The sequence below is a fragment of the Streptomyces sp. NPDC006326 genome, from assembly GCF_040612915.1.
Lineage (GTDB): Bacteria > Actinomycetota > Actinomycetes > Streptomycetales > Streptomycetaceae > Streptomyces.
The window spans coordinates 1-56,299 of record NZ_JBEXRC010000024.1 but is presented as its reverse complement, the minus strand read 5'-3'; the positions used below and the strand labels follow the sequence as shown (position 1 = coordinate 56,299).

Here is a 56,299-nt window from a genome sequence, read left to right as displayed (position 1 = left end):
GCAGCCGGGTCGGGACCCCGAGCTTGCCCACGTCGTGCAGGATCCCGGCGATCCGGACCACTTCGAGGCGGTCCTCGCCCATGCCCAGCTCGCGGGCGATCATCGCGGAGGCCTGGCCGACCCGCTCGCTGTGGCCGCGGGTGTAGCGGTCCTTGAGGTCGACGGCCTGGACGAGTGCCCGAATCGTGGCCCGGTGGGCGGCGTGCTCGCGGTGGTACTGGGCGAAGACCCAGCAGGAGATGTACATGGGCAGCAGCACCAGCAGCGCGGCCGGGATCCCGTACGGGCTGCGCCACATGAGGGCCATCATCAGTCCGGCGAGCCCGTGCACGCAGTGCGGTGCCAGGGACCGGGCCACCGGCGCGCGCCACGCGGTCCGCGCCGGGCGCCGCTCGGCCAGGGCCAGGATGCCCGCGTCGAGGGCGGTCAGGACGAGGCAGAAGACGACGGCCCCCGCCGCCGCGGGCAGCAGCACGTAGGGGAAGTCGGCGGTCCGCCCCGGCGGACCGGAGCCGGACCCGGCCGGCGCGCCGGGGCCGCCCAGCAGTCCGTACGCCTGCCCCGCGGCCCAGGCGGCGAGCGCCTGCTGCGCCGCGTGCCAGACCCGGCGCACCCGGGCGGGGCGCTGGTCGACGGCCTGGGCGAACCCGCCGGGCAGCGCGACGAGCGCGGCGGCGGAGGGCGGCAGCAGGTAGACCGCGGCGAGCAGCACGGGGAAGAAGGAGCCGATGCCCTCGGGCACCCGGCTGCCCACGAAGGGGCAGACCTTGACGAGCTCGCAGCCGGCGTAGAGGAGCACGAGCAACCCGACGGCCGGCCAGGGGGTGCGGGGGTCCGCGAACGCGGGGGCGGTGCAGGCGCCGGCCGCGAGGACGGCGCACAGGATGGAGGCGCGCGCCCCTGCCGGAAGTACCCGCATGGCGCCCTCCTCCCCTGTGCCGTGCACATCAGTGCCGATCCAACCAGCACCGATTGGGGAGAATAAGTGGGGCCCCTTGCGAAGTGGGCCACATTTTCGTATTGCGCCGTACGGGCGCCCCCGGATTAGCACCTTCGAGTGAACGAGGGGCCCTTCCAGGGGCGATGGTGCGTCCGCCTGTCAGCCGCCGGCGGGATCGGCGGTGACGTCGTGGTCGGGGACGGCCTGACCGGACCGGATGAGCTCGATCCGCCCCATCACCTTCGACCGCAGGTCGCTGGGCACGTCGTCCGACCCGCAGCAGCGCTTCACCAGTTTCTTCACGGCCTGCTCCAGGCCGTACTTCTCCAGACAGGGATTGCACTCGCCGAAATGTGTTTCGAACTTCGTGCAGTCACTGTCCGGCATCTCGTGGTCCAGGAACTCGTAGAGGTGGTCAAGTACCTCCGAGCACTCCGTCTCGTGCGGCTCTCCGCAGCTCATGAGCCCGAGCCTTTCAGGTCGTTCGACTCTCCCGCGCCGGCGGGGACCAGCCCGCGCTCACGGGCGTAGTCCTCCAGCATTCCGCGGAGTTGACGGCGGCCACGGTGCAGTCGGGACATGACCGTACCGATGGGTGTACCCATGATGTCCGCGATCTCCTTGTACGCAAAGCCCTCTACGTCGGCAAGATAGACCGCGATGCGGAACTCCTCCGGAATGGCCTGAAGCGCTTCCTTCACATCGGAATCGGGCAGGTGATCGAGCGCCTGGGACTCCGCGGAACGCAGTCCCGTCGACATGTGCGACTCGGCGCGCGCCAGCTGCCAGTCCTCGATCTCCTCCGCGGCGCTGCGCTGCGGCTCACGCTGCTTCTTGCGGTAGGAGTTGATGAAGGTATTGGTCAGAATGCGGTACAGCCACGCCTTCAGATTGGTGCCCTCGCGGAACTGGTGGAAGGACGCGTACGCCTTCGCATACGTTTCCTGGACCAGGTCCTCGGCGTCGGCCGGATTGCGCGTCATGCGCAGGGCGGCCGAGTACATCTGGTCGAGGTAGCCGAGGGCGTCCCTCTCGAAGCGCGCATTGCGCTCCGGGGTCGTTTCCTCCGCGTGGCCTTCGTCGGTCCCAGCGACAGGACCCACCTCCTCCGACTGCGTGACGGCTCCGAAAGCGGACCCGCTCGAATCGGAGAATAGTCGACCATCCCGGCCTTCCGCCGCCCGAAGCGGGCTGCGCTTGGGCGCGGGCAGGACCGTCCTCCCCCAGCTGCCGCTGGACGGGGCCCCCAGGCCGGCGACCTGCGGACGCTCCTGGCTGATGACCTGGGTCATGCGCTCCCTCTCCTCCGACGGGTTCCGTGCTTTCTGACATCCGGCACAACAGAACGGCCGGGCTGCGCATTCCCGTGCGGCACCGGCGGTGCGGAGTCCGTCAGGTCGCCCGCACGGCCCGTCTCACCGCCCGAGCCCGCCGAGCCATCCGGCGACCGCCTCCGTGATCACCCGCAGAGCCTCGTCCTGCGTCAGGTCCGCCTTCCTGGGCACCGCGAAACCGTGATCGCCGTGGGGGACCTCCACCAGCTCGTACGCCGCCTGCCCGCGCGGCGCCGGGAACTCCTCCGGGCGCCCGAAGGGGTCCCGCCCGCCCTGCACGACCAGCGTGGGCACCCCGGCGCCGAGCAGCTCCTCGGCGCGGGACTTCTCGGGCCGCCCCGGCGGGTGCAGCGGGAACGCCAGGGCCAGGGCCCCGGCCGCGCCCAGCTCGGCGGCGGTCCGGCAGGCCACCCGCGCCCCGGCGCTGCGCCCGCCCGCGACGACCGGCAGGCCCGGCGCCACCAGGGCGGGCCACAGTCCCCGCCAGCCCTCGTCGAGCACCTTGGGCGTGGCGGCGACCTTCTTCCCGGCGACCCGCCAGGGCTGCTCGACGAGGGCCACGGTGGTGCCCAGTGCGGGCAGGGCGCGGGCCAGCGCCTGCAGGTCGCGTGCCTCGGTCCCGCCGCCCGCGCCGTGGCCGAGGGCGAGCACGAGGGAGGCCTTCGGGGCGGTGTGCCAGGTGATGCGGGCCTGGCCCGCCGGGGTGTCGACGCTCTCGGTGCGGGTGGTCATGGGGCCCATCCTGCCCCGGCCCGCTCCTCAGAAGAGCGTGCCCTCCTCCGGCGCGGCGAGCTCCGTCAGCAGCTCGGGGCCGTTGTTGCGCACGCTGCTCACGGCGGTGGACACCGGGTACGCGCGCATCAGCCCGCCCGGGGGCGGCGCCAGCAGGTCCCGCAGGGAGCCCTCGGTGTCCGTGTCCGCGGGGTCCAGCCAGCGGTCCCACCGGTCCGGGGTGAGCATCAGCGGCATCCGCGGGTGGATCTCGGACAGGGAGCGCGGCCCCTCGGCGGGGGCGGTGCCCAGCGGGCCGGTCTCGGCCTCCGTGGTGATCACCGAGCAGGTCACCCGCCAGGCGAGCGGGTGCCGGTCGGGCAGGGCCGGGTCGCGCCAGAACTCGTATATCCCCGCCATGGCGAAGACGGTGCCGTCGGCGGGCAGCACGAAGTAGGGCTGCTTGCGCGCCCGTTTCCTCTTCCCCTCGACCTCCAGCTGCCGTTCGTCGTGGGCGGTGACCCACTCGTAGTAGCCGTCGGCGGGGATGATGCAGCGGCGCTGCGCGAAGGCCCGGCGGAAGGACGGCTTCTCGGCCAGCGTCTCGGACCGGGCGTTGATCATGCGGGCGGCGCCGTCGGGGTTCTGGGCCCAGGAGGGGACGAGCCCCCACTTCAGGACGCGCAGCTGCCGAACCGGACGGGGGTCGGCGGCGTCTTTCAGGGGACGGTCGAGGACGACGTGGACCTCCTTCGTCGGCGCCACGTTCCAGTCGGGGGCCAGGGTCTCCTCGGGCTCCCACTTCTCGATGCCGAAGAGCTCGACCAGGTCCTCGGGCCTGCGACTCGCTGCATACCGTCCGCACATGGCTGCCACACTGCCATGCGACCCGCCCACCACCGCAAGGAGTCCGCCACCCCATGGACAGCACCTCGACCGCCGCCGGTCTGTGGGACCGGCTCACCGGCATACAGACCTCGCCCCCCGTGTGGGTGGTGATCGCGACCGGGGTGCTCGCGCTGTGCGCCGTGGCGCCCCGCCCGCTGTGGCGGCTGTCCCGCAACGCCGTGACCATCGCGCACGAGGGCGGCCACGGGCTGCTGGCCCTGCTGACGCGGCGCAAACTCGACGGGATCCGGCTGCACTCGGACACCAGCGGGGTCACCCTCAGCCGGGGCCGGCCGACCGGGATCGGGATGGTCCTGACCGCCGCCGCCGGGTACACGGCGCCCCCGCTGCTGGGCCTGGCCGGGGCCGCGCTGCTGTCGGCGCACCGGATCACGCTGCTGCTGTGGGCGGCGACGGCCCTGCTGGCGGCGATGCTGGTGATGATCCGGAACGCGTACGGCGTCCTGACGGTGTTCCTGACCGGCGGGACCTTCGTGCTGGTGTCCTGGCAGACCACTGCCGAGGTGCAGGCCCTGTTCGCCTACGCGGTGGTGTGGTTCCTGCTGCTGGGCGGCGTACGGCCGGTCTTCGAGCTGGGCGCCGTGCGCCGGCACGGCGGCGCCCCCGACTCCGACGCCGACCAGCTCGGCCGGCTCACCCACGTCCATCCGGTGGCCTGGCTGCTCCTCTTCCACGCCGTCGCGCTGTGCTCGCTGATCGGCGGCGGGCGCTGGCTTCTCGGCCTCTGAGACGGGACCCCGCCCAGGCCGCGATCAAGATCTGGAGCCCTGGTGAGCCACTAAAGTGGTCGGCATGACCGAGACCCCCGCTCTCCCCGCCCTCTGGCCCGCGCCGCTCGCCGACGGAACCGTCCAGGCCACCGTCTCCGTGCCCGGGTCGAAGTCGGTCACCAACCGCGCCCTGGTGCTCGCGGCGCTGGCCGCCGAACCCGGCTGGGTGCGCCGCCCGCTGCGCTCGCGCGACTCCCGGCTGATGGCCGACGCGCTGCGCGCGATGGGCGTCGGCATCGAGGAGACCGTGGCCTCCAGCTCCGGCTCGGGCGGCCAGGCCGGCGGCGAGGCGTGGCGGGTGATCCCGGCGGCCCTGCACGGCCCGGCCACCGTCGACGTCGGCAACGCGGGCACGGTCATGCGCTTCCTGCCGCCGGTCGCCACCCTGGCCGCGGGGGACATCCGCTTCGACGGCGACCCGCGCTCCTACGAGCGTCCGCTCGGGCAGGTCATCAACGCCCTGCGCGCGCTCGGCGCCCGGATCGACGACGACGGCCGGGGCGCCCTGCCCATGACCGTCCAGGGCGGCGGGGCCCTGGAGGGCGGCACGATCGAGATCGACGCGTCGAACTCCTCGCAGTTCGTCTCGGCGCTGCTGCTGTCGGCTCCCCGGTTCAACCAGGGCGTCGAGGTCCGCCACGTCGGCACCCGACTGCCCTCGATGCCGCACATCCGGATGACGGTGGAGATGCTGCGGGCCGCGGGCGCCCAGGTCGACACCCCGGAGGCCGGCGGCGAGCCGAACGTGTGGCGGGTGGCGCCGAGCGCCCTGCTCGGCCGCGACATGGTCGTGGAGCCGGACCTGTCGAACGCCCAGCCGTTCCTGGCGGCGGCCCTGATCACCGGCGGCACGGTGACCATCCCGGACTGGCCGCGGCGCACCACGCAGCCCGGCGACGAGCTGCGCCGGATCTTCACGGAGATGGGCGGCTCCTGCGAGCTGACCGACGCCGGGCTGGTCTTCACCGGCAGCGGCAAGATCCACGGCATCGACGTGGACCTGGGCGAGGTCGGCGAGCTGACCCCCGGCATCGCCGCCGTGGCGGCGCTCGCCGACTCCCCCTCGACCCTGCGCGGGGTGGCGCACCTGCGGCTGCACGAGACGGACCGGCTGGCGGCCCTGACCGCGGAGATCAACGGTCTCGGCGGCGAGGTCACCGAGACCGCGGACGGCCTGCACATCCGCCCGCGCCCGCTGCACGGCGGGGTGTTCCACACGTACGACGACCACCGGATGGCCACCGCGGGCGCGGTGATCGGCCTGGCCGTGGAGGGCATGCAGATCGAGAACGTGGCGACGACCGCGAAGACCCTGCCGGACTTCCCGAGGATGTGGACCGAGATGCTCGGCCGGGCGCCGCGGGGCGCGGGAGCGTAGGGCCGGTCATGCGCAGGTACGGCAAGCACACCGACGAGGACGACATCCGCTCCCGCCCCAACCCCAAGGGCAACCGGCCGCGTACGAGCATCCGGCCGAAGCATGAGGACGCGGCCGAGGGCTTCGTCCTGACCGTGGACCGCGGCCGGCTCACCTGTCTGGTCGAAGACCGCACGATCATCGCGATGAAGGCCCGCGAGCTGGGCCGCAAGGCGGCGGTGGTCGGCGACCGGGTGTGGATCGTGGGCGACCTGTCCGGCAAGAAGGACACGCTCGCGCGGATCGTGCGGATCGAGGAGCGCAAGTCGGTCCTGCGGCGCACCGCCGACGACGACGACCCGTACGAGCGCGTGGTCGTGGCCAATGCGGACCAGCTGGCGATCGTCACGGCGCTGGCCGACCCGGAGCCGCGGCCCCGCATGATCGACCGCTGTCTGGTGGCCGCGTACGACGCCGGGCTGGAACCGCTGCTGGTGCTGACCAAGTCCGACCTGACCTCCGCGGACAAGATCCTGGAGATCTACTCGACGCTCGGCCTCGCCTATGTGGTCACCAACCGCGAGGAGCTGGCCAACGGTGACGCGGCGGACCGGGTGCGGGAGCGGCTGACCGGCCGGATCACCGCCTTCGTCGGCCATTCGGGCGTCGGCAAGACCACCCTGGTGAACGCGCTCGTCGCCGAAGGCCGCCAGCGGGCCACCGGCCACGTCAACGCGGTGACCGGCCGCGGCCGGCACACCACCACCTCGGCGCTCGCGCTGCCGCTGCCCTCGGGTGACGGCTGGGTCATCGACACCCCCGGGGTGCGTTCGTTCGGCCTGCACCACGTGGACCCGTCCCGGGTGATCCTGGCCTTCCCGGACCTCGTCCCGGGCACGGAGGGCTGCCCGCGCGCGTGCAGCCACGACGAGCAGGACTGCGCGCTCGACCAGTGGGTCGAGGACGGCCACGCGGACCCGGCCCGGCTGTATTCGCTGCGGCGGCTGCTGGAGACGCGGGAGCGCCGCGAAGGGGACTGACCGCCCGACGGGGTTTGGCCGCGTCGGCCGGGGGTCAAGTCTGTCGTGATGCACTCGATGCACGAGCGCCCGAAGTGATGCGACGTCACGTGACACGGGGAGGCATGCGCCATGGCGTGGCTGCTGGTCGTGGTGGCCGGGTTCCTGGAGACGGGTTTCGCGGTCTGCCTCAAGCTGTCCCACGGCTTCACCCGCCTGTGGCCGACCATCGCCTTCGCCGCCTTCGCGCTCGGCAGCTTCGGCCTGCTCACGCTCGCCCTGAAGAAGCTCGACGTGGGTCCCGCGTACGCGGTGTGGACGGGCATCGGCGCCGCAGGGACGGCCGTCTACGGCATGGTCTTCCTCGGCGACCTGGTCTCCACCCTCAAGCTCGTCTCGATCTCGCTGGTCATCCTCGGGGTCATCGGCCTCCAGCTGTCGGGCTCGGCTCACTGAGCAGCCGCAGCAGGCGCATCAGCTCCCCGAGCCCCGGTTCCTGCCCGGGGGCTATCACGTAGGACAGCGCGAGGCGCACGGCGAGCTCGAAGCGCTGCGCCCCCTCCCCCGGCCGCAGCGTCGCCGAGGCCCGCTCGCGGACGGCCCGGGCCAGTTCCCCGGGCCCGGGCGCCGGGACTCCCGGCCGCGCCCCCTGGCCCGGTGGCACCGGGAGGTTCCCGTCCCAGCACCCCGTCAGCAGGGCCCGTACGAGGGGACGCGCGCGGGCCGCCCGTACGGTCCACTCCGCGACCGAGGCGAGGCGCTCACCGCCGGCCGCCGGGGAGCGCAGGACCCGGTCCACCCCGTCGAGGTACCAGTCGGCCTCCCGCCGCACCAGGGCCCGCCCGAGGCCCGCCTTGCCGCCGAACTCGTTGTAGAGGGTCTGGCGGGACACCCCGGCGGCGGCGGCCACGTCGACCATCCGCACGGACGGCCAGGGGCGTGCCGCGAGCGCCGCTCCCGCCGCTTCCAGCAAGGACTCCCGGGCTGCCGGCATCCGCGCCTCCCCCGCTCGACTTCCCGCTCCGCTTTCCCGCCGGGCCTCACGCCAGAGTTGACGGGTCGACAGATCCTGTCAAGGGCGCCCGCCGGTCGCTCCGTGGACGCCGTTCGCCGGGCCCCGGGAGTCTCGGTACTGTTCGGCCATGCCCGAGTATGACGATGACCTGCGCCTCGCCCTTGAGCTCGCCGACGCGGCGGACGCCGCCACGATGCAGCGCTTCCGCGCCCTTGACCTGAAGGTCGAGACCAAGCCGGACATGACCCCGGTGAGCGAGGCCGACCAGGCCGCGGAGGAGATCGTCCGGGCCGGGATCGAGGCCGCGCGGCCCGCCGACGCCATCCTGGGCGAGGAGTACGGGCTCAAGGGCGGCGGTCCGCGCCGCTGGGTGGTGGACCCGATCGACGGTACGAAGAACTACGTCCGCGGCGTCCCCGTCTGGGCGACGCTGATCTCCCTGATGCAGGAGGATCCCGACGGCGTGTTCCGGCCGGTGGTCGGGGTCGTGTCGGCGCCGGCGCTCGGCCGCCGCTGGTGGGCGGCGCGCGGCGCGGGCGCGTACGCCGGCGGTGCGCTGGGCGCCACCACCCCGATCGGCGTGTCGAAGGTGGCTTCCCTGGGCGACGCCTCGTTCGCGTACTCCTCGCTGAGCGGCTGGGAGGACCAGGGGCGGCTCGGCGGGTTCCTGGAGCTGACCCGGCAGTGCTGGCGCACCCGCGGCTACGGCGATTTCTGGCCGTACATGATGGTCGCGGAGGGCTCGCTCGACCTGTGCGCCGAGCCGGAGCTGAACCTGTGGGACATGGCGGCCATCGCGGTCGTCGTCCAGGAGGCCGGAGGCCGCTTCACCAGCCTCGACGGGGTGGAGGGCGTACACGGAGGGAACGCGGCGGCCTCGAACGGACGGCTGCACGAGGAGATGCTCGGCTACCTGCGCCCCCGCGCCTGAGCCGTGCGGGGCCTGCGCCCGGACGACCCGGTGCGCCCTCTTGATGACCCTCCGTGTTCGTGGGAATCTGGGACTCCTCCGCTTGTGCGCTTGTGAAGGCTTTCTCCAGCGGAGGGACTCTCCTCAGGAGGTGGCTCTCTTCATGCTCGTCCGTGACGCCATGAGCACCGTGATCCTCACCCTCGGACCCGCCCACACCCTCCGGCAGGCGGCCTGCCTGATGTCCGGCCGACGCGTCGGCGCGGCCGTCGTCCTCGACCCCGACCACAGCGGCGTCGGCATCCTCACCGAACGCGACATCCTCAACTCGATCGGCGCCGGCCACGATCCCGACCGGGAGACCGTCGGCACGCACACCACCAACAACGTGGTCTTCTGCACCCCGCAGGCCACCGTCCAGGAAGCCGCCGAGGCGATGGCCCACGGCGGTTTCCGGCATCTGATCGTGCTGGAGAACGGCGGCCCCGTGGGCATCGTGTCCGTCCGTGACGTCATCCGCTGCTGGGCGCCCGCCCGGCGCACCGTCCCTGCGTGAACGCCGGAGGGCCGGACCCCGCGGGGTCCGGCCCTCCGGCTCTCGGCGAGCGGGTCAGCCGCGAAGGGCCTGGACCGCGGCCTCCAGCCGCTTGCCGAAGTCGCCGTCCGCCTGGCGGAAGTTGTTGATCGCACGCTCGGCGATGTCGTCACGGGAGACCTTGGCGATGAAGCCGGAGAGGTTCTCGATCAGACGGGACTTCTCGTCCTCGGACATCAGGCGGTAGAGGTTGCCCGCCTGGACGAAGTCGTTGTCCTCGCGGTGGACCGGCGCGGCGTGGTTGCCCGTGCCGCCGGTCAGCGAGAGGGACTGCCACAGCGGGCGGTCGATCTGGTGCGGACCGCCGAAGCTGTTCGGTTCGTAGTTCTTCGCACCCTTGTGACGGCCGTCGTAGAGGAAGCCGTCACGGGAGTTGGTGCGGGCCTCGGTGGCGTGCGGGCGGTTCACCGGCAGGTGGTCGGCGTTGATGCCGACGCGGTAGCGGTGGGCGTCGCCGTACGCGAAGAGGCGGCCCTGGAGCATCTTGTCCGGGGAGGGACCGATGCCGGGGACGAAGTGCGCCGGAGAGAAGATCGACTGCTCGACCTCGGCGAAGACGTTCTCCGGGTTGCGGTTGAGCTCCAGCTTGCCGATCTCGATCGGCGGGTAGTCCTCGTGCGGCCACACCTTGGTGAGGTCGAACGGGTTGAAGCGGTACTCGGCCGCCTCGGCCGCCGGCATGATCTGCACCTGCACGGTCCAGCTCGGGAAGTCGCCGCGCTCGATGGCCTCGCGCAGGTCGCGCTGGTGCGAGTCGGGGTCCTCGCCGGCGAGCCGGTTGGCCTCGGCCTGGGTGAGGTTCTTGATGCCCTGGTCGGTCTTGAAGTGGTACTTGACCCAGAAGACCTCGCCGGCCTCGTTGTTCCACTGGTAGGTGTGGGAGCCGTAGCCGTTCATGTGGCGGTAGGACGCGGGTATGCCGCGGTCGCCGAACAGCCAGGTCACCTGGTGGGTGGACTCGGGCGACAGACCCCAGAAGTCCCAGACGTTGTCCGCCTCGGTCGAGCCGGTGTACGGGTCGCGCTTCTGGGTGTGGATGAAGTCGGGGAACTTGATGGCGTCCTTGATGAAGAACACCGGGGTGTTGTTGCCGACGAGGTCGTAGTTGCCCTCTTCGGTGTAGAACTTCAGCGCCCAGCCGCGGGGGTCGCGCACCGCGTCGGCCGCGCCGAGGTTGCCCGCGACGGTGGAGAAGCGCAGGAAGGTCTCGGTCTGCTTGCCGACCTCGGACAGGAACTTCGCCCGGGTCCACTGCGACACGTCACGGGTGAGGGTGAAGGTGCCATAGGCGCCGGCGCCGCGGGCGTGCACCACGCGCTCCGGGATGCGCTCGCGGTTGAAGTGGGCGAGCTTCTCCAGCAGGAGCTGGTCCTGGACCAGGACGGGGCCGCCGACGCCCGCGGTCTCGCTGTTCTGGTTGTCGGCGACCGGAGCCCCGGCCTCCGTGGTGAGCGGTCCCTGCGTCACGTGCGCCTCCTGCGTCATTCCTGCATGTCCTGTCATGTCCTGGCCCTCGGCCTGTGCCGTACTCGATCCTACGATGGACTTTGTCTAAGTCAAGTAAGGATCCAAGTCCGCACCGGTTCGGGAGTTACACCGAATCCCCTCGCTGTTAGGCTGGTGTCCATGAGTGACCTGCTGGAACGACTTCGCGGACGCGGATGGCGCATGACCGCACAGCGGCGTGTCGTGGCCGAGGTGCTCGACGGTGACCACGTTCACCTGACGGCGGACGAGGTGCACGCGCGCGCGGTGGAGAAGCTGCCCGAGATCTCCCGTGCGACCGTCTACAACACCCTGGGCGAGCTGGTGTCCCTCGGCGAGGTGCTGGAGGTCTCGACCGACCGCCGGGCCAAGCGGTACGACCCGAACGCCCACCAGCCCCACCAGCACCTGGTCTGTGCGCAGTGCGGCGCGATCCGGGACGTCCACCCGGCGGGCAACCCGCTGTCCGACCTGCCGGACGCCGAGCGCTTCGGTTTCGTGGTGTCGGCGGTCGAGGTGACCTACCGGGGCCTGTGCCCGAAGTGCGCGGGCGCGTGAGCGAGGCGGTGCGCCGCTGAGGAAGCGAGCAGGGCCGGGGGCCGAAGCCCCCGGCCCTTTGCATGTCGCGCCGACGTGCCGGACGGGCTGCGGGTTGCGGGGTCACGGGTGGCGGGTCGCGACGGGTGGCGGGTCGCGGGTCGCGGGTCGGGAAACGCCGAAGGCCCGGATCCAGAGGATCCGGGCCTTCGGTCTTCAGTAGCGGGGACAGGATTTGAACCTGCGACCTCTGGGTTATGAGCCCAGCGAGCTACCGAGCTGCTCCACCCCGCGTCGGTGAACCCAACGTTACGTGACACCCCGCGACAGATGCAAATCGGTTAACGGCCGCGGGCCGGCCGGGGGCTCGGCCCCCGGCCGGAGGTCACGCGGACAGCTCCTCGGCCAGCGCGTCGCGCAGCCGCGCCGCCCGCTCCGAGACCTCCGCCGGCCCCAGCTCCATGGCGCGCACGCACCACTTCTGCCCCTCCGCCAGATCCCCGTGCCGGGCGGCGAGCAGCCCGAGCCGCAGCGCCGCCCGGCCGTGCCCGGCCACCGCCGCCCGGGTCCACCACAGCGCCGCCTCCGGCTCGTTCCCCTCGCGGGCGAGCAGCAGCCCGAGGTTGAAGGCACCGTTGCGGGAACCGGCCTCCGCCGCCTCCCGGTACCACCGGGCCGCCGCGGCGAGCTCGCCCCGCGCGGCGGCCAGCATTCCGACCCGCACCTGCGCACGGCGGTGCCCGAGCTCCGCGGCCCGCTCGTACCACTCCTCGCTCTCGGTCTTCGGGGCTCCGCCCACCGGCTCGCCCAGGGCCACCGGCTCCGGCGGCGGAGCCAGCGATTCGAGCAGCGCGGCCAGCCGGAACGCGGCCTCGGCGCTGCCGCCGCCCGCCGCGCACCGCAGGTGCCGCTCGGCCGCCCGCTCCTCGCCGTCCCGTACCAGCGCGATGCCGACCTGGAGCGCGGCGTCGGTGTGCCCGGCGGCCGCGGCCCGCTCGTACCACTTCAGGGCGGTGCGGTCCTCGTCCCGGCTCGCGAACAGGATGCCGAGGTTGAAGGCGGCGTCCACGCTGCCGGCCTCGGCCGCCTTCGAGAACCAGGGCTCCGCCCCGGCCGCGTCGCCGACCTGGAGCAGCATGATGGCCAGGGCGTTGGCCGCCTCCCGGTGCCCGGCGTAGGCCGCCCGCCGGTACCACTGCTCGGCCTGCGCGGTCCGGTCCTGTGCGGCGCACAGCAAAGCAAGGTTGTACGCCCCGTTCTGGTCGCCCGCGTCCATGGCGGTCCGGTACCACTTCTCCGCGGTCTCGGTCTCCCCCCGGGCGGCGTGCAGTGCACCCAGCGCGTTCGCGGCGTTGCCGTCGCCGTCCTGCGCGGCGCGGTTCCACCACGCGACGGCGCTCTCCTCGTCACCGGCGTCGCGCAGCAGGAAGCCGAGGGCGCACGCGGCCCGGGCCTCGCCCTGTTTGGCTGAGGTCAGGTACCAGCGCGCGGCCTCCTTGAGCTCGCCGCGCGCCTCCAGGAGGGCGCCCAGGTGCAGCGCGGCCCGCCGGTGGCCGCGCGCGGCGGCCTGGCGGTACCACTGCTCGGCCTCGGCGGGGTCGCCCTTGCGCAGGTGCCGGGCCAGCCGGTAGGCGGCCTCGCGGTGGCCCTGTTCGGCGGCCTGGCGGTACCACCGCTCGACGCCCTTGTCCCCGCGGTGCTCCAGCAGCTCGGCCAGCCCGTACGCGCCCAGGGCGTGGCCGGACTCCGCCGCCTGGCGCAGCCAGTACTCGGCGGCGGGCTCGTCCCCGCGTTCGCGGAAGTGGCGGCCCAGGGCGTGCGCGGCCGGCGCGGAGCCCGCCACGGCGGCGACCCGCCACCAGCCGGCGGCCTCGTCCGGGTAACCCCGCTGGAGCAGCAGCACCCCGAGGTTGTTGGCGGCGGCACGGTCCCCTTCCGCGGTGGCCCCCCTCAGGTACGGCTCCGCGCCGTCCAGGTCTCCGCGGCGCAGCAGCAGCGCCCCGAGCACGCTCATCGCGCCCGGGTCGCCCCGGTCCGCCGCGACCCGGTGCCGCGCCTCCAGCTCGGCGTCGCTCGCCGGGTCGGTCTCGGCGAACATTTCCTCCGCGAAATCCGCATCGGTCAGTGCGGTCTGCGCGTTAACGACCGGAGCCTCCTCCGTGGCCTCTGTGCCCGATGCGGCTGCCGTCCTCACAAACCGCCCTGCCTCCAGCAGAGTTGACCTGTCCCCCATAAATCCCATCGTCGCATCACCTGCTACCCGCGTACACCTGGTATGTCGCAGCCTGTGAGGTCACTACAGCGTTTTGTCGACATGCCCACAGAGAGATAAGTCAAACACGCTCCGCCCCCAACTCACCCGCCCCAGCTACCTCATGCTCCCCACGCACCCGTCCCGGGCATGACGAAGGCCCGGATCCCATGGATCCGGGCCTTCGTCTTCAGTAGCGGGGACAGGATTTGAACCTGCGACCTCTGGGTTATGAGCCCAGCGAGCTACCGAGCTGCTCCACCCCGCGTCGGTGACACCACAGTATCACGACGCGGGGCCGAGCCATTACGCCGGGCACTCAGCCCCCGGGCTTGGGGGCCGTGATCTTTGCCTCCGCGTCGATCGCCCGCTTCAGCGCCGCCTTGATCTCGTCCTGCGCCTTGCCGAACGCCGCCCAGTCGCCGGCCTGGCGGGCCTTCTCGGCGTCCTCGACGGCCTTCTGGGCATCCGCGAGCGCGGCCTTCACCGTCGGGTCCTGGGCCGTCGGCGGCGTGGTCGTCCCGTCGCCCGGCGGGGTCACGGGGGTCACCGGCACGGTCGGCGCCTCCGCCCCGAACACCACGTTCAGCGCCTTCTCCAGCGTGTCCTCGAACGCGGTCTGGCCGCCGTAGGTCACCAGCACCTTGCGCAGCAGCGGGTACTTGAGCCCGGAACTGCGCACGTACACCGGCTCCACGTACAGCATTCCGCCGTCGAGCGGCACGGCGAGCAGGTTGCCGTACTCGACCTCGGAGTCACCGCCGCGCAGCAGCCGGATCGACTCGGCGATCTTCGGCTCGGACTGGAACTTGCTCTGCACCTGGCCGGGGCCGTCGACCGGCTTGCTGGTCGGCAGCTTCAGGATGCTGATCTTGCCGTAGTCCGGTGTACCGGGATCGGCGTTGACCGCCATGAAGGCGCTCAGGTTGGGCCGCTCGTTGGGCGTGAAGGTCGTCGTGAGGGAGAAGACCTGGTCCTTCTCCTTCTGGTCCGGCATCTTCATCGACAGGTAGTACGGCGGAACGGCCGTACCGGCCTTGGTCGTCGGGTCGTCGGGGACGGCCCAGGCCTCGCTGCCGCTGAGGAAGGTCTGCGGGTCCGTGACGTGGTACCGGGTCAGCAGCTCGCGCTGGACCTTGAAGAGGTCCTGCGGGTAGCGCAGGTGCTCCATGAGCGACTTGGGGATCTCGCCCTTGGTCTTGACCGTCCCGGGGAACGCCTTCATCCAGGTCTTCAGGACCGGGTCCTGGGTGTCCCACTGGTAGAGGCTGACCGTGCCGTCGTACGCGTCGACGGTGGCCTTCACCGAGTTGCGGATGTAGTTGACCTGGTTCTCCTGCGCCACCACCGCACGCTGGCTGTTGGTCAGCGAGTCCGCGGTGCTCTGGCCCAGCGTGGTGCGCGAGGCGTAGGGGTATCCGTTCGTCGTCGTGTAGGCGTCGACGATCCACTTGATCCGGCCGTCGATGACCGCCGGGTACGGGGCGCCGTCGATGGTCAGCCACGGGGCGACCGCCTCGACGCGCTCCTTGGGCGTGCGGTGGTAGAGGATCCGCGAGCCGTCGCCGATGGCACCGGAGTACAGGATCTGGGGCTCGCTGAAGGCCAGGGCGTACGCGGCCCGGTTGACCGGGTTGTCCAGGTTGACGCCGGAGTCGCCCTGGTAGCTCGTCTCCTTCTCGCCCTTGTCGTCCGAGTAGTCGAGCTCCTTCTGCGGGCCGCCCACGATCGAGTACTGCTTCGTCTGCTCGCCGTAGTAGATGCGCTGCTCGAAGTCGGTGCCGAACATGCCCTTGGAGGGCAGGTCGGACTGCGTGAAGTCGGGGGCGCCCTGGTCGCCGACGGTGGTGCCCTTGGCCGCGACCACGCCGTATCCGTGCGTGTACTTGAAGTGGTCGTTGATCCAGTTGTTCTTCGGGATGCCGCCGATGTTCAGCTCGCGCAGCCCGATCACGGTGTCCTGGGCCTTGTACCGGTCCACGGCGAGCGTGGACGGGAAGGCGTAGTACCCCTTGACCTGCTGGAGCTGCTGGAAGGCCGGGGAGACGATGTTCGGGTCGAGGAGGCGGACGCTGGCCGTGGTGTCGGCGGCCTGCCGCAGCTTGGACTTGTCCTGCGTCTGCGGCACGCCCGGGTAGTCCTTCACCTCGGACCGGTCGATCCCGTACGCGTCGCGGGTCGCCTTGATGTTCTTCTCGACGTACGGCGATTCCTTGGCCTGCTCATTGGGCTGGACCTGGAACTTCTGGACGATCGCCGGATACAGCCCGCCGATCAGGATCGCCGAGAGCACCATCAGGCCGAAGCCGATCACCGGCAGCTGCCAGGTGCGGCGCCACAGGGTCGCGAAGAAGAGCACGGCGCAGATGGCGGCGATGGCGACGAGGATCGTCTTGGCCGGCAGGTACGCGTTGGCGTCGACGTAGCGCAGGCCGGTCCAGTTGTCGGCGGCCTTGAAGTCGCTGGACTTCACCGCGAGCCCGTACCGGTCCAGCCAGTACGCGATCGCCTTGAGCGTGACGAACAGGCCGAGCAGCACCGACAGGTGCCCGGTCGCGGCGGCGGTGGCCCGGGCGCCCGGGCTGGTGACGCGCAGGCCGCCGTACAGGTAGTGGACGACGACCGCGGCGATCACCGACAGCACGACCGCCGCGAAGCCGAAGCCGAGGAGGAAGCGGTACCAGGGCAGGTCGAAGGTGTAGAAGGACACGTCGAGGTGGAACTGGGGGTCCTTCGTACCGAAGGGCACCCCGTTCACGTACATCAGCCAGGTCTTCCACTGGCCCGCCGCCGAGGCGCCCGCGATCATGCCGACGAGCGCGGCGATCCCGAGGAGCAGCCACCGCTTGTACGGGGCGATGCTCATCCGGTAGCGGTCGAGGCTCTGCTGCTCCATCGACATCGCGCTGAGCGGCGGCCGCAGCCGGTGGGCCAGCCAGATGTTCAGCCCGACGGCACCGGCCATCAGCAGGCCGAAGACGGCGAAGAGGCCGATCTTGGTCCACAGGGTGGTGGTGAAGACGGTGGAGTACTTGACGGAGCGGAACCAGAGCCAGTCGGTCCAGAAGCCCGCGAACATGACGAACGCCATGCCCAGGACGGCCAGCACGCCCAAGGTCATCAGAAGAGTCCGGGACCGCCGGGAGGGGCGGCCGACTCTCATCCGTGGCCCGGAGGGGCCTCCGCCGCGGTCCGGCATCTGGAAAGCCAAGGTGCGCACCTCGAAAGTCGCTGATTCTGCTGACTGGTCATTTCAAAAGCTGGGCCCCCGATCGTAGGGCCCACTCATGCAACTTACTGAGGCTTTGGTCAGTTCCCGTTATCGGGTGGGAACGAGGCAGGATGTTGTCCATGTCCAACGTTTCCCCTTCCTCCGGCACGCCGATGGCGGCCAGCCCCCTCACCCGCGCCTGCCTTGAGATCGACGAGTACGCGGCCGGCCTGGGCTGGGACCAGCCCGCGCGGCTGTTCGCCCTCGTCGACACGGCCAAGCTCAAGAAGCAGGAGCCGCGTCTGGCGAGCCAGCTCGGCCTCGACCAGGACGACGCCGGCAAGTCCTCCCTCACCCCCATCGAGCAGGAAGAGCTGCCCGCCGGGACCCCCCTCGACAAGTTCCTGGGCACCATCGCCTGGCCCGACGCCGTCGTCGGCTGCGCCCTGACCGTGGAGCGCCTGATGCTGCCGCCGTCCGCGGAGGCCTCCGTACCGGAGGGGCTCGGCGACAAGCAGCTGGCGAAGTGGGTCGCCGGGCACCCGGAGCGCCAGGAGGTGCGCCTGACCGTGGCCGTGCTGCGCGACGGGTCGCGCGAGTCGGCCGTACGCCTGCGGGAGAAGGACTCCTCGACCGAGGTGCTCACCGGCGGGGGTCTGGTGCCCGGGCTGGCGGAGGCGCTGGCCGCGACGTTCGCGTAGCGCGCCGGCGAGCCCCCGGGGGGCTCCGGGGAGGGGCGGGCTCCTGCGGGGCGGTCAGGGCGTGCCGCACTGCGGCAGCCCGGCCGTGTCCCCCTTGCCGATCTTCTCCAGCGCCTGGGTGGCGTCGCCGATGGTGGAGACCTTGACCAGGGTCAGGCCGTCGGGGACGTTCTTGGACGCCGAGGCGCAGTTCTCGGCGGGGGTCAGGAAGTACTCGGCGCCGGCGTTGCGGGCGCCGATGGTCTTCATCTGGATGCCGCCGATGGGGCCGACCTTGCCCGTGTCGTCGATGGTGCCGGTGCCCGCGACGAACTTCCCGCCGGTCAGGTCGCCCGGGGTGAGCTTGTCGACGATGCCGAGCGAGAACATCAGGCCCGCGCTGGGGCCGCCGACGTCGGCGAGCTTGATGTCGATGCCGAACGGGAAGGTGTGGTCGGTGCCCGCCCGGATGCCGACGATGGCGTGGCCGTCGCCCTGCGCCTTGGCGGTGTTGATGGTGACCTTGGCCGTGCCGGCGGGCTCGCGGTGCGCCTTCTCGGCCTCGGCCGCTTCGGCGGCGGGCACGATGGTGAACTCGACCGGCTCGCCGGGCTTGTGCTTGGTGACGAGCCTGGCCACGTCGTCGGGGGCGGTGACCGCGGTGCCGTCGACGGCGCGGATCACGTCTCCGGCGTGCAGCCGGCTCTCGGCGGGGCTGCCCTTGACCACGGAGGAGACCACCACGCGGGTGCTGACTCCCGGGATGCCCAGCTGCTTGAGGGCCGCCACCTTGGCGCTCTCCTGCGACTGGCTGAACTCCTCGGCGTTCTCCTGGGTGGACTGCTCTTCCGTCTTGCCGTCCGGGTAGAGGTTCTCGTGCGGGACGACGATGTTGTCGTCCGACAGCCAGCCGTAGACCGCTTCCAGCAGGTTCATGTCGTAGTCCGCGCCCGTGACCCGGACGGTCGTCATGTTGAGGTGGCCGCTGGCCGGATACGTCTTGCGGTCCGCGATGCTGATGACGGGCGCGCCGTGCGAGTCGCCGAGCGTGTTCACGGTGGGGCCCGGGCTCATCTCCGAGTACGGGACCTTGATGAACACCCCTGCGCAGAGCAGCGCGAACAGCATGAGCGTGGAGGCGAGCATCGTCGCAGTGCGGCGTGGCATGGATCGACAGTACGGGACGCGTCAGACGGCGTCGGAACCGGAGTGTGCCTCTGCCTTCACCCTGCTCTGCTCGGCCTTCCCCATGGCTTCACGGAATCTCGCGTAGCCCGCGAGCTCGGATATGTCCCCCTGGGTGCGGTCGCGGGCCGCCCAGCTGCCCCATATCGCCGCTCCGATCGCGGCGAACAGCGGAATCAGCAACCACGCCAGTGACGCCATGGACGTGCCTCCCTACCCCGAAGTGCGTGTCGTTGGTGGCTTCAACGCTCGTGCCCGTGGGGGGGTTACGCAAATCGAGGGCGTGTTGCGCGGCCGAACGGGTGGGAGAGTACACGGCCTGGCCGACCGGGTTTCAACGACCCCCGGGCTGGGCATGCACCGTCCTCCGCCGACCGCGCCCCGGGCGCTTCAGCAGGCGCCGACCCACTCCTCGGTGCCGTCCGAGAAGGTCTGGTGCTTCCAGATCGGGACCTCGTGCTTGAGGTCGTCGATCAGCATGCGGCAGGCCTCGAAGGCCTCGCCGCGGTGCGGACAGGAGACGGCGACGACGACCGCCAGGTCACCGACCGACAGGTCCCCGATGCGGTGGACGGCGGCCAGGGCGCGGACCGGGTACTTCGCCACCACGCGCTCGGCGATGCGGCGCATCTCGGCCTCGGCCGTCGGGTGGCAGGAGTAGCCGAGCGAGTCGACGTCCGCCCCGCCGTCGTGGTTGCGCACCGTGCCGACGAAGAGCGTCGTGCCGCCCGTCGCGTCGTCACCGACGGCCTGGAAGACCTCGTCGATCGACAGCGGGGTCTCGCGGATCTGGAGCAGCCGGATCGGGTCCGGAGCGGCCTGCTCGCCGGGGTGGTCGAAGTGCGGTGCCATGCCTTCCATCGTGCCCTAGCCTCCAAGGTCGCGAAATAGCCGATTCACCCGTGCCGCGCCCCCGCCCTTGGGAGCCTCCTACAGGACCGCGCCCGTCCCCGGCGCCGCAGCGGTCAGATCCCGCGCCTGCGGCGGGCCCGGCGGACCACCGCGGCGGCGCCCAGCAGCGCGACCGTGGCACCCGCCGCTCCCGCGGCCGTGGCGTCCTTGCGGCCGAGCCTGCGGCCCGCGACGGTGTGCCGGCCCGCGACCTCCTGCAGGAGCTCGGCCAGCACCTCCTCGTTGGTCCAGCGCGGCCGCCAGCCCGCCGCGTGCAGGCCGCTGACGCTGACCACCCAGGGGTGCATGGTGTACGCGAGGTCGCCCGCCGGGGACGGCGTCAGGCCGATGCGGTGCAGCCGGGCCGCCGCACCGAGCGCGACCGCGGACGGCAGCTCCATCCGGCGGATGCCGCTGAGCTCCTCGACCTCCTCCTGCTCCAGCCAGCCCTCGCAGCCCACCGCGAGCTCCCCCTCGACCTTCTCCAGGGCCGCGTACTCCAGGGCGCTGACCAGGTCCTCGACATGGCAGAACTGCCAGGTCGGCCGGGATCTGGCCACCACCAGCAGGCGCGGGGACTCGAAGTAGCGGGTCAGCGCCGTGTCCGTGCCGCCGACCAGCACGGCCGGGCGGATCACGGTCACGTTCAGCCCCGGGTGCGCCCGCGGGGCCCGGCGGCCGAGCCGCTCGATCTCCAGCAGGTCCCCGACGCCGGTCGCCTCGGCCGTGGCCCGCAGCTCGGAGTCCTCGGAGAGCGGGATGTCGTTGTCCGGCAGGGCCCCGTAGACCATCGCCGAGGTGCAGAGCACGACCCGGTGCACCCCGGCCGCCGCGGCCGCCGTCAGGACGGTCTGGGTGCCGCGCACGTTGTACGCGGTACGGGCCGCCGGGTCCGTCTCCAGGTCCAGGTCGAGCGCGAGGTGGACCACCACGTCGGCGCCGCGCAGCTTCTCGGCGATCGCGGGGTCCCGTACGTCCAGGACGTGCCACTGCGCGGCCGCGCAGTCGCCGCGCCGCTCGTCGATGGCGACGACCTGCTTGACCTCGTCGGAGTCGGCCAGGCGGTTCACCAGCGCCGCCCCGACGCCGGACGCGGCGCCCGTGACGGCGATCACGGGGCTGGGGCGCCGGGGGGCCGGCTGGTTTCGCGGCTGGCGAACGCCCTGGGCGTCGTCACCGTGCTCAGGGCGGTCTTCGCCGTCGTGCGGCGGGCGAAGCTGCGGATCTGGGGAACTCACGGGGCGTCTCCAGCGGTTGTCTTCAGTAGGGACGCGCCGTGACGCGTGCCCACCAGTTGGCGTCCATCCTGCCGCAGCCCGGGAGTGGGTGGAGCACCGAGCCCGGAAGCGGGTCCGGTGTCTACGCTGGGTGGTGTTGTCGGACCATCGCCCGTCGGCTCCCGCCGGCGGCCCTACGAGCCGAGGAAACCCGTGAGCGACACCCCATTCGGATTCGGCCTTCCGCCGGAGGAGCCGGAGAACGGCGACGAGGGCAAGAAGAAGGGCGGCCAGGGCGGCCCGAATCCGTTCGGGTTCCCCGGCATGGGACTGCCGGGCGGCGCCGGCGGCCCGGGCGGTGCGGACAACCCCTTCGCCGCGATGTTCGGCGCGATGAACCCGAACGACCTGGGAGCGGCCTTCCAGCAGCTCGGCCAGATGCTCAGCTACGAGGGCGGTCCCGTGAACTGGGACATGGCCAAGGACATCGCCCGCCAGACCGTCGCCCAGGGCACGGCGGACGGCGTCAAGGACACCAGCGTCGGCCTCGCCGAGAAGTCCGCGGTGCAGGAGGCCGTGCGCCTCGCCGACCACTGGCTGGACGGGGTGACCTCGCTGCCCTCGGGCGCCACCACGGCCGTCGCGTGGAGCCGCGCCGAGTGGGTCGAGGCGACCCTGCCGGTGTGGAAGGAGCTCGTGGACCCGGTCGCCGAGCGCGTCGGCGCGGCCATGGGCAGTGTGCTGCCCGAGGAGATGCAGGCCATGGCGGGCCCGCTGCTCGGCATGATGCGCTCGATGGGCGGGGCCATGTTCGGCCAGCAGATCGGGCAGGCCGTGGGCGTGCTCGCGGGCGAGGTCGTCGGCTCGACCGACATCGGCCTGCCGCTGGGCCCGGCCGGCAAGGCGGCGCTGCTCCCGCTGAACATCGAGGGCTTCGGCAAGGACCTGGGCGTCCCCTCCGAGGAGGTGCGTCTCTACCTGGCGCTGCGCGAGGCGGCCCACGCCCGGCTGTTCGCGCACGTGCCGTGGCTGCGCTCGCACCTGCTCGGCACCGTCGAGGGGTACGCGCGCGGCATCAAGGTCGACACCTCGAAGCTGGAGGACGTGGTCGGCCAGATCGACCCGACCAACCCGGAGCAGCTCCAGGAGGCGCTCCAGGGCGGCATGTTCCAGCCGCAGGACACCCCGGAGCAGAAGGCGGCCCTGGCCCGCCTGGAGACGGCCCTGGCGCTGGTCGAGGGCTGGGTGGACGCCGTCGTGCACGAGGCGGCCAAGCCCCGGCTGACCTCGGCGGACGCCATGCGCGAAACCATGCGCCGGCGGCGTGCCTCGGGCGGGCCGGCGGAGCAGACCTTCGCGACCCTGATCGGCCTGGAGCTGCGCCCGCGCCGGCTGCGGGACGCCTCGCGGCTGTGGGCCTCCCTCACCGATGCGCGCGGTGTGGAAGGCCGCGACGGGCTGTGGGAGCACCCGGACATGCTGCCGACGGCCTCCGACCTCGACGACCCGGACGGCTTCGTGCACCGCGAGCAGCTGGACTTCTCGGAGATCGACAAGATGCTCGGTGAAGCCGCGCAGAAGCGGGAGCAGGGCGAGGGCAAGGGCCCGGAGCAGGCTGACGGCGAGGGCGAAGACCAGAAGTGAGCCTGCACGAAGACGCGGTCCGCGTCCTGGAGGGGTACGCGCGCCAGCCCGAGCTGCGCGAGCTGTACCTGGAGCACCTGCGCACGCATCCCGACGGCGTGTACAAGCCCTGCGAAGCCGGGCACATCACCGGCAGTGCGCTGGTGGTCGACCCGGAGCGGGGGCGGGTGCTGCTGACCCTGCACAGGAAGCTCGGCATGTGGCTGCAGATGGGCGGCCACTGCGAGCCCGGTGACCCGACGCTGGCCTCGGCGGCGCTGCGGGAGGCCGTCGAGGAGTCCGGGATCGGCTCGGGGCTGAGCCTGCTGCCGGGCGGCCCGGTGCGGCTGGACCGGCATCCGATCCCGGAGCCGTGCAACTGGCACCTGGACGTGCAGTACGCGGCCCTGGCTCCGGCCGGGGCCCTGGCCGAGATCAGCGAGGAGTCCCTCGACCTGCGCTGGTTCCCGTACGAGGAGGTGGCGTCGGTGGCCGACGCCTCGGTCGTACGGCTGGTGGAGGCGACGCGGGCACGGCTCTGACGCCCCGGGGGCGAACGGTGTGAGGGGCGGTCCCGCGGATGCGGGCCGCCCCTCACGGCATGGCGCCCGGTGGGGCGCCGGCGGTGCGTGGTGCTCAGTTCCAGGCGTTGTTCTGGTTCTGGGCGTGGGCGCCGTGCTGGCCCATGCCGAACTGGGCGGCGACGCCCTGTCCCAACTGGGCGTTCTGCGGCGGCAGCACCTCGCTGGGCTGCACCAGCGCGAAGCCGGTGCCGAGGAAGCTGAGCTCCCAGCCCTCGCCCGTATTGCCGCGCCGCCGCCAGACGCCGCTGGAGTGCGTCTGGGCCTGCATCTGCACGCGCAGCGAGGTGGACCAGGCGACGATCGCGTCGGCGTCGGCGTTGACGTACTTGTCGGGCGTGACCTGCATCATCAGCGGCTGCCCGGAGGTCATCAGGGCGACCTTGCCGCGGCCGCTGATGTTGAGCTGGTACTTGCCGGAGCCGGAGATCCCGTACTGGCTGTCCACCGCGATGACCTCGGTGTGCAGCGTGGAGTCCAGGGCCAGCACGTAGCTGCTGTCGACGGTGAGGCCGTCGTGGTCCACGTCCACCACGTGCACGTACTGGGCGAGGTTGGCCAGGTAGACCGTGCCCTGCCCGGAGCAGCGCATCAGGTCCAGGCCCTCGCCGGTGCGGCTGCGGGCGGTGCGCTGGGTGGTGTTCTGGTACTCCCCGTCGAAGTCGATGATCCCCTGGTAGGCGACCATCGCGCCCTTGCGGGCCAGGACGTCGTCGGAGCCGCTCAGCGTGACCCGCAGCAGCTGCGGGTTCTGCACCGTGTACCGCTCCTGGGACTGCGCCTCGGCGTGGGCGAAAAGTGCGCTCTGCATGATGTGTCCGCTCCCCCTCAGCCCCGGGTCCGGAGCCGGTCGGTGCTGTCCTCGCTGGGCTGTACGACGACGATGCCCTGGCCGGAGAAGGCCATCTGGTAGGCCTCCCCGCTGCCCCGGCCGATCATCGACGAGGCCTTGAAGCTGCGCTTCCCCTTGACCTTGAGGTTCGGCGACCAGGCGACGAGCGCGTCCGGGTCGACGTACGTCTCGTCCTCGCCGCGGCCGCAGTCGACCACGATCGGGGTGCCGCGGGAGGTGATCGCCACCCAGCCGGTGCCGGCGATCTGTACGTTGAACAGGCCCTGCCCAGCGAACTTGGCCATGCCCTTGACCCGCTCGACGCCCCACTGGAGGTGGGCGTCGAAGGCGAGCAGGTTGGTGCCGTTGACCGACAGCGCGTCGTTGTTGAGGTTGATGACGACGACGTCCGCGCCGTAGTCGGCGAGGTAGAGCAGGCCGTCGCCGGTGCACTTCATCAGTGGTGCGCCCTCGCCGGTGAGCCACTGCGAGGCCATCTGGCGCAGGGCCGGCGGGTTGGGCTCGTACTGGACGAAGCCCTCGTAGGCGACCATCGATCCGGTGCGGGCGAAGAGGTCCTGGCCGCTCTGCATGGCGACCTTGAGCATGGCCCGGCCGTGGTTCTCCATGCGGGCCGTGACGGGGGTGGGGGCGTAGCCCGCGAGCTGCTGGTTCATTGCGTTCATGACGGGCTCCCTCAGACCTCGTACGGCTGGACGACGATGAAGTTGCCGGGGGCGCCGCGGAACTGGAGGTTCACGGTCTCCCCGCTGTGGCCGGGGTAGGTGTTGCGCCGCAGCCGGACCTGGCTGGAGACGATCACCTGCGAGGCGGCGGACCACGCGACGATGGCGTTGCTGTCGGCGAAGGTGGTCGGGGTGACGGGCAGGACGACGGGCACGCCGTGCGTCTTGACGATCACCGTGCCGGTGCCCTGGAAGAGCATGGTGAACAGCGCGCCGCCCGGGATGCCGTGGCCCTCGATCCGGCGGACCTCGTGCTGGAGGGACTCGTCGAAGGCGAGGACGGATTCGGCGGAGACGCAGATCCCGTCGCCCTGGAGCTCGATGGCGTGCAGGTGGGCGCCGTTCTCGGCGAGGAAGACCTGGCCGCGGCCGCTGCAGCGCATCAGCTGCATCTCCTGGCCGGTGGCGTTGCCGACGATGCGGCCGGCGAAGCCCGCGCCCTTGTAGCTGAAGTCGACCTTGCCCTGGTAGAGGACCATGCTGCCCTGGCGGGCGAGGACCGGCTGGCCGCCCATCGACAGGTCGACGCGCATGAGCTGCTGGTTCTGCGGGGTCCAGCGGGCGCCGGTGGGGGCTTCCTTGTACGGCTGGAGAGCGGCGGCGAGGCCGGCGCCGGCGGCGTGCGGGGCGCCGGCGTGCGGCGGGACCTGGCCGTACCCGGGCTGCTGGCCGTACGGGGGCGGCTGCTGGCCGGGGACCTGGCCGTAGGGCGCGGGGGCCGGGGCGGGCGGCGGCACCTGACCGTAGCCGGGCTGCTGACCGTAACCCGGCTGCTGGCCCTGGCCGGGCAGCTGGCCGTACGAGGGCGGCCCGGGCTGCTGCGGCGGCTGGGGCGGCTGGCCGTACGCGGGGGCGGGCGCGCCCAGCGGCGCGACCATGGTGGGCGCCGAGTGCACCGGCGCGGGGGGAGTCGGGGGCTGCTGGTACTGCGGTGCCGGCGGCTGGGGGGCGGGGGCCTGCGGGGCCGGGGGCTGCGGGGCGGGGGCCTGGACCGGGGCGCCGAAGGACGGCGCCGGGGCGGCGCCCTGCGGCGGCGGGGCGAATCCGGGCGCGGCGCCGCCCTGGGCCGGAGGCTGCGCCTGCGCCGGCTGCTCCTCCTCGGCGACCTCTCCGCCGAAGTTCTCCAGCAGCGCGGCGAGGCCGCCGTCGAAGCCCTGGCCCACGGCGGCGAAGCGCCACACGTCCTTCAGGTAGAAGTCGCCGATCATCAGCGCCCGCTCGGTGCTGAACTCCGCACCGGTGAAGGAGTAGCGGACGACTTCCTCGCCGCCCGCCACGATGCGGATGTAGCCGGGGCCGATCTGCGACATCTGTCCGGGGCCGTCGATGGAGGCGGCGAAGCTCAGCTTGTGGATGTTCGCCGGGATGCGGTCCAGCGTCACCCGGAAGGACTCGGTGTCACCGGCCTGGGCGCCGAGCTGCTGGATGGACTCCTCGGGCGACTTCGGCTGGTTGTAGAAGACGAAGTAGCGGTCGTCCGACAGCTGCTCATGGGCGTCGAGACCGAAGCAGCTGATGTCGATGGCGAGTCCGGGCCCGGCGATCTGGACGCCTACGTACAGGTCCGTGCCTGCCGTCAGATCGCTGATCCTGGCCTTGTGACCGCGTTGGAATTCCCTGGCCATACGTAACGACCGTCCCCCATCCCGACAGTGAATTGCGTGGCGCTCAGGCTAGCCGCAACCGCGGACATCCGGCCAAGCCGGTACCGATCCGGTACATCCCGTCCGGCGGCCGCCCGGGGTGCGGCGGCGGTCATTCGCCTCGGGCGGCGGGGACCGTCGGAAGGCGTTCGGCGGCGACGATCCCCTCAAGGTAGCCGCGGGCCCGCTCGGTGCGCGGGTAGGCCTCCAGCAACTCCCAGAACCGCGGGCCGTGTCCGGGCACGAGGAGATGGGCCAGCTCGTGCAGCAGCACGTAGTCGACCACGTACTCCGGCATCCCCTGGAGGCGGTGCGAGAGCCGGATGCTGCCCTCGGCGGGGGTGCAGGAGCCCCAGCGGGTGTTCTGGTTGGTGACCCAGCGCACGGAGCGGGGGCGGGCGCGGGAGCCGAAGTACTGCTCGGACAAACGCTCGGCGCGCGCGGTGAGTTCCGCGTCTCCCAGGGTGCGCCTGTTCTCCTGGGCCGCCAGCTTGTCGAGCATCACGCCCACCCAGCGCCGCTCCTCCGCCTCCGACATGCGGGCGGGGATGAGGACGACCGTACGGTCACCCTCGCGGTAGGCGGACACGGTCCTGCGGCGGCGCGCGCTCCGGCGGACTTCGACGGCGCGCTGGGGTGGGTCGGCGGACACGCCCAAGACCGTACCTGCTCGCCGCGGCCGAAGTACCCCCGCTCCACGCTTCGAACATGATCGATTCCGTGGCGGCGCAGGAATCACACCGTTTCTCCATCTCATATGCCTAATAGGGCTTGCCTGTGGACAAATGCGGACGGGGAATGCGGAGGGCGGGCACTCTGCGAAGGAGCGGAAATCCAGAGCGGGATTCTGACGAGGGGGACGGCCATGTATCCGAAGGTGAAGCCGGCGCTGGCGAGGGCCTGGCGGGATCTGCAGACGGTGCAGTTCGGGGTGACGCCCGCGCATGCGGTGGTGCTGGGCCCGGTGGACACGGCGACCGGATCGCTGATCGAGCGGATCGACGGGACACGGGGCATGGAGCTGCTGCGGGCCGAGGCGGCGGGAATGGGGCTGCCGGAGGGCCAGGCGGACGGGCTGGTCCGGCGCCTGGCATCGGCCGGGCTCCTCGACGATGCCACGGCGGGCGGCCCCCGGGCCCAGGGCCTGCGCCGGCGCCCGAAGGAGCTGGAGCGGCTGGGACCTGATCTGGGCTCGCTCTCCCTGGTCCACCGTGAACCGGGAGGCGACCTGCGGGGGGCTGCGGCGCGCCGGGTGATACGGGTCCAGGTGCGCGGGAGCGGCCGGGTGGGCGCGGTGATCGCCGCGGTCCTGGCGGGAGCAGGCGTGGGCCGGGTCGAAGTGCTCGACGGCGGCCGGGTCGAGCCGGGGGACGTGGCCCCGGGCGGGCTCGGTCCGGGCAGCGTGGGCCGGCTGCGGGCCGAGGCCGCGGCAGGGCTGGTGCGGGCGTCGGCCCCGGGGCGCGCGCCGCGGGCCGAGGAGCGCGAGGGCCCTGAGCCCGGGCTGGCCCTGGTGGTGGTCGCGCCCCGGGACGGGCTGCACGCCTGGGCCCCCGATCCGGGCACGGCCGCCGACTGGATCGCCACCGGGACACCCCATCTGTATGCCGGGGTGCTGGAGGGCACGGGCGTGGTGGGACCGCTGGTGCTGCCGGGTGCCACGGCCTGCGCCGGCTGTATGGAGCGGGACCGGGTCGCACAGGATCCGGCCTGGCCCCGGATGCTGGTCCAGTGGCGCTCGGCGCACCGCCGCCGCGCCACCGGAGCCTGCGATCTGGGCCTGTCCACGGCGGTGGCGGGCCTGGCCGCGGCCCATGCCCTGTCCTTCCTCGACGGCGAACTCCCGGCCTCCACCGCCGCCCGCTGGGAGGCGGCCCTCCCGGGCCTGCACTGGGAGCGCACCGAGGTCCGCCCCGACCCGGAGTGCCCGTGTGGCGCGGCGGTTCCTGCGGAAGAGGGGGTGCCGTCGTGAGGAGGTCGGAGCACATTGCTCGACCCGCTGTCCGGCCATGCTGTCCCATGGGGGTGCACGCTGTCCGCAGACGGCCCGGTTCCCGCCATCGACCGGCGGCCGACTCGGCCAGGGCCGCGCCGGAAGGCCATGACAGGATGCAAGGGGCCGAGGGTGCCGCGCTGAACCGCCTCTTGGGGCGCAGCTGTCTGGGATTTGGAGGGGCGTATGTCTGATCTTCCCCGGAAGGCGGTCACCCGTACCGTCAAGCTGGCCGCGCTGCCGCTCGGCATCGCAGGCCGGGTCACCTGGGGGCTGGGGAAGCGGATCGGGGGCAAGTCGGCGGAGATCGTGGCGCGCGAGCTCCAACAGCGCACCGCCGAGCAGCTGTTCCGCACGCTCGGGGAGCTGAAGGGCGGTGCCATGAAGTTCGGGCAGGCCCTGTCGGTCTTCGAGTCGGCCCTGCCCGAGGAGGTCGCCGGACCGTACCGGGCGGCGCTGACCAAGCTGCAGGAGGCGGCGCCGCCGCTTCCCGCGGCGACGGTGCACCAGGTGCTGGCGGACCGGCTGGGCGCGGACTGGCGTGATCTGTTCGAGGAGTTCGAGGACAAGCCGGCCGCGGCGGCCTCGATCGGGCAGGTGCACCGGGCGGTCTGGCACGACGGCCGGCAGGTCGCGGTCAAGGTCCAGTACCCGGGTGCCGGAGAGGCGCTCCTGTCCGACTTGAAGCAACTGGGCCGGTTCGCGGGACTTCTGGGACCGCTGATCCCCGGTATGGACATGAAGCCCCTGATCAAGGAGTTGCGCGACCGGGTCTCGGAGGAGCTGGACTACGAGCTGGAAGCGGAGGCCCAGCGGACGCATGCCGATGCGTTCGAGGGCGACGCGGACGTGGTCGTACCGGATGTCGTGCACCAGGGCGACCAGGTCCTGGTGACCGAGTGGATGGAAGGCACCCCGCTGTCGGAGGTGATAGCCGACGGGAGCCAGGAGGAGCGCGACCGCGCCGGACAGCTGCTGGCCCGGTTCCTCTTCTCCGGGCCCGCGCGCACCGGGCTGCTGCACGCCGACCCGCACCCCGGCAACTTCCGTCTCATACAGGGGCCGGACGGGCGGACGCGGCTGGGCGTGCTGGACTTCGGCACGGTCGACCGGCTGCCCGGCGGCTGGCCCAAGCCCATCGGCACCTCGCTGCGGATGACGCTGGAGGGTGATGCCCAGGGGATCTACGGACACCTGTGCGCGGAGGGGTTCGTACGCGAGTCCATCGAGCTCGATCCGGATGCGGTGCTGGACTACCTGAAGCCCATCATCGAGCCCGCGGAGGCCGAGGAGTTCACCTTCTCCCGGCCCTGGCTGCGCGGCCAGGCGGCCCGGATTGCGGATCCCCGCTCCCCCGCGCACCAGTTGGGACGGCAGATCAACCTGCCGCCCTCGTACCTGCTGATCCACCGGGTGACACTGAGCACCATCGGGGTGCTGTGCCAGCTGGGCGCGACGGTGCGGCTGCGGGACGAACTGGACGCCTGGCTCCCGGGCTTCTCCTCCGAAGACCCGGAGCAGGGCCGGAACTGATCCCGGCTGCCGGCGCCGCGCGGGCGGCGGGGCGGGTCACCACCAGGAGGAGTCGAGGCGGCCCTCGATCGCCCGGAGGTTGGCCCGCGCGCAGTCGACGCAGAAGAACTGTCTGATCCCGTTCTCCACGGAGCAGGTCCAGGTGGGCGGGGCGCCGTCGGGGGCCTTCTTGCCGCAGCTCGCGCAGACGACGGGCTCGGCCTGGGGTCCCGACGGGGCAGGGTGGGGAGTCGGCTGGTCCACCTCCAGACGATACCTCCGAGCACGGCGCGGAGCCTTCCGCAACGCACCGGGGGGACCGGTCCCTTCGGACCGGTCCCCCCGGTGGGCTGTTCTGGGCTCTCAGTGCATGACGGCCATGGCCAGCGCACGGCGGGCGCGCAGCGAGACGCGCTCGGCTCGCCGCTGCATGCGGCGGGCGGCGACCAGGCGCAGGGCGCGACGCTCGGCGTCGGCCTCACGCATCCGGTCGTCCATATGGGCACGGGCCAGGGCTTCTGGGATGAGTTGCATTTCGCGGGTCCTGTTCTGACGCGAGGTGATCGCGCCGGTGGTGATGAAGTCTGCGGTGGCGGAGCCGTTCGGCTGCTCGCTCGTGGTGAGGGCGGTCATGGGGGCCTGCTTCAGGGGGTCGTGCGTCAGGGGGCGGTCGATGGTTCCGATGGCGGTCATGCAGCGACAACCGGGTTCTTGCGCGGGCGGCCACGGGGACGCTTGCGGGCTACGACCACGCCCTGGACGAAGAGCTCGCCACCCCAGACACCCCAGGGCTCGCGGCGCTCGATCGCCCCGGCGAGGCAGGCCTCGACCAGCGGGCAGGTCCGGCAGAGCGACTTCGCGTACTCGACGTCGGCCGGGGACTCGGCGAAGAAGACCTCGGGGTCGTAGGTACGGCAGGCAACGGGTACGCCGAGGTTCTCGATGGCGTCGTCGAGCGCGGTGAGCGCGGTGAGGGGAGTCAAGGTGGAGTCCTCCGGGACTGCGGGCGGGGAGATCGTCTGGGTCTGCGGTACGGACGGGGCGTGCGCTTCGAGTTGCACGGTGTTTTCTTCCTCGTCTTGTTCGTCTAGTCGGTCCGGCCTGGTTCGGCCGGGGGCGGCTGGTACCTGGTCTTGCCAGTCCCGAGGCTCCTTCGTGCTGTCGCCCCCGTTCGGGGACAAACAGAAGGGCCGCGGATCCCGGGTGGGGTTCCGCGGCCCTGAAGGCGCCGGCCTGATCATCGGATCAGGCTGGATCACTCCAGGGTTCGAGCCCACGGAAGGCCCACATCAGGTGGTGCTGCTGCTTCGTCTGCGTCATGAATCCGGCGCCGGCGGCACCGGCTGCGGCCTCGAAGCCATAGGCGCCATGCGCCTGGGCTTCCGCTACTGCCACCGGTGCCTGGGTCGGTCGCTCATTCCGCTCACGCACGGGAAGCGTGGCCAGGAGGGCACGGCTGTCAGCGGAAATCGCGGACAGACCGGTACCCAGGAGCGAAGCGGAGGAGCCGAGCAGGCAGGAGGCGGCAACCGAGCGATCGGTCATTTTGGTGCTGGTGATGAAGCTGGTCACTGGTCTCGCCTCCTCTCGGCGTCTCGGGGAGCTGGCCCGGGGGCCCGTCCCATGCGTATTCGGATAAGTACAGCACGGATCCAGGGCTTCGGAGAAGCCACCGTTTCCGTTGCTAAGAACCTATGGGGATCTGCTGGGCATGTGCAAACTATTTTTCCGACGAGTTTCTACGCGTCGTCAGCATCCGCGTCCCCAGGGTCCCGACCTGCACAGATGGCCAACACCTCGGCTCCGTACCGGTCGAGCTTGCGGCCGCCCACTCCCGAGATCATCGAGAGCTCTCCCGCCTCGGCCGGCGCGGCCTCGGCGATGGCCATGAGCGTCTTGTCCGTGAAGACGCAGTACGGGGGCAGTCCCTGCTCCTTCGACCGGTCCGCCCGCCACTCCCGCAGCCGCTCGTAGAGCCCCTCGTCCATGTCCGACGGGCAGTCCTCGCAGCGCATCAGCTTCAGCTCGCCGGCTTCGGTCAGGGTCTTGCCGCAGACCCGGCACCGTACCGGCCCGCGGCGGGCCCGCTTGCGGGCCGGCTGCTCGCCCGCGGCGCCCACCCGGCTTCCCGGGACCGCGGAGCCCGGCCGCAGCCCGTTCAGGAAGCGGCTGGCCCGCCGGGAGGCCCGGCCGCCCGGGGAGCGGGAGAGCGCCCAGGACAGGGTCAGGTGATGGCGGGCCCGCGTGACGCCGACATACAGGAGCCGGCGCTCCTCCTCGACCTGCTCGTCGGTCTTGGCGTAGGTGATCGGCATCATGCCGTCGGTGAGGCCGACCAGGAACACGGCGTCCCACTCCAGGCCCTTCGCCGCATGCAGCGAGGCCAGGGTGACGCCCTGGACGGTCGGCGCGTGCTGGGCGGCCCTGCGCTCGTCCAGCTCGACCACCAGGTCCGCCAGGGTGGCCCCCGGGCGGGCCCGGGAGAAGTCCTCGGCGAGGCGGACCAGCGCCGCCAGGGATTCCCACTGGTCGCGCACCGCGCCCGAGCCGGCGGGCGGCTCGGCCGGCCAGCCGGTGGAGCTGAGCACGGCCCGCACCTGGGAGCCGAGCTCGACGACGTCGTCCAGCAGCGGGTCGTTCCCGCCGGAGCGGGCGGCGCCGCGCAGGGCGAGGATCGCCTTCTGCACCTCGTTCCGCTCGAAGAAGCGCTCCGCGCCGCGCAGCTGGTACGGGACGCCGGCGTCGGCGAGGGCCTGCTCGTAGACCTCGGACTGGGCGTTGATGCGGTAGAGCACGGCGATCTCGCCGGCCGGGACGCCGGCCGCGATCAGGTCCCGGATCCGCGCGGCGACGCCCTCGGCCTCGGCTGGCTCGTCCGCGTACTCGGCGTAGACCGGGTCGGGGCCGGGCTCGCGCTGGGAGACCAGCTCCAGGCGGTGCTCGGCGGCGCGGCCCCTGGCCTGGCGCAGCAGCCCGTTGGCGAGGTGGACGACCTGGGGGGTGGAGCGGTAGTCGCGGACCAGCTTGACGACGGTCGCCTGCGGATAGCGGGTGCGGAAGTTCAGCAGGTGGTCGGGGGTGGCCCCGGTGAAGGAGTAGATGGTCTGGCTGGCGTCCCCGACGACGCAGAGGCTGTCGCGCTCGCCGAGCCACAGCTCCAGCAGCCGCTGCTGGAGCGGGCTGACGTCCTGGTACTCGTCGACGACGAAGTGCTGGTACTGGGCGCGGATCTGCTCGGCGATGTCGTGGCGGTCCTGCAGGATGCCGACGGTGAGCAGCAGCACGTCCTCGAAGTCGATCATGCCGCGGTCGCGCTTGAGCTGCTCGTACGTCCCGTAGATCTGGGCGATCTCCGCCATGTCCCGGGGGGCCTCGCGGCCCGCTTTGACCGCGGCCGCCGGATAGTCGGCGGGCACGGTCTGGGTGACCTTCGCCCACTCGATCTCGCCGGTGACGTCGCGCAGCTCGCCGCGGTCGAGCCGGATGCGGCAGCGGGCGCCCGCCTCGGCGACGAGCTGGACCTTGCGCTCGACGAGCCGTGGCACCTCGCCGCCGATCGCCTTGGGCCAGAAGTACTGGAGCTGGCGCAGGGCGGCGGAGTGGAAGGTGCGCGCCTGGACCCCGCCCGCGCCGAGGGAGCGCAGGCGGCCGCGCATCTCGCCGGCGGCCCGGTTGGTGAAGGTGACGGCAAGCACACTGGCCGGCATGAGCCGCCCGGAGCGGACCCCGTAGGCGATGCGGTGGGTGATCGCCCGGGTCTTGCCCGTCCCGGCGCCCGCCAGGACGCACACCGGCCCGCGCAGGGTCGTCGCGACCTCGCGCTGCTCCGGGTCCAGGCCCAGGAGCACCGCGTCGGCCGAGTCGGCGTCGGCCGGGACGGAAGGGAAGTGCGTTGCTGCTGTCACCCCGCCATGCTGCCAGGTCCTCCGGGGCGGAAGGGAAATTCGTCCACAGGCCGACCGTATTCGTCGTACTTGACGGAACCGGCGCCCCGCGGGTGCGGGAATGGCACCGCGCTCCCGTACGTTCGAGTACTCGGACCACCCAGACCACAGAGGAGCGAGCATGCAGGACACGGGTTCCGTGACGATGTACAGCACGACCTGGTGCGGCTACTGCCGCCGGCTGAAGACCCAGCTGGACCGGGAAGGCATCGCGTACAACGAGATCAACATCGAGCTGGACCCCGAGTCCGCCGCTTTCGTCGAGAAGGCGAACAACGGCAACCAGACGGTTCCCACCGTGCTCGTCGTCTCCCCGGCCGGCAGCGAGTCGGTCATGACGAACCCGAGCCTCGCCCAGGTCAAGCAGGCCCTCGCCGTCTGATCCGGCTGCGCGCCCGGCGCGCCCGGAGCCCAGAAAGGCCCCCGCCACGGCGGGGGCCTTCTGCTGTGACCGGGATGACAGGGGCGGCCCTACGCGAGCGGCTTCGGCAGCGGCTCGCCGTACCAGCGTTCCACCAGGCGGGCCGCGATGGAGATGCCCGACGGGGGGATCACCGCGCCCGACTCGAACGCCGCGCGCAGCTCCTCGCGGGAGAACCAGCGGGCCTCCTCGATCTCCTCGCCGTCGACGGTGATCTCGGAGCTGATGGCGCGGGCCGTGAAGCCCAGCATCAGGCTGTACGGGAACGGCCACGGCTGGCTCGCCACGTACTCGACCTCGCCGACCTTGACGCCGGCCTCCTCCCACACCTCCCGGACCACCGACTGCTCGATCGATTCGCCCGGCTCCACGAACCCGGCCAGCGTCGAGAAGCGGCCCTCCGGCCAGTGCACCTGGCGGCCCAGCAGGGCCCGGTCGTGCTCGTCGGTCACCAGCATGATCACGGCCGGGTCGGTGCGCGGGTAGTGCTCGGCGCCGCAGCCCGGGCAGCGGCGGATGTGCCCGGCGGCCGCGACGACCGTGCGCTCGCCGCAGCGGGAGCAGAAACGGTGCATCCGCTGCCAGTTCTCCAGGGCCACCGCGTGGACCATCAGCCCGGCATCGCGCGGGGACAGCAGCAGGCCCGCCTCGCGCAGGCCGGCCGGGCGGGCCGACTGGTCCATCCGGCCCGGCAGCGAGTCCTTCTGCAGCGCGAAGTACCGTACGCCGTCCTCGTCGGTGCCCAGGAAGTAGCGGTGCGTCTCGGTGAGCGGGGCCTCGAAGGCCGGGGTCATGACGATCCCGGTCCCCCCGTCGGGGGTGTCGTCGATCAGGACCTGGCCGCCGGAGACGACGAAGACGCGGGTCGTCGGGTGGCTCCAGGCGGCGGCGAGCCAGGCCTCGTCGAGGCGGTGGTGTGCGGCGCGGTCGATTCCGCTGGCCGCGGCGAGCGAGAGAGGGCGCTCGGTGTGCGTGCTCACAGGTACTTCCAACTCCCCCGGTGGTGGGACAGACAGGCAGGCTCGGTGAAACGTGGACGTGGACTGGGGACGGCGCGCGTGCCGCGGTGAGGCTGCGCGGTGGTCTCGGCGGGCTGGGGCGGCTCGGGCGGGCTCGGGCGGGCTCAGGGCTTCCCCCGGCCCCCGAGGTCACCCCACAGGTACGCGGCCGTCTCGACCCCCTTGAGGAGGAGGTCCAGCTCGACCTTCTCGTTCGGCGCGTGCCAGCCGTCGGACGGCACGGAGATGCCGAGGAACAGGACGGGCGCGTCCAGGACGTCCTGGAGGTCCGCCGCCGGCCCCGAGCCGCCCTCGCGGGTGAAGCGGACCTTCTCGCCGAAGGCGCGGCCCATGGCCCGGACGACCGACTGCAGCGCCGGGTGGTCCAGCGGCGTCAGGCAGGGCCGGGTGGGGGCGCCGAACACGATGGAGTGCCGGATCCCCTCCGGGATCCGGGCGGCGACCCAGTCCCGGACGGCCGCCTCGACCTCGTACGGGTCCTGCCCGGACACCAGGCGGAACGAGAGCTTCAGGTGCGCGGAGGCCGGCACGATGGTCTTGCCGCCGGGCCCCTGGTAGCCGCCGCCGATGCCGTTGACCTCCGCGGTCGGCCGGGCCCAGACCCGCTCCAGCGTGGAGTAGCCCTTCTCGCCCGCGGCGGCGTGGGACTTGGCCGTGCGCAGCCACTCGGACTCGTCGAACGGCAGCTCGGCGATCAGCGCCCGCTCCTCGTCGGTGAGCTCGGCGACGTTGTCGTAGAAGCCGGGGATGGTGACGCGCTCGTCGGCGTCGTGCAGCGCCGCCACCAGGCGGGCGGCCACGGTGGCCGGGTTGGGCACGGCCCCGCCGAAGGCGCCGGAGTGGATGTCCTGGTCGGGTCCGTGCAGGTCGATCTCGCAGTCGGCGACGCCGCGCATGCCGGTGCAGACGGTGGGGGTGGTCTCGGACCACATGCCGGTGTCGGAGACGATCACGACGTCGGCCGCCAGGCGCGCAGCCTCCTGCTCGACCAGGGCCCGGAAGTGCGGGGAGCCCGACTCCTCCTCGCCCTCGATGAGCAGCTTGAGGTGCACGGCGGGAGCGGTGGCACCGGTGGCGGCCAGGTGGGCCCGTACGCCGAGGGTGTGGAAGAACACCTGGCCCTTGTCGTCGGCGGCTCCGCGCGCGTACATCCGGCCGTCCCGCACGACCGGCTCGAACGGGTCGGTGTGCCAGCCGTCGGCCAGGGCGGCGGGCTGCACGTCGTGGTGCCCGTAGACGAGGACGGTGGGCGCGTCCGGGTTCTCGCTGGGCCACTCCGCGAAGACGGCGGGCGCGCCGGGCGTCTGCCAGGTCTCGGCGACGGGGAAACCGGTCTCCTTGAGCTTGGCGGCGAGCCACTCGGCGCTGCGCCGTACGTCGTCCGCGTGCTCCGGCTGCGCCGAGACGGAGGGAATGCGCAGCCACTCGGCGAGGTCGTCGAGGAAGGCGGCGCGGTGCGTGTCGATGTACGTGCGGACGACGCTGTCCGCCGGGATGTCGCTCATGCCCACGAGCCTATCCGTCCGCCTGAGCGTCACTGTCCGTGGCCGATCGGCCTTGGAGGATCCGCTCAAGACGGTCGCGGCCGGGGAGGTCCCGCGGCCGGATCACGCGGCCGCTGCGGACGTGCAGGAAGGCGGCGGCGACCCGGTCGAGGAGGGTGCCGGTGGCTTCCGCCCAGGCCAGCCGGTAGACGGCGAGCTGGAGGGGATCGGCCTGGGTGGAGCGGCCCGTCTTCCAGTCGACGATCTCGTACGCGTACGGGGCGTCGGGGTCCGGGTCGTGGTAGACGGCGTCGATCCGGCCGCGGACCACCCGGCCCGCGAGAGTCAGCTGGACCGGGACCTCCATGCGGTGCGGCGTGCGCTCGGCGTAGGGGCTGCGCTCGAAGGCCGCCTTGAGGGCGTCGAGGTCGGCCTCGTCGGCGATCTCCTGGTCCGAGCCGGGCAGCTCGGTCTCCGGTTCGAGCAGGTCGAGGAAGGGCAGGGGCAGCTCGTCGAAGCGGGACTCCACCCACGCGTGGAAGCGGGTGCCCTGGCGGGCGGCGGGCTGCGGCGGCCTGGGCATCGGGCGGGCGAGGTCGCGGGCGAAGGCCTGCTCGTCCGCGGCGAGGCGCAGCAGCTGGCTGGCGGAGAGCGCGGCCGGGAGCTCCACGTCCCGGACGGTGGCGCGGGCACGGCGGAGCTCACCTTCGAGGGCGTCGAGGTCCCGGTCCCAGGAGGCGATGGTCCGGGCCTCCTCGGGGGTCACCTCCGGACCGCTGCGGGGCCCGGCCGGCGGCCGGAGGTCCTGGCCGGCGGCGCCGGCCTGCGGGGCGTCCCGGAGGCCCGCCTCAGGCCAGAGCTCGTCGTCCTGCGGGGCCGCGGCCGGGGCGCTCGGCTCTCCCGGTCCGCCCCCTGCCGAAACGGGTGCTGGGCCCCGGGCGCCGCCGGGGGCCGTGGCATCGGTCCACGGCTCCGGCTCCGTCCAGGGCTCCGGCTCCGGCTCCGTCCAAGGCTCCGGTGCCGGGGGCTCCGACCCATAGCCCGGGTCCTCGCAGTACGGGGGCCAGAGGTACGGGTCGTCGGCGGCCGGCGCAGCCGGGGCCGGGGCCTCGCCGCAGGCGCCGCCCGCCGGTGCCTCCTCCGGCGCCCAGAGGCCGTCCTCGGCGGAAGCCGCGGGCGCATGGGCGCCGTACGGCTCGTCGGTGGCGGGCGGAGCCGCGAGGGCGCCCTCCACCGGGCCCCAGAGGTCGTCCCCGGCGGAAGCCGCGGGCGGCCGGGCCGTGAGGTACGACTCGACCAGGGCCGCCGCCGAGCGGCGCAGGACGAGGGACTCCGGGTCCAGCGGGAGCGGCCAGGACTGGTCGCGCGTCGAGGCCGTCGCCAGGGCCGGGTTCTCCTCCTCCGGGGCCGGCTCCGGCGCCCACGCCTCGATCTCGCCGTGCCCCGCCGCGCAGTGCTCGTACAGCGCCGACAGGAACGACGACGGGCCGCGCGGCTTCTTCTGCGTGGGCCCCCACCAGTGCCCCGAGGCGAGCAGCAGGGAGCGGGGGCGGGTGAAGGTGACGTAGCCGAGGCGGAGTTCCTCGGTCTCCTTGTGCCCCTTCAGGGCCGCCTTGAAGGCCTTCAGCCCCGCCGAGGTCCACGCCGGGTCCCCGGGCAGGGTGGCGGCGTCCCCGCGCAGGGCGTACGGCAGGACCTTGGCGTACGAGGTCCAGGCCTCCGGCGGGTTCTCCTTCGGGAACGCGCCCGCGCACAGCTCCGGGACCACGACCACGTCCCACTCCAGCCCCTTGGACTTGTGCGCGGTGAGCACCTTCACGGTGTTCTCGCCGCCGGGCAGCGCGTGGTCGAGGCCCTTCTCGTACTGGGCCGCCGTGCGCAGGAAGGCCAGGAACGCCAGCAGGGACGCCTCGCCGTCCAGGGAGGCGAAGCCCGCCGCCACGTCCAGGAAGCCGGACAGCGTCTCGCGCCGCCGCGCGGCCAGGGCGTGCGGGGACGCGGACAGTTCCACGTCGAGGCCCGTCACGGCCAGCACCCGGTGGAGTACGTCCATCAACGGGTCGGCGAGCGAACGCCGCAGGTCGCGCAGCTCCTGGGCCAGGTGCGCGAAGCGGACCCGGGCGGCGGCCGAGAACGGCAGGTCGTCCGGCTGCGAGGACGTGCCGGAGCCGTCCAGGAACGTCTCCAGGGCGTCCGCCAGCGAGACGACCTCGGCCGGGTCGACCCCCTCCACCGCCGCCGCGAGGCGCTCGTCCGGGTCCTGCGCCCCGTCCGGCGACCGGCCGATCAGCAGCCGCGCGCGCCGCCCGAGCAGGGCCAGGTCGCGGGCACCGATCCGCCACCGCGGTCCGATGAGGAGGCGGACCAGGGAGGCATTGGCCCCCGGGTCCTGGAGCACCTCGCACACCGCGACCAGGTCCGCGACCTCCGGGAGGTGCAGGAGCCCGGAGAGGCCGACGACCTCGACCGGAACGTCCCGGGCCACCAGCACCGCCTGGATCTGCGCGAAGTCGGCGGCGGACCGGCACAGCACCGCGATCTCCCGCGGCTCGGTGCCCGTGCGGACCAGATGCGCAACGGAGTCCCCGAGCCATTCCAGCTCCTCGGCGTGGGTGCGCAGCAGCGCGCAGCGCACGGAGCCGGCCCGCTCCTCCCCCGGCGCCGGCCGCAGCGCCTCGACGCCCTCGTGCATGGCCCGCAGCGGGGCCGCGAGCCCGTTGGCCAGGTCGAGGAGGCGGCCGCCGCTGCGCCGGTTCTCGCTGAGCGAGAACCGCGTGGCCGGGCTGCCGTCCGCGTGCGGGAAGTGCGCGGGGAAGTCGTCCAGGTTGGCCACGGAGGCGCCGCGCCAGCCGTAGATCGCCTGACAGGGGTCGCCGACGGCGGTCACGGCGTGCCCGCTGCCCCCGCCGAACAGCCCGGACAGCAGCAGCCGCTGGGCCACGGAGGTGTCCTGGTACTCGTCGAGGAGGACCACCCGGAACTCCTCGCGCAGCAGTGCCCCCACCTCGGGCCGGGTGGTCGCGAGCTCGGCGGAGAGCGCTATCTGGTCGCTGAAGTCGAACAGGTCGCGGGAGCGCTTGGCGGCGCGGTAGCGCTCGGTGAGCTCCAGCAGCTCCAGGCGGCCGCGCGCCGCCTCGGGGACCTTGCGCAGGTCGTCGTTGGTGAGCCGGGTGCCGGACAGCACGTCCAGCAGTCGCGTGTCGTGGGCCCGCAGCCGCTCCGGGGTCACCAGGTGCTCGGAGAGCTCCGCGTCGAGCGCGAGCAGGTCGCCGACCAGGTCGGGGACGGACCTGGTCAGCGCCGGGTACGGGCCGGGCGCCTCGCGCAGCACCCGCGCGGCGAGCTGGAAGCGGGTGGCGTCCGCGAGCAGGCGGGCGCTGGGCTCCAGGCCGATGCGCAGCCCGTGGTCCTTGAGGAGCTGCCCGGCGAACGCGTGGTACGTGGAGATCCGCGGCTCGCCGCCGACGGCATCGGCCCCGGTAAGGAGGGGGGCGGGATCGGGGTCGCTGATGCCGGCCGCCGCGAGGGCCTTGCGGACGCGTTCGGCGAGCTCGCCGGCGGCCTTGTTGGTGAAGGTGAGGCCGAGGACCTGCTCGGGCGCGACCGCCCCGGTGCCGACCAGCCAGACCACGCGGGCGGCCATCACGGTGGTCTTGCCCGAGCCGGCGCCGGCCACGATGACCTGCGGGGCGGCCGGGGCGGTGATGCAGGCGAGCTGCTCGGGCGTGAAGGGGATGCCGAGGAGCTCCTTCAGCTGCTCGGGGTCGGTGAGCACGGCCGGGGCCGACGGAGCGGAGGGAGCGCAGGGAGCGGAGGAGGCGGGGGACGGACGCGCGGACACCAGAAGAGGCTAGCCCGACCCGCCGACAGTCCCGCTCACTCGACCGTCTGGCGGCCCTCCGGCCGGGCGCTGCAGGAGCTGCGGAAGGAGCAGTGGTCGCAGTGCTTGCCGACGGCGGGGGCGAAGCGCTCGTCGAGCACCCGGCCCGCGGCGGTGGCGAGCAGGTCACCGACCCACTCGCCGTCCAGCGGCTCCTGCGCCTGCACCTTGGGGACGGCGTCGCCGCCCTCGCGGACGGCGGCCCCCTGGCGCAGGTGGACGAGCTCGGCGCCCCCCGGCTGCGGCCGCATGCCGTCGAAGACCTCGTCGACGGCGCCTTCGCGCACCGCGAGCTGGTAGACGGCGAGCTGCGGGTGCCGGGCGACCTCGGCCTTGGTGGGCGCGGCCTTGCCGGTCTTGAAGTCCACGACGTACGCACGCCCCTGCGGGTCCGATTCGACCCGGTCCATGGAGCCCCGGATGCGAACGGCGTACTCGCCCGCTTCGAGCGTAACGTCGAACGCGTGCTCCGTGGCCACGGCCGCCCGGCCCCCGCGGTCGGTGGTGTGCCAGCGCAGGAAGCGCTCCAGGGCCGCGCGGGCGGTGTCCTTCTCCTGGCGGGACTTCCAGGGGGCGTCGAAGGCGAGGGCGTCCCAGACCGAGTCGAGGCGTTCCATCAGGACGGCCAGGTCGGCGGGGGTGCGGCCGGAGGCGACCTCGTCGGCGAGGACGTGGACGACGTTGCCGAAGCCCTGCGCGGCGGTGGAGGGCGCGTCGGCCTTGACCTCGCGGCCCAGGAACCACTGGAGGGAGCAGGTGTTGGCGAGCTGGTCCAGGGCGCTGCCGGACAGGGCGACGGGCCGGTCCCGGTCGCGCAGCGGAACGCTGCTGCGGGTGGGCTCGTACAGCCCCCACCAGCGCTGCGGATGCGCGGCGGGGACGAGCGGGCGGTCCTCCTCGTCGGTGAGCGCGGCGAGACGGGCCAGCCTCCGGGCAGCCGCGTCGCGCAGGGCGGGCGAGGCCTCGGGGTCGACGGTGGTGGCGCGCAGCTCGGCGACGAGCGCCGGGACGGCGAGGGGGCGGCGCGGCCGGCCGGCGACGTCCTTGGGGGTGACGCCCAGTTCGGTGAGGAAGCGCGAGGGCTGGTCGCCGTCCTCGGCGGGGGCCTTGACGGCGGTGACGACGAGGCGTTCGCGGGCGCGGGTGGCGGCGACGTAGAAGAGGCGGCGCTCCTCGGCGAGGAGCGCGCCGGGGGTGAGGGGCTCGGCGAGGCCGTCGCGGCCGATCCGGTCGGCTTCGAGGAGGGAACCGCGGCGGCGCAGGTCGGGCCAGAGGCCTTCCTGCACACCGGCCACGACGACGAGCCCCCACTCCAGGCCCTTGGAGCGGTGGGCGGTCATCAGCCGGACCGCTTCGGTGCGGGTGGCCTTGCGGGTGAGGGTGTCGGCGGCGATGTCCTCGGCTTCGAGCTGTTCGAGGAAGTTCAGCGCGCCACGGCCGCCGGTGCGCTCCTCGGCGCGGGCGGCGGTGTCGAAGAGGGCGCAGACGGCGTCGAGATCGCGGTCGGCGTTGCGGCCGGCGGGCCCGCCGCGGCGGGCGCTGCGCTCCAGCCGCTGCGGCCAGGGGGTGCCGTCCCAGAGGGTCCACAGCACCTCTTCGGCGGTGCCGCCGCCCTGGAGCAGCTCGCGGGCCTTGCGCAGGAGCAGGCCGAGGCGCTGCGCTCCGCGGGCGTACGAGGGGTCGTGCGCGACGAGCCGTTCCGGCTCGGCGAGGGCGCGGGCCAGCAGCACGTCGGACGGTGCGGGCACCTTGGTCCCGGCGGCCCGCTCCTCGTCGCGCAGCGCCCGCCCGAGCCGGCGCAGGTCGGCGGAGTCCATCCCGCCGAGGGGCGAACCGAGCAGGGTGATGGCGGCCTCCACCCCGACCCAGCCTTCATCGGCGGCACCTCCGGCGGCCCCGGTGTCCTGCGGTTCGGCGTCCTGCGGTTCGGCGTCCTGCCGTTCGGCGTCCTGCGGCCCGGCGGGGGCGGCCTCGTCGGCGCCCTGCCGCTGGCCGGGGACGGCGGCGGTGCCCGGACCGGCCGGTAGGGTGGACAGGGCCAGCGTCCGCAGGGCCGTCAGCAGGGGGGACACCGCAGGCTCGTGGCGCAGCGGGACGTCCGTGCCGTCCGTCTCGGCCGGAACCCCCGCCGAGACCAGCGCACGCCGCATCGCCGGCAGGGTGCGCCCGCCCGAGCGGACCAGGACGGCCATGTCCTGCCAGGGCACGCCCTCCTCCAGGTGCGCCCTGCGCAGGATGTCCGCGATGTTGTCGAGCTCGGCGCCGGCCGTCGGGTACGTGTACACCTCGACCCGGCCGCCCTCCCGGGTGGCCCGCAGCTCCCGGTGCGCCCGTACGGCGGCCGCGGGCAGCCGCGGAACCGGCATCCGCGCGGTCAGCAGGCGGGTCGCGGCCAGCAGGTTCGCGGCCGAGCGGCGGCCGACCGTCAGGGCGCGGACGGCCGCGCCGGGGAAGACGCCCTCGAAGTCGAGGATGTTGTTCAGGTCGGCGCCGCGGAAGGCGTAGATCGACTGGTCCGGATCGCCGAAGGCGACCAGCGTGCCGGCCGGCCCGTTGAGCGCCCGCAGCAGCCGCAGCTGCGAGGCGTCGGTGTCCTGGTACTCGTCGACGTAGATCACGTCGTACGCACCGGACAGCGACGGCGTGCGCTCGGCCAGCAGGACCGCACGGTGCAGGAGCTCCGCGTAGTCCAGCGTGCCCTGCATGTCCAGGACGTCCAGGTACTCGGCGAGGAACGCGGCCGCCGCCTTCCAGTCCGGACGCCCCAGCCGGGACGCGAACGCGTCGAGCGCCTCCGGGCCGAGGCCCAGCTCGCGGGCGCGGGCGAGCACCGCGCGGACCTCGTCCGCGAAGCCGCGGGTGGTCAGCGCGGCCCGGAGGTCGTCCGGCCAGCGGATGGACCGGATCTGGCGCTGGCCCTCCAGGAGGGTGCGGACCATCACGTCCTGCTCGGGACCGGACAGCAGCCGCAGCGGATCCGCGAACAGGTCGGTGTCCTGGTGGGCGCGCACCAGCCCGTAGCAGAAGGAGTGGAAGGTGGTGGCCTGCGGGGCCCGCGCCCCGCCGAGGCGCAGCGCGGCCCGGTCGCGCAACTCCACGGCCGCCTTGCGGCTGAAGGTGAGGATCAGGATCCGGGCCGGGTCCGTACCGGCCTCGACGCGGGCCGCGGCCGCCTCCACCAGCGTGGTCGTCTTCCCGGTGCCCGGCCCGGCCAGGACCAGGAGCGGCCCGCGGGCGTGGTCAACCACCGCCTGCTGCGCTGCGTCCAGCACAGGGGGATCCACCCGTTCCGGCCCGGTGCGCACGAGGCGGTACGCGTCAGGGGTCCGCGTACGCCGCCGCTCGGAGCGGTCGGAGGAAGAGGTGATCACGTGGGGTGCCGGTCCTGGTGGGTCTGCCGTTGCCGCGGCCGCTGCCGCGTCTGCCGAAGAGGCAACGCTACGGCAACCGGCGGGCCCCGCGCAGTTCCCCGAGGTGCGGCGCCGGATCCGGGCGGGGGGCTCCCCGCTGTGCGGAGCGGGGAGGCGTGCGGGCAGGCGTCCGGGCCGGCGTACCGGGCGTGCGGGGAGGCGTGCGGTCCCCCGTACGGGCCTTCGTACGGGGCCTCGGCCACCCGTTCGCGCTCCGGATGGACGAAGCTGTCAGATGTGAGCCCCGTCCCGCTCCTCGCGTACGTCCCGGCCGTCCCAGCGCGCCCGGGGCATGTCGAGCCGGGCCTCGCCGTCGGCGGTCAGGCGCAGCGGCGTGGCCTCGGCCCGGTAGTGCTCAAGGGCGCGGTGCTCGCTGCCCGGGAGGGGGCGGCCGTCCGCCCGCACCACCCGCCACCAGGGCACGGCTCCCCCGTACAGGGCCATGACGCGGCCGACCTGGCGCGGGCCGCCCTCGCCGAGCCACTCGGCGACGTCCCCGTACGTCATCACCCGGCCGGGCGGAATCCGCTCGGTCGCTTCCAGCACCCGCTCCGCGTACGCGGGCAGCTCTTCGCTCATTCCGCCCATGGTGCCGCACGTCACCGACAGGCTCGCGGAGGGTTTCCCTCCGCACCGGCGCGCACCCTGATGCCTCCCTTGCCCGCCGGTCCGTGCCACCATCTTCCGGGCGGTGACTGGTGATACGTGATCAAGAAGAGACGGAAGTGACGACGAAGGAGCAGGGTGTGAGCCCTCCGGACGGCGCGGCAGAGGACGACGGCACGCGCCCGCAGCCGCGCCCCGAACCGCGCCCCGAACCGCGCCCGGGCTCCGGTCCCGGCGGGCGGAGCAGGGCCGCGTCGCAGCCCGGGACCGGGCCGGAGAAGCCCGCCGCATCCGGCGCCGGGGCCGCGTCCGGCGCCGGGGCCGCAGGCGGGTCCGGTTCCGGGGACCGGTCCGCCGGGGCCGGGTCCGGGGAGGAGCACGGCCTGGGCTCCGATCCCGCCGACCAGGTCGAGGGCGACGAACCGCTGCTCGCCGCCCGGGTGCACCGGCCCTCCGACCTCGTCCGCCTCCTCGTCGGCATCCTCGGCATCGCCGTCGTCCTCGCCATCGCCGCCTTCGCCCACGGCACCACCGCAGGCCTCGAAGCCGACATCTCCCAGGGCACCGGTGCGGCGCCCGATCTGCTGATCAAGGTCGCCGGGCTGGTCTCCAGCATCGCCGTACTGCTCGTCCCCGTCGCCTTCGCCATCGAACGGCTGATCAAGCGCGACGGACTGCGCATCGCCGACGGCGTCCTCGCCGCCGTCCTCGCCCACGGCGTCACCCTCGCCACCGACCTGTGGGTCTCGCAGGCCGCCCCCGCGACCATCCAGGACGCCCTGACCCGCGCCACCGGGGCGGGCGGCACCCTCACCGACCCGGTGCACGGCTACCTCGCGCCCGTGATCGCGTACATGACGGCCGTCGGCATGACGCGGCGGCCGCGCTGGCGGGTCGCGCTGTGGGTGGTGCTGCTGCTCGACGCGTTCGCGATGCTGGTGAGCGGCTACACGACCCCGTTCTCGATCATCCTGACGGTGCTGATCGGCTGGAGCGTCGCCTACGGGACGCTGTACGCCGTCGGCTCGCCGAACGTGCGGCCCACCGGACAGCACCTGCTGGCCGGTCTGCGGCGGGTCGGGTTCCAGCCGGTCAGCGCGATGCGCGCCGAGGTCCCCGAGGGCGCCGACATCCCCGACGTGAGCGACCGCGGCCGCCGCTACCACGTCACTCTGGAGGACGGACCGCCGCTCGACGTGACCGTCGTCGACCGCGAGCAGCAGGCCCACGGCTTCTTCTACCGGGTATGGCGCCGCCTCACCCTGCGCGGCATCACCACCCGGCGCAGCCTCCAGTCGCTGCGCCAGGCGCTGGAGCAGGAGGCGCTGCTCGCGTACGCCGCCATCGCGGCCGGGGCCAACGCGCCGAAGCTGATCGCCACCTCCGAGCTCGGTCCGGACGCCGTCATGCTCGTGTACGAACACCTCGACGCCCGGCCGCTGCACGCCCTCGCCGACGAGGAGATCACCGACGAGCTGACCCGCAACGCGTGGGAGCAGGTACGGGCCCTGCAGTCGCGCCGGATCGCACACCGCCGGCTGGAGGGTGACGCCCTGCTGGTGGATCGTTCCGGCAAGGTCATCCTCACCGACCTGCGCGGCGGCGAGATCGCGGCCGGCGACCTGGTGCTCCGGATGGACATCGCGCAGCTGCTGACCACGCTGGGCCTGCGGGTCGGCGCGGAGCGGGCGGTGGCCTCGGCGGTGTCGGTGCTCGGCCCCGACACGGTGGCGGACTGCCTGCCGCTGCTCCAGCCGATCGCGCTGAGCCGTTCCACCCGGTCGACGCTGCGCAGGCTGGCCCGGGAGCGGGCCGACCGGCAGCGCGAGGCCGTACTGGAGTCCTCGCGGGCGGCGAAGGCGGCCCGCGAGGAGGCCTCCGGGGCGCAGACCCGGGCGGGAACGACCTCCGCGGCCGACCGGAAGGCCGAGAAGAAGGCGCTGGACGACGCGCTGGACGGGGCCCGGGAGGAGGACCTGCTGAGCCAGATCCGCCGGCAGGTGCTGCTGATCCGCCCGCAGGCTCCGGTGGAGCCGGCCCGGCTGGAGCGGATCCGGCCGCGGACCCTGGTGTCGTTCATCGCCGGCGCCTTCGGCGCGTACTTCCTGCTCACGCAGCTGGCCCACGTGGACTTCGGGACGATCATCGGCGAAGCGGAGTGGGGCTGGGTGGGGGCCGCACTGGCCTTCTCGGCGCTCACCTACTTCGCGGCGGCGATGAGCCTGCTGGGCTTCGTACCGGAACGGGTGTCCTTCCTGCGCACCGTGGTCGCCCAGGTGGCCGGGTCCTTCGTGAAGCTCGTCGCCCCGGCGGCGGTCGGCGGCGTCGCGCTGAACACGCGCTTCCTCCAGCGCGCCGGGGTCCGGCCGGGGCTGGCGGTGGCGAGCGTGGGCGCCTCGCAGCTGTTCGGCCTGGCGAGCCACGTCCTGCTGCTGCTGGCCTTCGGCTACCTCACGGGCACCGAGAAGACCCCCGAGATGACCCCGTCCAGGACGGTCATCGCGGGCCTGCTCACGGTCGCGGTCCTGGTCCTGGTGGTGACCGCGGTCCCCTTCCTCCGCAAATTCGTCGTCACCCGCGTCCGGGCGCTGTTCGCGGGCGTGGTGCCGCGCATGCTGGACGTCCTCCAGCGCCCGCAGAAGCTGATGACGGGCATCGGCGGCATGCTGCTGCTGACCGGCTGCTTCGTGATGTGCCTCGACGCCTCGATCCGGGCCTTCGGCGGCGGCGAGGCCCTGAGCTACGCGAGCATCGCGGTGGTCTTCCTGGCGGGCAACGCCCTGGGCTCGGCGGCCCCCACCCCGGGCGGCATCGGCGCGGTGGAGACGACGCTGACCCTCGGCCTGATCGCGGCGGGCCTGGACAAGGAGGTCGCCATCTCGGCGGTCCTGCTGTTCCGCCTGATGACCTTCTGGCTGCCGGTCCTCCCGGGCTGGATCTCGTTCAACTTCCTCACCCGCAAGGAAGCCATCTAGGAGCCACCCGGCAGGGAGCCATGGGGGATGTGGGCGTGGGTTTCGACGAGGACTGGGGCCGGGCGCGCGGCACTTGGGTGGCCGAGGTCTTGACGGCGGAGGGCTTCCGGGACGAGTGGCTTCGCCGCGGAGCGAAATCCGCGGTGCCCCTGGCCTCACCGAAGCGGTTCCACCCCACGACAGCGCGGCGGATCTTCACGGCGGCCCGAAGGGCAGGATGCGGACACCTGCTGCTCGCCCCCGTCCGGGAGGGTGCGTTCGCCGCCCGCGTCGTCCCCCTGCCGGCGGGGCCCAGGCCTGTGGACTGGCCGGACCAGGGCCGGCCGGATCATGACTTCCTCGTCGCCCTCCCGGACCTTTCAGGAGTCGTACTCGCCACCGGTGCCGGCTACGCGCTGATCGCCGGGGACGGGGAATTCCTCCGTCACGGTGTCCCGGAAGGAGTCGGTCAGGCCGTCGTCAATTTCCGCCGGTACACGCAGCGCATATCCGTGGACGTTCCCGCCGGAATGCGGATCTGGGACGATTCGCCGACGAGCCACAGGGCATTCGTCAGGCCCGACGCGATTCCCGCGGACTCGGCCGTGGGGGAGCAGATCGCCCTGATGCGCGCCCTGTCGGCCAGCGCCATCCGCCCTGCACCGTTCGCTGCTGCGTGGCTGAGCGCACGCAGGAAGTCGTCCCGGCGGGGGGAGCGTCTCGGTGAACCGCTCTCCCGCATCCTGGACCAGGTCCTCTACACCGTGGACGACCATCCGATCGACCCTGGCCTCCGGGAACCGGGTGATGCGACGGATGCGGAGCTGACGGCCGCAGTGGTGGAGGCACTGGCTGCAATCGACCGCCTTGCAGGCCCCTGAAATACGTCGGTCCGCAGGCGCCCTCGACGGCTTTGGTCTCCTCGTGCACAGGCACTCAAGGCGGCAGCGTGGCCTGCGTATGCGGCTGCATGGAGGCTGCGCCTCACCGGCCGGCCCGACCCGGATGGGTCAGCGCGGGGGCGGGGGTGGGTGGGGGAACGCAGGATGGGGGTATGTCGCGAAACCTGCTGCGGATCTCCGCCCTCGCCGTGCTCGCCACCCTGCTGGCCGGGGCCAGTGGGTGTTCCGGCAGCGGGGAGGAGAAGACCCCCGAGGCCGGCGGGACCAAGGGGGCCGCGCCGCTCAAGTGGGGGGAGTGCGGGGCTCCCACCGTTGCCCAGGGCGGCGGGCAGGCGCCGCCCAAGGACTGGCAGTGCGCCACCCTGTACGTGCCCCTCGACTACGCGAAGCCCGAGGGGGAGACGATCCCCATCGCGCTGATCAGGGCCCCCGCCCGGGACAAGGGCAAGCGGATCGGTTCGCTGGTGTTCAACTTCGGCGGGCCCGGCGGGTCCGGGATCAGTACGCTGCCCGGCGCCGCCAAGGAGTACGAGGCCCTGCGCGCCCGCTACGACCTGGTCAGCTTCGATCCCCGCGGGGTGGGCCGCAGTGCGCCCGTCGAGTGCGAGGACGACAAGCAGCTCGACGCCTACTACGCCCAGGACTCGACGCCCGACACCCCTGAGGAAGAGGCCGACTTCGTCGACAACATCAAGAAGTACCAGCAGGCCTGCAAGACGAAGTCCGGGAAGGTGCTGCCGTACGTCGGGACCGAGAACGCCGCCCGCGACCTGGACCGGATCCGCCAGGCCCTCGGCGACGAGAAGCTGTACTACTTCGGGATCTCCTACGGCACCGAGCTCGGCGGGGTCTACGCGCACCTGTTCCCGAAGAACATCGGCCGGGCCGTCTTCGACGCCGTCGTCGACCCCACCAAGACCGCGGAAGAGGGCTCACTCGGCCAGGCCAAGGGCTTCCAGCTGGCCCTCGGCAACTTCGCGCAGGACTGCGTGGACCGGGGCGAGGCCTGCCGGATCCAGGGCAGCACCGCCGAGGAGATCGAGGCGAACATCCTCAAGCTCCAGAAGGACCTGGCCGCGAAGCCCATCCCCGGCCTCGGCGGCCGGATGCTCACCGATTCCGCCGCCACCAACGGCATCGCCCAGGCGCTGTACTCGCAGGAGCTGTGGCCGCTGCTGGAGCAGGGCGTGGACGAGGCGGAGGGCGGCCAGGGGCAGTTGCTGATGGCGCTGTCCGACGCCCTCAACGGGCGGGACCAGCAAGGGCACTACAGCAACATCGGCGCCGCCAACGCCGCCATCAACTGCGCCGACTCCAAGGACCGGTTCACCCTGGAGCAGACCCGGTCGAAGCTGCCGGACTTCCGCGCCGCCTCCCCCGTCTTCGGGGACTTCCTCGGCTGGGCGCTGATGAGCTGCACCGGCTGGCCGGTCCCCGGCGCCTGGGAGACTCCGGACGTCTCCGCCCCGGGCGCCGCCCCGATCCTGGTGATCGGCAACACCGGTGACCCGGCGACCCCGTACGAGGGCGCCCGCAAGATGGTCGAGCGGCTCGGGTCCGGTGTGGGCGTGGAGCTCACGTACAAGGGCGAGGGGCACGGGGCGTACAACAGCGGCGACAAGTGCGTCCAGCAGGCCGTGAACTCCTACCTGTTGGACGGGAAGGTGCCCGGAGCGAACACCGTGTGCACCCCGTCCGACTCGTCCGCCTCGGCTGCCGCGTCCCCGCCCGGACACGAACAGGAGTGAGGGGCCGTACCGCGTGCGCGGTACGGCCCCTCGGTGTCCGGGACTAGTAGACCGGCTTCTCCGGCTCGATCTGGTGGACCCACCCGATCACGCCGCCGCCGACGTGGACCGCGTCCGCGAAGCCCGCGGACTTCAGGACCGCGAGGACTTCCGCACTGCGGACACCCGTCTTGCAATGCAAGACGATCCGCTTGTCCTGCGGGAGGTCCTGGAGCGCGGTGCCCATCAGGAACTCGCCCTTGGGGATCAGCTTCGCGCCGGGGATCGAGACGATCTCGTACTCGTTCTTCTCGCGGACGTCGATGATCTCGATGTTCTCGCCCTCGTCGATCCACTCCTTGAGCTGCTTGGGAGTGATCGTCGAACCGGCCGCGGCCTCCTGGGCCTCCTCCGACACGACGCCGCAGAAGGCCTCGTAGTCGATGAGCTCGGTGACGGTCGCGTTCGGACCGCAGACCGCGCAGTCGGGGTCCTTGCGGACCTTGACCTGGCGGTACTGCATCTCCAGGGCGTCGTAGATCATCAGGCGGCCGACCAGCGGCTCACCGACACCCGTGAGGACCTTGATGGCCTCGGTGACCTGGATGGACCCGATGGACGCGCACAGCACGCCGAGGACGCCGCCCTCGGCGCAGCTCGGGACCATGCCCGGCGGCGGGGGCTCCGGGTACAGGCAGCGGTAGCACGGTCCGTGCTCGGACCAGAAGACCGAGGCCTGGCCGTCGAAGCGGTAGATCGAGCCCCATACGTACGGCTTGTTCAGCAGCACGCAGGCGTCGTTGACCAGGTAGCGCGTGGCGAAGTTGTCCGTGCCGTCGACGATGAGGTCGTACTGGCTGAAGATCTCCATCACGTTGTCGGCTTCGAGCCGCTCCTCGTGAAGGACCACGTTGACGTACGGGTTGATGCCCAGCACGCTGTCGCGCGCGGACTCTGCCTTCGACCGGCCGATGTCCGCCTGGCTGTGGATGATCTGGCGCTGCAGGTTCGACTCGTCGACCTCGTCGAACTCCACGATGCCCAGCGTGCCGACGCCGGCCGCGGCGAGGTACATGAGGGCGGGAGAGCCGAGGCCGCCCGCGCCCACGGCCAGCACCTTGGCGTTCTTCAGGCGCTTCTGGCCGTCCATCCCGACGTCCGGGATGATCAGGTGGCGGGAGTACCGACGAACCTCGTCAACGGTGAGCTCAGCAGCTGGCTCGACCAGGGGTGGCAGCGACACGGGGACTCCGTAGATGGGTATGTCTGAACGGTGGTTCTTTCCGTAACACTGCCACGCCCTTCTTCATTCCGAGACACCCGGTCCGATGCGTGAGACGATTTCGTCCCAGTACGCGGGCATGGAGGCCCACGGGTCCCGCTCCCCCGTCCCGCGCCGGTCGGTGAACCAGATCGTGCCCGCGCCCTGCCAGCGGGCGATCCGCACGGCCTCCTCCAGGTGCGTGCGCGGCACCCCGTGGACCAGGTGGCAGAACCGCTCCGCCGGGTACTCGGCGGTCCACTCCGCCACCTGCGACCAGCGGTAGTCCGTCCATGCGCCGGAGAAGGTGACCAGCTGGTCGGCGGCCTCCGCGTAGCCCTCGTACGGGTGCGTGCCGTGTCCCAGCACGATCCGCAGCGCCTCTCCCCCGTCGCCGAGCCCGCGCAGCGTGTCGGCGACCCGGCGTACGGCGGGCAGGTCGGCCCGGTCCGCGGGGGCGTCGGCGAGGTAGAACCCGTCCACCCGGTACCAGTCCAGGTAGCGGTGGGCGTCGGAGACGAGCTCCCCGAAGGAACGGGACCCGCCCCGCATCGCCAGGTGGCCGAGTACGGGGCCGCCGGCGTCCCGGAGCTTCGCCGCGGCCTCCGTGCAGTGCGGGTCGGGCCGGGCGCCCGGCCCGTCGGTGACGTTGAGCACGGTCCAGTGCAACGGGGTCCCGGGGCGGGTCAGCTCGGCCCATTCGACCGGGGCCAACAGCGGGTGCGCGTAGCCCGGCACGCCCAGGCCGAGACGGCCCGCCCCGGTCGCGGCGGCGGCCGCGGCCTGCGTCGTCAGATGCGGCACGCCGCCTCCATCCAGATGTCCGCGAGGGACTCCTCCAGGTTGATCCGGGGCCGCCAGCCGAGCCGGTCCCGGGCGGTGCGCACGTCGGCCTGCTGCCAGGCGCCGCAGCCGTCGGGGTACGGGTACGCCGCGGGCACCGTCGCGGCCGCGGCGATCTGCTCGGGCGTGGCCTCGGAACGCGGGGCCCCGATGGAGGCCAGGCCGGCCGCCCGGCCCGAGTGCCCGTGGCCGGGCCCGTGCCCGTGCTGCTGCGCTCCGCCGTGCGGTACGTCCAGCTCGTGCAGGGCCCCGCCGTACCCGGCGACCCTGGCCAGCACGGCCGCTGCGTCGCGGAGCCGGACCGCGCGGCCGGTGCCGATGTTGACGACGCCCTGGGCGGCGGAGAGCGAGGCGGCGTGCACGGCCCGCGCCACGTCCCGTACGTCCACGAAATCGCGCTGGACCCCGAGGCCGCTGAGCTTGAGCTCACCGTCCCCGTTCTGCATGGCGCGCCGCATGGCCTCGGCGAGCCGGCCGAGCGGGGATCCGGCGGGGGTGCCCGGGCCGACGGGCGAGAAGATCCGCAGGACGACCGCGTCGAGCCCGGAGCCGAGCACCAGCTCGGTCGCGGCGAGCTTGCTCACGCCGTACGGTCCGCCGGGTCTGGGCACGGCGTCCTCGGCCGTGGAGGATCCGGGCTGGCTGGGCCCGTACTCGGCGGCGCAGCCCAGCTGGACGAGGCGGGCCCCGCAGCCGCTGCGCCGCAGCGATTCGCAGATCGTGGCGACGGCGACGGTGTTGTGTCGGGTCAGTTCCCGGGCGCCGCCCCGGGTGGCGCCGGCGCAGTTGATGACGACGCCCGGGTGCACGGCGTCGAGGAACCGGGTGAGCGCGCCGGGGCTGCCGGTGGCCAGGTCGAAGCGGACGTCGGCGTCGTCGCCGCGGCCGAGCGCGGTGAGCTGGACGGCGGGGTCGGCGAGCAGGCGGTCGGCGACGTAGCGGCCGAGGTATCCGTTGGCTCCGATCAGCAGCACCCTCATCGCGCGGCCCCTCGGTCGGTTGGCTGGCCGGTCATCCTGTGTCTCCTTCGTAGGTGGGCGGGTGGGGTGGGGGTCGGGGTCGGGTTCGGCGGTTCAGGGCCTTGCGTGGGCGGACGCGCGGGACAGCGCGACGACGGCGTGTACGAGGAGCCCGGCCGCGGCGGCGGACACCGCGAGCGGGACCGGGACCAGGGCGAGGGCGAGGGCTGCGGCCACGGGCCCGCGCGCGGCGCCGTGGCCGAGCAGCAGGCGGGTGAGGAACAGCAGGACGGCCGGCGGCACGGCGAGTGCGAGCGGTGTCCCGGCGAGGGCGGCCGCCCCGGCTGCGGCTGCGGCGAAGACGGCCACCGCGCCGAGCAGCAGCGGCCGGGTCCCCTCGGCGAAGTCCTCCAGGGCGCGGCTGCCGGCGAGCCTGCGCCGGGAGCGGGCGGCGAACAGGGCGCCGATCAGGTGGCCGGGGGCCACGGCCAGCGCGAGGGCGACCCCGAGGGCGGTGCCGTGGCGGTACACCGCCCAGCCGGCGACTGCCGCGGCGAGCAGGTGCGCGGCGTAGGGGAACCGGCCACCTGCGGGCCCGGCGGGCCGACCGGGCCGCACCAGGGCGGCGACGGTGGCGAGCACGGCGAGGGGACCCGCGAACGGCATCCCGGCGGCGGCGGCCCCGAGCGCGAGGGCCCCGGGCAGCAGGGCGTACCCGAAGCCGCGTAACGCACGGGCGTCGGCCGCCCGGCCGGCGGGCGGGGCGGCGGGCTCGTCCTCGCGCGGGGTCCGGGCGTACAGCTCCTCGGCGAGGGAGAAGACGTCGCGGTGGCGGAAGCGGGCGGCGGTCCGGTCGGTGATGCCCTGGGCCTCCAGCCCGGCGGCGATCTCCAGCGGGTCGACGGCCCGCTCGCACAGCGCACGGTGGCGGTGCAGCAGGGTCTTGACGGGGTCCCCGACGGCGCGGCGGCGGGGTGCTCCGGGGGCGGGGACGGCGGGAGCCGCCTCGTCGAGGGTCATACCGCCGCCTCCGAGGGGGCTGCCACACCGGGAGCCGGGGAGCCCGGACAGCCGTCCGGGGCCGGACACGTGTCCGAGGCCGGGTCCCCGGCCGCAACCGCAGCCGCAGTCGGAACCGGGCCCGGAGGCACCGCCGGGCCGGAAGGCACCGCCGCGCCCGGGGCCGCAGCCGTATCCTCCTGCGGCCCCCCGCCCGCGTCCGGCGCAGCCGCCCAGGTCGGGCTCGTCCAGTGGCCCGGGACCCGGGCCTCCGGGGGTTGTGCGAAGGGGATCCCGGCGTCGGGGCGCCCCGGCCCGCCGGCCAGCAGCTGCAGGTAGATCTCCCGGAAGGCGGCCACGTTCTGCTCGACGGTGAACAGCTCCAGGGCCCGCGCCCGGGCGGCGGCGCCGAGCCGCCCGGCCCGTTCGGGGTCGCCCAGCAGCGCGAGGCAGGCGTCGGCCAGGGCGCGCGGATTGCGCGGGGGGACGACGAGGCCGGTGCCGCCGATGACCTCGCACACCGCGCCGACGTCGGTGGACACGGTGGCCCGCCCGCAGAACATGGCCTCGGCCAGCGTCATGGGGAAGCCCTCGATCACCGAGGACAGGACGACCACGCGTCCCGCGCCGTACGCGTCGGCCGGCGTGGGGGCCTCGGGTCCGCCGATCTCCTCGAAGCTGACCGGGCTCTCCCCGACCGTGACCGCGTCGGCGGCCTCGTCGGGGAAGAGCTGCGCCGCCAGCGAGCGGCAGTCCGCGAGGTAGTCCGCCGCCGCGGCCGTGGCGAAGAGACGCAGCCGGGTCCCCGGCGCGGCCTTGCGGACCTCGGCGAACGCGTGGAGCAGGGCGATCAGGTCCTTGGCGGGCTCCATCCGGCCGACCCACACCAGGGTGTCCGGGTCTCCGCGCTCCGGCGCCTCCCCGACGGTGGCGAATCGGTCCGCCTCCATCCCCGGGTACACCGTCCGCACCCGCTCCCGCGGCGCCCCGCACCGCTCCTGCCAGCGCCGGGCGTGCGCGTTGCCGGGGGTGAGCAGGTCGGCGCGGGCGTAGATCTCGGCGGCGAGCCGCACGTGGAAGGCCGCGAGCAGGGCCCGCACGGCCGGCCGGGTGCCTTCGGAGTGCTCCAGATAGTGGGCCCGGAGCTGGACCCCGTACTCCGTGACCAGCAGCGGGACCCCGAAGAAGCGTTTGGCCAGCAGTCCGGGCAGCGCCGCCACCCCGCCCGCGGCCGCGTGGCACACGTCGACCTCGCGGAGGTCCTCGTACCAGTCGAGGGACAGCGGCCGCAGCAGCCGCTCCAGGGCGTCGACGAACTCCAGCAGGTCCGCCACCTGGGCGGGTCGTACGGAGCGGCGCGCGCCCGGGGCGCGGCAGGCGGCCTCCACCGCGCGCACCGCGGTCTCGGACCGCAGCGCCGCGTACAGGCCGCCCTGCTCGCGGGCGAGTTCGGCCAGCCCGTACAGTCCGGCGGCGAAGGCCGCGGGCTCGTCGGCGCAGATGCCCCGGACGAGCTCCTTGAAGCAGTCGGCGAAGCGCCGGCGTTCGCGCCGGGAGTAGCTCCGGCCGTCGTCGGCCGGGGCCCACAGGGGGGCGGTCCAGACCCGGGTGACGTGGTCGGGGAGCACGACCCGGCCGCGTTCCTCCTGCTCGGCGCTGCGGCTCAGCGCGTAGAGCTCGAACTCGTGCTGCGGCAGGCCGCGCACGAGCCGGTCGCACCAGATCCTGGCCTCTCCCGTCGCATACGGATAACCACCTTCGGTGAGCAGTCCGATCCGCACGAGTGGCACCCCCGTTCTCCCGTTCCAGGCGGTCGCCTCCGGTCCGGTGACCGCCGCGGGAGAACTCAAGCGGATGTGCCGGTGGCGCGACGGACGGTTGTCCAGGAACGCTTCCTGTCGGGGAAGTTCACGGGGTCAACGGCGTGTGGCGGGCCGGGACGGCCT

At 73.0% G+C, this 56,299-nt stretch carries 48 protein-coding genes and 2 tRNA genes (1 of these 50 cut by a window edge); 16 read left to right on the top strand and 34 right to left on the bottom strand.

From position 1 onward, the window contains the following. From ABZ128_RS19870 to ABZ128_RS19850, 5 genes are all read right to left on the bottom strand, one after another. On the bottom strand, positions 1-919 hold the 5' portion of the coding sequence (locus ABZ128_RS19870) for an HD-GYP domain-containing protein (RefSeq protein ID WP_356849876.1). It extends 584 nt beyond the left edge of the window; the window shows 919 of its 1,503 coding nt (coding positions 1-919); it begins with the start codon at positions 917-919; its stop codon lies beyond the left edge, outside the window. Between the two features lie 180 nt (positions 920-1,099). Continuing rightward, positions 1,100-1,402, bottom strand: a complete 303-nt coding sequence (gene rsrA, locus ABZ128_RS19865) for a mycothiol system anti-sigma-R factor (protein ID WP_356849874.1) — start codon at positions 1,400-1,402, stop codon at positions 1,100-1,102. After that, on the bottom strand, positions 1,399-2,043 hold the full coding sequence (locus tag ABZ128_RS19860) for a sigma-70 family RNA polymerase sigma factor (RefSeq protein ID WP_008741505.1): 645 nt from the start codon (positions 2,041-2,043) through the stop codon (positions 1,399-1,401). The genes rsrA and ABZ128_RS19860 overlap by 4 nt, the downstream gene beginning before the upstream one ends. 312 nt (positions 2,044-2,355) lie before the next feature. Then, positions 2,356-3,006, bottom strand: coding sequence for an alpha/beta family hydrolase (locus tag ABZ128_RS19855; protein ID WP_356849872.1), 651 nt, complete (start codon positions 3,004-3,006; stop codon positions 2,356-2,358). 27 nt (positions 3,007-3,033) lie between these two features. Beyond that, a complete protein-coding gene (locus ABZ128_RS19850; protein ID WP_356849870.1) occupies positions 3,034-3,852 on the bottom strand; it encodes an SOS response-associated peptidase in 819 nt (272 codons plus the stop codon). A gap of 53 nt (positions 3,853-3,905) precedes the next feature. Here ABZ128_RS19850 and ABZ128_RS19845 point away from each other — a divergent pair, with 53 nt between their 5' ends. The 4 genes from ABZ128_RS19845 to ABZ128_RS19830 all read left to right on the top strand — a co-directional run bounded on the left by ABZ128_RS19845 (position 3,906) and on the right by ABZ128_RS19830 (position 7,496). After that, positions 3,906-4,622, top strand: coding sequence for a M50 family metallopeptidase (locus ABZ128_RS19845; RefSeq protein ID WP_356849869.1), 717 nt, complete (start codon positions 3,906-3,908; stop codon positions 4,620-4,622). 64 nt (positions 4,623-4,686) lie between these two features. Continuing rightward, on the top strand, positions 4,687-6,042 hold the full coding sequence (gene aroA, locus ABZ128_RS19840; RefSeq protein WP_356849867.1) for a 3-phosphoshikimate 1-carboxyvinyltransferase: 1,356 nt from the start codon (positions 4,687-4,689) through the stop codon (positions 6,040-6,042). Positions 6,043-6,050: 8 nt separating this feature from the next. Beyond that, positions 6,051-7,061 (top strand): ribosome small subunit-dependent GTPase A, encoded by a 1,011-nt coding sequence (gene rsgA / locus ABZ128_RS19835; protein ID WP_356849866.1) that lies wholly within the window; start codon positions 6,051-6,053, stop codon positions 7,059-7,061. Between the two features lie 111 nt (positions 7,062-7,172). Then, positions 7,173-7,496 carry a multidrug efflux SMR transporter gene (locus ABZ128_RS19830; RefSeq protein WP_356849864.1) on the top strand — a complete coding sequence of 108 codons (324 nt, stop codon included), beginning with the start codon at positions 7,173-7,175 and terminating at the stop codon, positions 7,494-7,496. On the opposite strand, the gene ABZ128_RS19825 is transcribed toward ABZ128_RS19830, so the two are convergent. Further along, positions 7,462-8,034, bottom strand: a complete 573-nt coding sequence (locus ABZ128_RS19825; protein WP_356849862.1) for a TetR/AcrR family transcriptional regulator — start codon at positions 8,032-8,034, stop codon at positions 7,462-7,464. The two genes, ABZ128_RS19830 and ABZ128_RS19825, sit on opposite strands and share 35 nt — an antisense overlap. Before the next feature lie 148 nt (positions 8,035-8,182). Here ABZ128_RS19825 and hisN point away from each other — a divergent pair, with 148 nt between their 5' ends. Both hisN and ABZ128_RS19815 read left to right on the top strand, forming a co-directional pair. Then, positions 8,183-8,986 carry a histidinol-phosphatase gene (gene hisN / locus ABZ128_RS19820; protein ID WP_356849860.1) on the top strand — a complete coding sequence of 268 codons (804 nt, stop codon included), beginning with the start codon at positions 8,183-8,185 and terminating at the stop codon, positions 8,984-8,986. A 142-nt stretch (positions 8,987-9,128) separates the two neighbouring features. Then, positions 9,129-9,521 carry a CBS domain-containing protein gene (locus ABZ128_RS19815; RefSeq protein ID WP_356849957.1) on the top strand — a complete coding sequence of 131 codons (393 nt, stop codon included), beginning with the start codon at positions 9,129-9,131 and terminating at the stop codon, positions 9,519-9,521. Between the two features lie 54 nt (positions 9,522-9,575). Here the strand turns inward: ABZ128_RS19815 and ABZ128_RS19810 are convergent, their stop codons facing one another. After that, on the bottom strand, positions 9,576-11,045 hold the full coding sequence (locus ABZ128_RS19810; RefSeq protein ID WP_356849955.1) for a catalase: 1,470 nt from the start codon (positions 11,043-11,045) through the stop codon (positions 9,576-9,578). A gap of 141 nt (positions 11,046-11,186) precedes the next feature. Between ABZ128_RS19810 and ABZ128_RS19805 the strand changes: the two genes are divergently transcribed. Continuing rightward, the gene (locus ABZ128_RS19805; RefSeq protein ID WP_356849858.1) at positions 11,187-11,603 is read left to right on the top strand and encodes a Fur family transcriptional regulator; all 417 of its coding nucleotides are present in this window, start codon (positions 11,187-11,189) and stop codon (positions 11,601-11,603) included. Between the two features lie 199 nt (positions 11,604-11,802). Here ABZ128_RS19805 and ABZ128_RS19800 read toward each other — a convergent pair. The 4 genes from ABZ128_RS19800 to ABZ128_RS19785 form a co-directional block, all read right to left on the bottom strand. Then, positions 11,803-11,876, bottom strand: a tRNA-Met gene (locus ABZ128_RS19800). Between the two features lie 91 nt (positions 11,877-11,967). Further along, positions 11,968-13,824 (bottom strand): tetratricopeptide repeat protein, encoded by a 1,857-nt coding sequence (locus ABZ128_RS19795; protein ID WP_356849857.1) that lies wholly within the window; start codon positions 13,822-13,824, stop codon positions 11,968-11,970. A gap of 203 nt (positions 13,825-14,027) precedes the next feature. After that, positions 14,028-14,101 (bottom strand) — tRNA-Met (locus ABZ128_RS19790). A 51-nt stretch (positions 14,102-14,152) separates the two neighbouring features. After that, positions 14,153-17,032 (bottom strand): UPF0182 family protein, encoded by a 2,880-nt coding sequence (locus tag ABZ128_RS19785; RefSeq protein ID WP_356849954.1) that lies wholly within the window; start codon positions 17,030-17,032, stop codon positions 14,153-14,155. 143 nt (positions 17,033-17,175) lie between these two features. On the opposite strand from ABZ128_RS19785, the gene ABZ128_RS19780 reads away from it, so the two are divergent. After that, positions 17,176-17,745 carry a PPA1309 family protein gene (locus ABZ128_RS19780; protein ID WP_356849855.1) on the top strand — a complete coding sequence of 190 codons (570 nt, stop codon included), beginning with the start codon at positions 17,176-17,178 and terminating at the stop codon, positions 17,743-17,745. Between the two features lie 54 nt (positions 17,746-17,799). Here the strand turns inward: ABZ128_RS19780 and ABZ128_RS19775 are convergent, their stop codons facing one another. The 4 genes from ABZ128_RS19775 to ABZ128_RS19760 form a co-directional block, all read right to left on the bottom strand. Further along, positions 17,800-18,891 carry a PDZ domain-containing protein gene (locus ABZ128_RS19775; protein WP_356849853.1) on the bottom strand — a complete coding sequence of 364 codons (1,092 nt, stop codon included), beginning with the start codon at positions 18,889-18,891 and terminating at the stop codon, positions 17,800-17,802. Between the two features lie 21 nt (positions 18,892-18,912). Continuing rightward, entirely contained in the window at positions 18,913-19,110 is a 198-nt protein-coding gene (locus ABZ128_RS19770) for a hypothetical protein (RefSeq protein WP_356849852.1), read from the bottom strand. 189 nt (positions 19,111-19,299) lie between these two features. Further along, entirely contained in the window at positions 19,300-19,761 is a 462-nt protein-coding gene (locus ABZ128_RS19765; RefSeq protein ID WP_356849851.1) for a molybdenum cofactor biosynthesis protein MoaE, read from the bottom strand. A gap of 113 nt (positions 19,762-19,874) precedes the next feature. Then, positions 19,875-21,038, bottom strand: coding sequence for an SDR family oxidoreductase (locus ABZ128_RS19760; RefSeq protein WP_356849850.1), 1,164 nt, complete (start codon positions 21,036-21,038; stop codon positions 19,875-19,877). Positions 21,039-21,230: 192 nt separating this feature from the next. On the opposite strand from ABZ128_RS19760, the gene ABZ128_RS19755 reads away from it, so the two are divergent. Continuing rightward, positions 21,231-22,661 carry a zinc-dependent metalloprotease gene (locus ABZ128_RS19755; RefSeq protein ID WP_356849849.1) on the top strand — a complete coding sequence of 477 codons (1,431 nt, stop codon included), beginning with the start codon at positions 21,231-21,233 and terminating at the stop codon, positions 22,659-22,661. Then, positions 22,658-23,182, top strand: a complete 525-nt coding sequence (locus ABZ128_RS19750; protein ID WP_356849848.1) for an NUDIX hydrolase — start codon at positions 22,658-22,660, stop codon at positions 23,180-23,182. The genes ABZ128_RS19755 and ABZ128_RS19750 overlap by 4 nt, the downstream gene beginning before the upstream one ends. 94 nt (positions 23,183-23,276) lie before the next feature. Here the strand turns inward: ABZ128_RS19750 and ABZ128_RS19745 are convergent, their stop codons facing one another. The 4 genes from ABZ128_RS19745 to ABZ128_RS19730 all read right to left on the bottom strand — a co-directional run bounded on the left by ABZ128_RS19745 (position 23,277) and on the right by ABZ128_RS19730 (position 27,094). Further along, complete coding sequence (locus tag ABZ128_RS19745; protein ID WP_356849847.1) at positions 23,277-24,032, bottom strand: AIM24 family protein; 756 nt, start codon at positions 24,030-24,032, stop codon at positions 23,277-23,279. Positions 24,033-24,049: 17 nt separating this feature from the next. Further along, positions 24,050-24,730 carry an AIM24 family protein gene (locus ABZ128_RS19740; RefSeq protein ID WP_356849952.1) on the bottom strand — a complete coding sequence of 227 codons (681 nt, stop codon included), beginning with the start codon at positions 24,728-24,730 and terminating at the stop codon, positions 24,050-24,052. 20 nt (positions 24,731-24,750) lie between these two features. Beyond that, positions 24,751-26,424, bottom strand: a complete 1,674-nt coding sequence (locus tag ABZ128_RS19735; protein WP_356849846.1) for a TerD family protein — start codon at positions 26,422-26,424, stop codon at positions 24,751-24,753. Positions 26,425-26,554: 130 nt separating this feature from the next. Next, entirely contained in the window at positions 26,555-27,094 is a 540-nt protein-coding gene (locus ABZ128_RS19730) for a M48 family metallopeptidase (RefSeq protein WP_356849845.1), read from the bottom strand. Positions 27,095-27,307: 213 nt separating this feature from the next. On the opposite strand from ABZ128_RS19730, the gene ABZ128_RS19725 reads away from it, so the two are divergent. Together ABZ128_RS19725 and ABZ128_RS19720 are read left to right on the top strand one after the other, a co-directional pair. After that, positions 27,308-28,411: a TOMM precursor leader peptide-binding protein gene (locus ABZ128_RS19725; RefSeq protein WP_356849843.1), complete on the top strand. Its 1,104-nt coding sequence runs from the start codon at positions 27,308-27,310 to the stop codon at positions 28,409-28,411. Between the two features lie 207 nt (positions 28,412-28,618). Then, positions 28,619-29,965, top strand: a complete 1,347-nt coding sequence (locus ABZ128_RS19720; RefSeq protein WP_356849842.1) for an AarF/ABC1/UbiB kinase family protein — start codon at positions 28,619-28,621, stop codon at positions 29,963-29,965. Positions 29,966-30,001: 36 nt separating this feature from the next. On the opposite strand, the gene ABZ128_RS19715 is transcribed toward ABZ128_RS19720, so the two are convergent. The 5 genes from ABZ128_RS19715 to ABZ128_RS19695 form a co-directional block, all read right to left on the bottom strand. Continuing rightward, the gene (locus ABZ128_RS19715) at positions 30,002-30,208 is read right to left on the bottom strand and encodes a hypothetical protein (RefSeq protein ID WP_356849841.1); all 207 of its coding nucleotides are present in this window, start codon (positions 30,206-30,208) and stop codon (positions 30,002-30,004) included. A gap of 99 nt (positions 30,209-30,307) precedes the next feature. After that, positions 30,308-30,637, bottom strand: a complete 330-nt coding sequence (locus ABZ128_RS19710; protein ID WP_356849840.1) for a hypothetical protein — start codon at positions 30,635-30,637, stop codon at positions 30,308-30,310. Beyond that, complete coding sequence (locus ABZ128_RS19705; RefSeq protein ID WP_356849839.1) at positions 30,634-31,005, bottom strand: WhiB family transcriptional regulator; 372 nt, start codon at positions 31,003-31,005, stop codon at positions 30,634-30,636. The genes ABZ128_RS19710 and ABZ128_RS19705 overlap by 4 nt, the downstream gene beginning before the upstream one ends. A gap of 184 nt (positions 31,006-31,189) precedes the next feature. Continuing rightward, entirely contained in the window at positions 31,190-31,516 is a 327-nt protein-coding gene (locus tag ABZ128_RS19700; RefSeq protein ID WP_356849838.1) for a hypothetical protein, read from the bottom strand. Between the two features lie 167 nt (positions 31,517-31,683). Beyond that, positions 31,684-33,792: an ATP-dependent DNA helicase UvrD2 gene (locus tag ABZ128_RS19695; protein WP_356849951.1), complete on the bottom strand. Its 2,109-nt coding sequence runs from the start codon at positions 33,790-33,792 to the stop codon at positions 31,684-31,686. A 217-nt stretch (positions 33,793-34,009) separates the two neighbouring features. Between ABZ128_RS19695 and ABZ128_RS19690 the strand changes: the two genes are divergently transcribed. Beyond that, the gene (locus tag ABZ128_RS19690; protein WP_356849836.1) at positions 34,010-34,270 is read left to right on the top strand and encodes a mycoredoxin; all 261 of its coding nucleotides are present in this window, start codon (positions 34,010-34,012) and stop codon (positions 34,268-34,270) included. 89 nt (positions 34,271-34,359) lie between these two features. Here the strand turns inward: ABZ128_RS19690 and nudC are convergent, their stop codons facing one another. From nudC to ABZ128_RS19665, 5 genes are all read right to left on the bottom strand, one after another. Further along, entirely contained in the window at positions 34,360-35,301 is a 942-nt protein-coding gene (nudC, locus tag ABZ128_RS19685; RefSeq protein ID WP_356849835.1) for an NAD(+) diphosphatase, read from the bottom strand. 131 nt (positions 35,302-35,432) lie between these two features. After that, positions 35,433-36,833: a dipeptidase gene (locus ABZ128_RS19680; protein ID WP_356849834.1), complete on the bottom strand. Its 1,401-nt coding sequence runs from the start codon at positions 36,831-36,833 to the stop codon at positions 35,433-35,435. Positions 36,834-36,843: 10 nt separating this feature from the next. Further along, complete coding sequence (locus tag ABZ128_RS19675; RefSeq protein WP_356849949.1) at positions 36,844-40,587, bottom strand: UvrD-helicase domain-containing protein; 3,744 nt, start codon at positions 40,585-40,587, stop codon at positions 36,844-36,846. Positions 40,588-40,688: 101 nt separating this feature from the next. Next, positions 40,689-44,063, bottom strand: coding sequence for an ATP-dependent DNA helicase (locus tag ABZ128_RS19670; protein ID WP_356849832.1), 3,375 nt, complete (start codon positions 44,061-44,063; stop codon positions 40,689-40,691). 270 nt (positions 44,064-44,333) lie between these two features. Beyond that, a complete protein-coding gene (locus ABZ128_RS19665; protein ID WP_356849831.1) occupies positions 44,334-44,690 on the bottom strand; it encodes an MGMT family protein in 357 nt (118 codons plus the stop codon). A 110-nt stretch (positions 44,691-44,800) separates the two neighbouring features. On the opposite strand from ABZ128_RS19665, the gene ABZ128_RS19660 reads away from it, so the two are divergent. The 3 genes from ABZ128_RS19660 (at position 44,801) to ABZ128_RS19650 (ending at position 50,312) form a co-directional block, all read left to right on the top strand. Beyond that, positions 44,801-47,683, top strand: a complete 2,883-nt coding sequence (locus tag ABZ128_RS19660; protein ID WP_356849829.1) for a lysylphosphatidylglycerol synthase transmembrane domain-containing protein — start codon at positions 44,801-44,803, stop codon at positions 47,681-47,683. Between the two features lie 299 nt (positions 47,684-47,982). After that, entirely contained in the window at positions 47,983-48,543 is a 561-nt protein-coding gene (locus tag ABZ128_RS19655; RefSeq protein WP_356849827.1) for a hypothetical protein, read from the top strand. Between the two features lie 173 nt (positions 48,544-48,716). Continuing rightward, entirely contained in the window at positions 48,717-50,312 is a 1,596-nt protein-coding gene (locus ABZ128_RS19650) for an alpha/beta hydrolase (RefSeq protein WP_356849826.1), read from the top strand. Positions 50,313-50,355: 43 nt separating this feature from the next. Here ABZ128_RS19650 and moeZ read toward each other — a convergent pair whose 3' ends face one another. From moeZ to ABZ128_RS19625, 5 genes are all read right to left on the bottom strand, one after another. Further along, positions 50,356-51,534 carry an adenylyltransferase/sulfurtransferase MoeZ gene (moeZ, locus tag ABZ128_RS19645; protein WP_356849824.1) on the bottom strand — a complete coding sequence of 393 codons (1,179 nt, stop codon included), beginning with the start codon at positions 51,532-51,534 and terminating at the stop codon, positions 50,356-50,358. Positions 51,535-51,597: 63 nt separating this feature from the next. Next, positions 51,598-52,356 carry a spherulation-specific family 4 protein gene (locus ABZ128_RS19640; protein WP_356849823.1) on the bottom strand — a complete coding sequence of 253 codons (759 nt, stop codon included), beginning with the start codon at positions 52,354-52,356 and terminating at the stop codon, positions 51,598-51,600. After that, entirely contained in the window at positions 52,344-53,375 is a 1,032-nt protein-coding gene (locus ABZ128_RS19635; protein ID WP_356849822.1) for an NAD-dependent epimerase/dehydratase, read from the bottom strand. The genes ABZ128_RS19640 and ABZ128_RS19635 overlap by 13 nt, the downstream gene beginning before the upstream one ends. 93 nt (positions 53,376-53,468) lie before the next feature. Then, positions 53,469-54,374 (bottom strand): hypothetical protein, encoded by a 906-nt coding sequence (locus tag ABZ128_RS19630; protein ID WP_356849821.1) that lies wholly within the window; start codon positions 54,372-54,374, stop codon positions 53,469-53,471. After that, positions 54,371-56,134: a DUF3492 domain-containing protein gene (locus ABZ128_RS19625; protein ID WP_356849820.1), complete on the bottom strand. Its 1,764-nt coding sequence runs from the start codon at positions 56,132-56,134 to the stop codon at positions 54,371-54,373. The genes ABZ128_RS19630 and ABZ128_RS19625 overlap by 4 nt, the downstream gene beginning before the upstream one ends. Between the last annotated feature and the right edge of the window lie 165 nt (positions 56,135-56,299).

Excerpts from the sequence above, each read along its gene's own strand:
- ABZ128_RS19635 (WP_356849822.1), bottom strand. The coding sequence starts at position 53,375 with ATGAGGGTGCTGCTGATCGGAGCCAACGGATACCTCGGCCGCTACGTC.
- ABZ128_RS19650 (WP_356849826.1), top strand. The coding sequence starts at position 48,717 with ATGTCGCGAAACCTGCTGCGGATCTCCGCCCTCGCCGTGCTCGCCACC.
- rsrA (WP_356849874.1), bottom strand. The coding sequence starts at position 1,402 with ATGAGCTGCGGAGAGCCGCACGAGACGGAGTGCTCGGAGGTACTTGAC.
- ABZ128_RS19805 (WP_356849858.1), top strand. The coding sequence starts at position 11,187 with ATGAGTGACCTGCTGGAACGACTTCGCGGACGCGGATGGCGCATGACC.
- ABZ128_RS19845 (WP_356849869.1), top strand. The coding sequence starts at position 3,906 with ATGGACAGCACCTCGACCGCCGCCGGTCTGTGGGACCGGCTCACCGGC.
- ABZ128_RS19740 (WP_356849952.1), bottom strand. The coding sequence starts at position 24,730 with ATGAACCAGCAGCTCGCGGGCTACGCCCCCACCCCCGTCACGGCCCGC.
- ABZ128_RS19720 (WP_356849842.1), top strand. The coding sequence starts at position 28,619 with ATGTCTGATCTTCCCCGGAAGGCGGTCACCCGTACCGTCAAGCTGGCC.
- ABZ128_RS19680 (WP_356849834.1), bottom strand. The coding sequence starts at position 36,833 with ATGAGCGACATCCCGGCGGACAGCGTCGTCCGCACGTACATCGACACG.
- aroA (WP_356849867.1), top strand. The coding sequence starts at position 4,687 with ATGACCGAGACCCCCGCTCTCCCCGCCCTCTGGCCCGCGCCGCTCGCC.
- ABZ128_RS19795 (WP_356849857.1), bottom strand. The coding sequence starts at position 13,824 with ATGGGATTTATGGGGGACAGGTCAACTCTGCTGGAGGCAGGGCGGTTT.
- ABZ128_RS19815 (WP_356849957.1), top strand. The coding sequence starts at position 9,129 with ATGCTCGTCCGTGACGCCATGAGCACCGTGATCCTCACCCTCGGACCC.
- ABZ128_RS19630 (WP_356849821.1), bottom strand. The coding sequence starts at position 54,374 with ATGACCCTCGACGAGGCGGCTCCCGCCGTCCCCGCCCCCGGAGCACCC.
- ABZ128_RS19665 (WP_356849831.1), bottom strand. The coding sequence starts at position 44,690 with ATGGGCGGAATGAGCGAAGAGCTGCCCGCGTACGCGGAGCGGGTGCTG.
- ABZ128_RS19690 (WP_356849836.1), top strand. The coding sequence starts at position 34,010 with ATGCAGGACACGGGTTCCGTGACGATGTACAGCACGACCTGGTGCGGC.
- ABZ128_RS19825 (WP_356849862.1), bottom strand. The coding sequence starts at position 8,034 with ATGCCGGCAGCCCGGGAGTCCTTGCTGGAAGCGGCGGGAGCGGCGCTC.
- ABZ128_RS19780 (WP_356849855.1), top strand. The coding sequence starts at position 17,176 with ATGTTGTCCATGTCCAACGTTTCCCCTTCCTCCGGCACGCCGATGGCG.
- ABZ128_RS19855 (WP_356849872.1), bottom strand. The coding sequence starts at position 3,006 with ATGACCACCCGCACCGAGAGCGTCGACACCCCGGCGGGCCAGGCCCGC.
- ABZ128_RS19830 (WP_356849864.1), top strand. The coding sequence starts at position 7,173 with ATGGCGTGGCTGCTGGTCGTGGTGGCCGGGTTCCTGGAGACGGGTTTC.
- ABZ128_RS19770 (WP_356849852.1), bottom strand. The coding sequence starts at position 19,110 with ATGGCGTCACTGGCGTGGTTGCTGATTCCGCTGTTCGCCGCGATCGGA.
- ABZ128_RS19785 (WP_356849954.1), bottom strand. The coding sequence starts at position 17,032 with ATGCCGGACCGCGGCGGAGGCCCCTCCGGGCCACGGATGAGAGTCGGC.
- ABZ128_RS19710 (WP_356849840.1), bottom strand. The coding sequence starts at position 30,637 with ATGACCGCCATCGGAACCATCGACCGCCCCCTGACGCACGACCCCCTG.
- ABZ128_RS19765 (WP_356849851.1), bottom strand. The coding sequence starts at position 19,761 with ATGGCACCGCACTTCGACCACCCCGGCGAGCAGGCCGCTCCGGACCCG.
- ABZ128_RS19850 (WP_356849870.1), bottom strand. The coding sequence starts at position 3,852 with ATGTGCGGACGGTATGCAGCGAGTCGCAGGCCCGAGGACCTGGTCGAG.
- ABZ128_RS19775 (WP_356849853.1), bottom strand. The coding sequence starts at position 18,891 with ATGCCACGCCGCACTGCGACGATGCTCGCCTCCACGCTCATGCTGTTC.
- ABZ128_RS19810 (WP_356849955.1), bottom strand. The coding sequence starts at position 11,045 with ATGACGCAGGAGGCGCACGTGACGCAGGGACCGCTCACCACGGAGGCC.
- ABZ128_RS19735 (WP_356849846.1), bottom strand. The coding sequence starts at position 26,424 with ATGGCCAGGGAATTCCAACGCGGTCACAAGGCCAGGATCAGCGATCTG.
- ABZ128_RS19725 (WP_356849843.1), top strand. The coding sequence starts at position 27,308 with ATGTATCCGAAGGTGAAGCCGGCGCTGGCGAGGGCCTGGCGGGATCTG.
- rsgA (WP_356849866.1), top strand. The coding sequence starts at position 6,051 with ATGCGCAGGTACGGCAAGCACACCGACGAGGACGACATCCGCTCCCGC.
- ABZ128_RS19745 (WP_356849847.1), bottom strand. The coding sequence starts at position 24,032 with ATGCAGAGCGCACTTTTCGCCCACGCCGAGGCGCAGTCCCAGGAGCGG.
- hisN (WP_356849860.1), top strand. The coding sequence starts at position 8,183 with ATGCCCGAGTATGACGATGACCTGCGCCTCGCCCTTGAGCTCGCCGAC.